At 34.7% G+C, this 47,960-nt stretch carries 36 protein-coding genes (1 of these 36 cut by a window edge); 28 read left to right on the top strand and 8 right to left on the bottom strand.

From position 1 onward, the window contains the following. Positions 1–501: 501 nt before the first annotated feature. Positions 502–1,506, bottom strand: a complete 1,005-nt coding sequence (locus ABD859_RS10470; RefSeq protein ID WP_345143851.1) for an LLM class flavin-dependent oxidoreductase — start codon at positions 1,504–1,506, stop codon at positions 502–504. Between the two features lie 176 nt (positions 1,507–1,682). On the opposite strand from ABD859_RS10470, the gene ABD859_RS10465 reads away from it, so the two are divergent. From ABD859_RS10465 to ABD859_RS10450, 4 genes are all read left to right on the top strand, one after another. Next, entirely contained in the window at positions 1,683–2,198 is a 516-nt protein-coding gene (locus tag ABD859_RS10465) for a DUF2975 domain-containing protein (protein WP_345143848.1), read from the top strand. Positions 2,199–2,200: 2 nt separating this feature from the next. Beyond that, positions 2,201–2,407 (top strand): helix-turn-helix domain-containing protein, encoded by a 207-nt coding sequence (locus tag ABD859_RS10460; RefSeq protein WP_306158690.1) that lies wholly within the window; start codon positions 2,201–2,203, stop codon positions 2,405–2,407. A 108-nt stretch (positions 2,408–2,515) separates the two neighbouring features. Further along, positions 2,516–3,397, top strand: coding sequence for an ABC transporter ATP-binding protein (locus ABD859_RS10455; RefSeq protein ID WP_345143843.1), 882 nt, complete (start codon positions 2,516–2,518; stop codon positions 3,395–3,397). Between the two features lie 4 nt (positions 3,398–3,401). Next, positions 3,402–6,941: an ABC transporter permease/M1 family aminopeptidase gene (locus ABD859_RS10450; protein WP_345143840.1), complete on the top strand. Its 3,540-nt coding sequence runs from the start codon at positions 3,402–3,404 to the stop codon at positions 6,939–6,941. 97 nt (positions 6,942–7,038) lie between these two features. Here the strand turns inward: ABD859_RS10450 and ABD859_RS10445 are convergent, their stop codons facing one another. Next, entirely contained in the window at positions 7,039–8,241 is a 1,203-nt protein-coding gene (locus ABD859_RS10445; protein ID WP_345143837.1) for a polysaccharide deacetylase family protein, read from the bottom strand. Between the two features lie 168 nt (positions 8,242–8,409). Here ABD859_RS10445 and ABD859_RS10440 point away from each other — a divergent pair, with 168 nt between their 5' ends. Continuing rightward, entirely contained in the window at positions 8,410–9,234 is an 825-nt protein-coding gene (locus tag ABD859_RS10440) for an alpha/beta hydrolase (RefSeq protein ID WP_345143835.1), read from the top strand. Here the strand turns inward: ABD859_RS10440 and ABD859_RS10435 are convergent. Further along, positions 9,231–11,213: a sigma 54-interacting transcriptional regulator gene (locus tag ABD859_RS10435; protein WP_345143832.1), complete on the bottom strand. Its 1,983-nt coding sequence runs from the start codon at positions 11,211–11,213 to the stop codon at positions 9,231–9,233. The two genes, ABD859_RS10440 and ABD859_RS10435, sit on opposite strands and share 4 nt — an antisense overlap. 205 nt (positions 11,214–11,418) lie before the next feature. Here ABD859_RS10435 and ABD859_RS10430 point away from each other — a divergent pair, with 205 nt between their 5' ends. The 11 genes from ABD859_RS10430 to ABD859_RS10380 all read left to right on the top strand — a co-directional run bounded on the left by ABD859_RS10430 (position 11,419) and on the right by ABD859_RS10380 (position 26,664). Next, positions 11,419–13,851, top strand: a complete 2,433-nt coding sequence (locus ABD859_RS10430) for a histidine kinase dimerization/phosphoacceptor domain -containing protein (RefSeq protein ID WP_345143829.1) — start codon at positions 11,419–11,421, stop codon at positions 13,849–13,851. Positions 13,852–14,076: 225 nt separating this feature from the next. Beyond that, positions 14,077–15,423: a sigma-54-dependent transcriptional regulator gene (locus ABD859_RS10425; RefSeq protein ID WP_345143827.1), complete on the top strand. Its 1,347-nt coding sequence runs from the start codon at positions 14,077–14,079 to the stop codon at positions 15,421–15,423. A gap of 276 nt (positions 15,424–15,699) precedes the next feature. After that, positions 15,700–15,981, top strand: a complete 282-nt coding sequence (locus ABD859_RS10420; protein ID WP_345143824.1) for a DUF7674 family protein — start codon at positions 15,700–15,702, stop codon at positions 15,979–15,981. A gap of 135 nt (positions 15,982–16,116) precedes the next feature. After that, positions 16,117–16,194, top strand: coding sequence for a K(+)-transporting ATPase subunit F (gene kdpF, locus ABD859_RS10415; protein WP_125722563.1), 78 nt, complete (start codon positions 16,117–16,119; stop codon positions 16,192–16,194). Between the two features lie 56 nt (positions 16,195–16,250). Further along, positions 16,251–17,969 carry a potassium-transporting ATPase subunit KdpA gene (gene kdpA, locus ABD859_RS10410; RefSeq protein ID WP_345143822.1) on the top strand — a complete coding sequence of 573 codons (1,719 nt, stop codon included), beginning with the start codon at positions 16,251–16,253 and terminating at the stop codon, positions 17,967–17,969. 197 nt (positions 17,970–18,166) lie between these two features. After that, positions 18,167–20,212 carry a potassium-transporting ATPase subunit KdpB gene (gene kdpB, locus ABD859_RS10405; protein ID WP_345143821.1) on the top strand — a complete coding sequence of 682 codons (2,046 nt, stop codon included), beginning with the start codon at positions 18,167–18,169 and terminating at the stop codon, positions 20,210–20,212. Between the two features lie 155 nt (positions 20,213–20,367). After that, on the top strand, positions 20,368–20,919 hold the full coding sequence (locus tag ABD859_RS10400) for a K(+)-transporting ATPase subunit C (protein WP_345143818.1): 552 nt from the start codon (positions 20,368–20,370) through the stop codon (positions 20,917–20,919). A 456-nt stretch (positions 20,920–21,375) separates the two neighbouring features. Then, positions 21,376–22,452: a porin gene (locus ABD859_RS10395; RefSeq protein ID WP_345143815.1), complete on the top strand. Its 1,077-nt coding sequence runs from the start codon at positions 21,376–21,378 to the stop codon at positions 22,450–22,452. A gap of 221 nt (positions 22,453–22,673) precedes the next feature. Next, positions 22,674–23,801: a sensor protein KdpD gene (locus ABD859_RS10390; protein WP_345143813.1), complete on the top strand. Its 1,128-nt coding sequence runs from the start codon at positions 22,674–22,676 to the stop codon at positions 23,799–23,801. Between the two features lie 160 nt (positions 23,802–23,961). Then, positions 23,962–25,677, top strand: a complete 1,716-nt coding sequence (locus ABD859_RS10385; RefSeq protein ID WP_345143810.1) for a sensor histidine kinase — start codon at positions 23,962–23,964, stop codon at positions 25,675–25,677. Positions 25,678–25,902: 225 nt separating this feature from the next. After that, positions 25,903–26,664 carry a phosphatase PAP2 family protein gene (locus ABD859_RS10380; protein ID WP_345143909.1) on the top strand — a complete coding sequence of 254 codons (762 nt, stop codon included), beginning with the start codon at positions 25,903–25,905 and terminating at the stop codon, positions 26,662–26,664. Positions 26,665–26,786: 122 nt separating this feature from the next. Here ABD859_RS10380 and ABD859_RS10375 read toward each other — a convergent pair whose 3' ends face one another. Both ABD859_RS10375 and ABD859_RS10370 read right to left on the bottom strand, forming a co-directional pair. Continuing rightward, complete coding sequence (locus ABD859_RS10375) at positions 26,787–27,236, bottom strand: GNAT family N-acetyltransferase (protein WP_345143807.1); 450 nt, start codon at positions 27,234–27,236, stop codon at positions 26,787–26,789. 311 nt (positions 27,237–27,547) lie between these two features. Continuing rightward, positions 27,548–28,321, bottom strand: coding sequence for an XRE family transcriptional regulator (locus ABD859_RS10370; RefSeq protein ID WP_071636747.1), 774 nt, complete (start codon positions 28,319–28,321; stop codon positions 27,548–27,550). 84 nt (positions 28,322–28,405) lie between these two features. On the opposite strand from ABD859_RS10370, the gene dinB reads away from it, so the two are divergent. From dinB to ABD859_RS10325, 9 genes are all read left to right on the top strand, one after another. Continuing rightward, positions 28,406–29,587, top strand: coding sequence for a DNA polymerase IV (dinB, locus tag ABD859_RS10365; RefSeq protein WP_345143801.1), 1,182 nt, complete (start codon positions 28,406–28,408; stop codon positions 29,585–29,587). After that, positions 29,587–32,640 carry a DNA polymerase III subunit alpha gene (locus ABD859_RS10360; RefSeq protein ID WP_345143798.1) on the top strand — a complete coding sequence of 1,018 codons (3,054 nt, stop codon included), beginning with the start codon at positions 29,587–29,589 and terminating at the stop codon, positions 32,638–32,640. The genes dinB and ABD859_RS10360 overlap by 1 nt, the downstream gene beginning before the upstream one ends. A 128-nt stretch (positions 32,641–32,768) precedes the next feature. Further along, on the top strand, positions 32,769–34,148 hold the full coding sequence (locus ABD859_RS10355) for an exonuclease domain-containing protein (protein WP_345143796.1): 1,380 nt from the start codon (positions 32,769–32,771) through the stop codon (positions 34,146–34,148). A 72-nt stretch (positions 34,149–34,220) separates the two neighbouring features. Then, positions 34,221–34,997 (top strand): exodeoxyribonuclease III, encoded by a 777-nt coding sequence (xth, locus tag ABD859_RS10350; protein ID WP_345143793.1) that lies wholly within the window; start codon positions 34,221–34,223, stop codon positions 34,995–34,997. A gap of 7 nt (positions 34,998–35,004) precedes the next feature. Continuing rightward, positions 35,005–35,631 (top strand): alpha-ketoglutarate-dependent dioxygenase AlkB family protein, encoded by a 627-nt coding sequence (locus tag ABD859_RS10345; RefSeq protein ID WP_345143790.1) that lies wholly within the window; start codon positions 35,005–35,007, stop codon positions 35,629–35,631. A 157-nt stretch (positions 35,632–35,788) separates the two neighbouring features. After that, positions 35,789–36,250 (top strand): DUF1810 domain-containing protein, encoded by a 462-nt coding sequence (locus tag ABD859_RS10340; protein ID WP_345143906.1) that lies wholly within the window; start codon positions 35,789–35,791, stop codon positions 36,248–36,250. Positions 36,251–36,512: 262 nt separating this feature from the next. Continuing rightward, positions 36,513–37,256: a hypothetical protein gene (locus ABD859_RS10335; RefSeq protein WP_345143787.1), complete on the top strand. Its 744-nt coding sequence runs from the start codon at positions 36,513–36,515 to the stop codon at positions 37,254–37,256. Positions 37,257–37,334: 78 nt separating this feature from the next. Next, entirely contained in the window at positions 37,335–38,315 is a 981-nt protein-coding gene (locus tag ABD859_RS10330) for an alpha/beta hydrolase (protein ID WP_345143784.1), read from the top strand. 22 nt (positions 38,316–38,337) lie between these two features. Beyond that, entirely contained in the window at positions 38,338–39,171 is an 834-nt protein-coding gene (locus ABD859_RS10325; RefSeq protein WP_345143782.1) for an alpha/beta hydrolase, read from the top strand. 93 nt (positions 39,172–39,264) lie between these two features. Here ABD859_RS10325 and ABD859_RS10320 read toward each other — a convergent pair whose 3' ends face one another. Further along, the gene (locus ABD859_RS10320; RefSeq protein WP_345143779.1) at positions 39,265–40,674 is read right to left on the bottom strand and encodes an APC family permease; all 1,410 of its coding nucleotides are present in this window, start codon (positions 40,672–40,674) and stop codon (positions 39,265–39,267) included. 530 nt (positions 40,675–41,204) lie between these two features. Here ABD859_RS10320 and ABD859_RS10315 point away from each other — a divergent pair. Both ABD859_RS10315 and ABD859_RS10310 read left to right on the top strand, forming a co-directional pair. Then, a complete protein-coding gene (locus ABD859_RS10315; RefSeq protein ID WP_345143777.1) occupies positions 41,205–42,638 on the top strand; it encodes a sensor histidine kinase in 1,434 nt (477 codons plus the stop codon). Continuing rightward, positions 42,628–43,029: a response regulator gene (locus tag ABD859_RS10310; protein ID WP_345143774.1), complete on the top strand. Its 402-nt coding sequence runs from the start codon at positions 42,628–42,630 to the stop codon at positions 43,027–43,029. Before ABD859_RS10315 ends, ABD859_RS10310 begins: the two co-directional genes overlap by 11 nt. Here ABD859_RS10310 and ABD859_RS10305 read toward each other — a convergent pair. Then, positions 43,021–44,187: a C40 family peptidase gene (locus ABD859_RS10305; protein ID WP_345143772.1), complete on the bottom strand. Its 1,167-nt coding sequence runs from the start codon at positions 44,185–44,187 to the stop codon at positions 43,021–43,023. The two genes, ABD859_RS10310 and ABD859_RS10305, sit on opposite strands and share 9 nt — an antisense overlap. A gap of 244 nt (positions 44,188–44,431) precedes the next feature. Between ABD859_RS10305 and ABD859_RS10300 the strand changes: the two genes are divergently transcribed. Continuing rightward, on the top strand, positions 44,432–45,817 hold the full coding sequence (locus tag ABD859_RS10300) for a Kelch repeat-containing protein (RefSeq protein WP_345143769.1): 1,386 nt from the start codon (positions 44,432–44,434) through the stop codon (positions 45,815–45,817). A 57-nt stretch (positions 45,818–45,874) separates the two neighbouring features. Here the strand turns inward: ABD859_RS10300 and ABD859_RS10295 are convergent, their stop codons facing one another. Then, positions 45,875–47,960: the 3' portion of an aconitate hydratase gene (locus ABD859_RS10295; RefSeq protein ID WP_345143766.1), read on the bottom strand. 179 nt of this gene lie beyond the right edge of the window; only the last 2,086 of its 2,265 coding nucleotides appear in the window; the start codon falls outside the window, past its right edge; it ends in the stop codon at positions 45,875–45,877.

The following is a 47,960-nucleotide window of genomic DNA, read 5'->3' as shown; positions in this document are numbered from 1 at the left end:
ACAGCTTATTTACAATTTCGCTTTTTTTGATTCTCTGTAAGCTTTTTCCTTGTACGGCTGTGATTTTGGTAATTTCTCCCTCTTTCCCTTTGTTGTTTTTGCGGAGTTTTCAGGTTTTACACCCTCTTTTCTTTTTATCAAAGTTTAAAAATCTCTCTTTTCCTTAAAAGTCTTTTCTGAAAATAGCCTGCCTAGCACCGATAGAAGTGGAAATCCTTTTTATGGCGGGGTTCGACATAAAAAGATTGAAGCGGATAGCGGGATTAAGCTCCTGAAAAATATTAAAACCCATTTTTTTAATCTAAAATTACAAACTAACCGGAATTACGCTGCGCAGACGCACTGCTGTGCGTCTCTACAATTAAATGGGCTATTGCGTCTCTACAGATAATCGACCTAAAATAATGTTATACATATTATATATGTATACAAAAACAAACCCGACTCGTTCTAAAACGGTCGGGTTAGGTACTTATATATAGATTAAACTATACTTATATATTATTCATTTATCGCATCGATTACTTCTTTGGTGATTTCGATACTTTTTAGTTTCGCCTGATGATCGAATATTGGGCTTGTAACCATTAGTTCATCGATTCTGGCATAGTTGATAAACTTTTTCAAATCTGTAACTAATTGCTCTTTGTTTCCGGTAAAAGTTCCAGCTGTCATTTGGTTTACATGAAAACGTTCTGCTTCGTTCATAATATCGTCTAATGACGGAACGGGAGGCTGTAATCCTTTGCGGTCGTTTCTTATTAAGTTTAAAAACATTTGATACAAACTCGTAGAAAGCAATTCTGCTTCTTCATTTGTGTCTGCAGCAATTATATTCAGACATGCCATTGTTTTGGGTTTATCTAGAAACTCAGACGGCTGGAAGTTTTCTCTGTAAAACTCAAATGCCTGAATCATCAGTTTTGGCGCAAAGTGTCCAGCGAAGGCATAAGGAAGTCCGTAAGCTGCAGCGAGAGCCGCGCTATCCATACTTGATCCTAAAATCCAAATTGGCACTTTTAATCCTTCGGCTGGGAATGCGCGGACTTTACCTGTGGCATTTTCGGATGAAAAGTATTCCTGAAGTTTGCTCACATTCTGCGGAAATCGCTGTGCCTGCTCAAAAAAGTCTTTACGAATTGCTTCTGCAGTTGGCTGATCAGTTCCCGGCGCTCTTCCTAAACCTAAATCAATTCGGTTTGGGTAAAGCGTTTCTAGAGTCCCGAATTGCTCTGCCACAACTAAAGGTGAATGATTCGGCAACATGATTCCGCCAGAACCTACGCGAATGTTTTGTGTCTGACTTGCTATATAACCTATTAACACAACTGTTGCTGTACTGGCAACGTGTGCCATATTGTGGTGTTCTGCAAGCCACATTCTTTTGTATCCGATTTTATCTGCTAGTTGGGCAATATCTTTTGTTTTTTGAAATGTTTCTGTTGCGTTACTGTCTTGGGTGATAATCGCAAGGTCTAATATTGAGACTGAAATTGGGTTTTTCATATATAAATAAGGCTAAAATGCAAAATTAAGTCATTTATGCCAATGCCTTTTTATTTCTGGTGTTAATTGAACTATAATATTATAAACTAAAACTATAATGTTTAAATTTTGATAATTAATTATTGTTTTACAATAATTAATTATACATTTGCAATATCAATTTAACTTTGTGACACATGAAAACAACCCATATCGTTTCCAGAATATTATTTTATCTGACCCGATTTTTAGCTGTGGTTTATTTTTTTCTGGCAGCATATTCGGTTTTTACTTTACTAACGGGATTATTTTTAACTTTTAAGGATAACGGGAAATATTTTCAGGTCTGTTATCCGTTTACAGAACGTCCTTTAATGATTGGCGATTATAATCTACCTTATATATTGTTTGATTTTCTGGCTCCGCTGAGTCTTTACGGACTTTTCTTTTTACTGAGCAGCAATGTTTTTAAAGTATTTTTTCAGCCGAAATTGTTTACTCCAAACGGAGTTTCACATTTAAGACGCTTTTACTTAGCAAATTTATTAGTTCCAAGTATCGTGATATTTATTGCTTTCTTTTTTGTTCCGCTGGATAATGAAGTCTGGATGTTTATCATATTACACGGAATGCTGGGCGCATTTGCTTATTTTCTCGCTGCCATTTTTAGACAAGGTTTAAACCTTCAAAACGAACAAGACTTATTTATATAACTATGCCAATAATTGTAAATGTTGATGTAATGCTTGCGAAACGCAAGATGCAGAGTAAAGAGTTGGCAGAAAAACTAGATATAACGCCTGCTAATTTATCGATTCTAAAAACTGGAAAAGCAAAAGGTATCCGTTTTGATACGCTCGAAGCGATTTGCAGAATTCTCGACTGCCAGCCCGGAGATATTTTAGAATACGTAAACGAGTAAACTCTATTTCTTTCTGACTTTAAAAAATCGGTTTTTATGACCGACAGGATTTCTATTGCCTAAAATTTTCAATCATCATTTATATAATCATCAAAAATCAATCAAAAAATGAACAGTTTATCCATCAAAAATCTCAGTAAAACCTATGAGAACGGCACGCAGGCGATTGACAATTTATCGCTTGAAATTACAAACGGAATGTTTGGTTTACTCGGCCCGAACGGCGCAGGAAAATCGAGTTTAATGCGTACAATAGCCGCTTTGCAGGAGCCAACTTCGGGAATTATCGAGTTTAACGGAATTAATATTCTGGAAAACCCAATGTTTATTAGAGAAAATCTCGGTTATCTGCCACAGGAATTTGGTGTTTATCCGAAAATATCGGCTTATCGATTATTAGATCATTTGGCAATTTTGAAGGGAATCGTCAATAAAAAAGAACGACACGATCAGATTTTGTATTTGTTACAGCAAACGAATCTCTTGCAGCATAAAGATAAAGCGGTTCATTCTTTTTCGGGCGGAATGCGTCAGCGGTTTGGAATTGCACAGGCTTTATTGGGAAATCCGAAGATTATTATTGTTGATGAACCAACTGCCGGATTAGATCCTGAAGAACGAAACCGATTCAATAATCTTTTGAGTGAAATCGGCGAAAGCATTATCGTAATTCTTTCTACACATATTGTAGAAGACGTTCGTGACTTATGCACGAAAATGGCTGTTATTGCCAATGGCAAACTGATTTTAGAAGGAAATCCGAATGAAGCCGTTAATTCGTTGAAAGATAAAATCTGGATGAAAGCGATTCAGAAAACGGAATTGGAATCGCATAAAGAGCAGTTCAATATTATTTCTTCTCATTTAAATTCGGGAAAACTTAATATTAATGTGTTTTCAGAACAACAGCCTGATTCTGGATTTGAATTAGTTTCGCCAGATTTAAACGATGTGTATTTCAATGTTTTATCTCAAAACCTAAAAAAATAGTCCTATGCTTTCTAAATTAATTCAATTTGAATGGCATAATAATTCTAGAAACTGGACTTTTTATGCTTCCTACCTTATATATATAGTGCTAGGTTTTATGGTGAGCGCTTTTGCGAATTTCTCTTTTTCGGGCGCTTACAAAAACGGACCTTTTGTTTTGACCTACGCCATTGGTTTGATTTCGCTGACGGTTATTTTTTCGATTACGATTCAGACTGCTCAGAATTTCTTAAAAGAATACGAGACCAAATTTGATGCGATTCTTTTTGCTGCTCCTATTTCTAAATTCGATTATTTGTTCAGTCGATTTATTACGGCGTTTATCATTGCGTCAACTTCTTTCGGAATGTTTATTATCGGAATGATGATTGGACATTTAATGCCGTGGATTCAGGGAAGTGATATCGGGCCTTTTAAAATCATGAATTATCTCTGGCCGTATTTTGTGATTGTGATTCCGAATATATTATTGTGTCTTTCTATCGTTACCGCGCTGGCGTGGATTACCCGAAGTAAACTTTTTATTTACGTTGGCGGATTGTTGGTTTACATTTTATATATCGCAGGTTCGGTTTTTTCTAATTCTCCCCTATTTGCAAATGCTTCTCCATCTTCCGCGAAAGCGATGTCTTGGGCTGCGAAAATTGATCCGTTTGGATTGGCAGCGTTTTTAGAACAAACGAGATATTGGACTTCGGTCGAGAAAAATACGCAGTTACTTTCGCTTTCAGGGAATTTTTTATTCAATAGAATTTTATGGATTTCTATTTCTCTGGTTTTACTTTTTGTTTCGTATAAATTGTTTTCTTTTCGAAAAACGAAAACTAAAAAGGTAAAATCAATCAAAACCATTCAAAAAGAAACTAGAATTTTTTCTGCTGAAATTCCGAAGCAAATTGAAATTAAAACTTTCAGACATAATTGGTCGGTTTTTAAAAGCAATTTGAAAATGGATATTTATTTAATTCTGAAAGGAATTCCGTTTCTACTCATTATACTTTTATTTTCAGGATTATTGCTGATTGAGATTTCGGACGAAATTGACGGCGGAATACGTCTGGCAGAAAATATAACGAACACTGCCTTGATGATTTCTACCATTATGGATCGTTTGCCTTTTATTCTGATTCTGATTGTTCTTTTTTATTCAAATGAATTATTGAATAGAAGCGAAAATTCGAAGTTTGAAATGCTCGAAAATACCGCGCCTTATACTCCATTTTCGGTTTTACTTTCAAAACTGACAGCTCTTTTTATAATTCCGATACTAATTATTGGCATTAGTATTTTGATTGGAATTGGATTTCAGTTAATGAATGCCAATGCGCCAATCGAAATCGGGCTTTATCTTTCTATGTTTTATTATATCGGATTTCCGTTATTTCTGATTTCGATTTTAATAATTGCGATTCAGACTTTCATTAAAAACAAATATTTAGGATTGGCGGTTTCGGCATTTATCGTTCTTTTATGCTGCACAGGAATTGGCGAACAATTAGGAATTGAACATCCTTTATTGCGATTTGGAGATTCTTTTAAAAGAGAATATTTTGATTTGAATGGCTTTGGGAACTATACTTTTCCGTTTCATATTTCGATGCTTTATAATTTTGGATTGGCTTTAATACTTCTGACATTCACCGGAATTTTGTGGAAACGAAATACTTCAATTCTAAAAACCATTCAAAGAAATTCATTTAACGAAATTCAAAAAATAACTTTTGCTTTCGGTTTTATTCTTTTCATCGGTTTTGGAAGTTTTCTTTTTTATAAAACCAATATCGAATATCCGTATTTGACCAAAGACGACCAGAACAATTGGAGCGAGCAATACGAAAAGCTATTTAAAAAATATACGAATCTTGCACAGCCGACAATTATTTCTGTAAAAAGTAATGTCGATTTGTTTCCAAATGAAAATCGTTACGAAGTAAAAGGAACTTATGAATTGATCAATAATTCGGAAAAACCAATTGATAGTTTACTCCTATATATAGATCGAAATTCTAAACTGACTTCTATTGAAATTCCGAACTCGAAAAATGGAGATGATGTTTCTAAATTTCAGCATTATTGGTACCGATTGGAAAAACCTTTGTTACCTCAGCAGAAAATGAAAATGAGTTTTACCTTTAAGTCAACTTGGTCGCCTTTTAAAGGACATACCGCTTTTAATTCGATTATTGAAAATGGTTCGTTTATGCGAATAAGCCGTTATTTTCCAGCTTTTGGTTATCAGGATTCTAATGAAATCAGCAGTGAAAAAGAACGAGCAAAAAGACATTTACCAAATCAGGCTCCGCTTAAAAAGCTCGAAGAAAAATCGAAAACTATAAATGATTTTATTGATTATGAAGCTGTGGTTTCAACTTCAAAAAATCAAACAGCAATTGGAATTGGCGATTTGATTGGAAACTGGCAAAAAGACGATCGCAATTATTTTCATTATAAATCAAATGGCAAAATTCCGTTTCGATTTGCTTTCGCTTCCGCGGAATATAAAATTCAGAAAACCAATTACAAAGGCATTTCTATTGAGGTTTATTTTGATAAAAGACATTCCAGAAACGTTGCAAAACTGATTCAGGATGTAAAAAATACGTTGGATTACTGTCAAAATAACTTTGGAAAGTATACGTACAAAACGATTCGTTATGCCGAAGTCAGCGCTTTCGCGGATGGATTTGCGGCGACTTCATATCCTTCGACGGTTTTCATGAAAGAGAATTTTGGTTTTTACAGCAATCTCGAAAAAAAGGACAAAGAAGATATTATCAACCAATTGACGGCGCACGAATTGTCGCATGAATGGTGGGGAAATGCGCAGATTAGTCCGGAACAAAAAGAAGGAAGCTGGATTTTGACTGAAACTTTGGCGCAATACACAGAATTAATGCTTTACGAAAAAGAACATGGTTTGGAAAAAGCTTTAGAAACTTTAAAAATTCATCTCGATTTCTATTTAAGTAGCAGAAGTTACGAACCTGAAACACCTTTATATAAAACGAATTATGAAACACCGCATTTGCCTTATGACAAAGGAATGTTGGTTATGCATCAATTACGAATTTTAATTGGGGAAGAAAAAGTAAACTTGGCTTTGAAAAACTTTCTGAATCATTATAAATATCCAAATCCAATTCCGGATTCTGAAGATTTATTGAAAGAGATTTATTTGGTTACAGATGTTAAACTTCATTCAAAACTTGATGAAATGTTTAAAAAGATTATTACCTATTCGTCTAAAATTTCAAAAGTTGAAAGCGTGAAAAAGAATGGATTTTATGAAGTTTCTTTTAAAGCTGAATCGTTTAAATACAGCGAAGATGCAAAAGGAAACCGAAAACAAATTGCAAATGATGCAAAAATCGACATTGGAGTTTATGATGAAAACGGAAAGTTATTTCGCTTTACATTTCCAATAAAAAATAATCATATTGAAGGAAAAATTAAAATCAAGACCAAACCTCAACTCGTTGTTGTTGATCCGTATTTAATGAATATTGATACGTTTATAAAAGACAACGAGAAGGAAATTGATTAATTATTTTTTGCCACAGATTAAACGGATTAAATGGATTTATTTTTGAGTTTCAAATTTTAAAATCATTAAAATCCTTTTAATCTGTGGCATTAAATTTTTACTTCAAATCAATCACAATTAATTTGTGGTTTTTATTGCCGTCATTTTTAATGGTAAAATCTAAAGCTTTTGATTCTGTATCAAATTTTGAGTCAGTATCAACGGAAAGCGAAATTGATTTGTTTCTGAAATTTTTCGGGATTTCAGGAAGCTGAATCGTTACCGTTACTTCTTTATCTTTCTGAACGAAATCAACTTTTATTCTGTCTCTCAGCCAAATATATTCGTAGACTTCCTGCCACGGTGCCATCCAAACAGAATCGTTTCCATTTGCTCCGTATTTATTGGCAAGTTTTTTCATGTAATATTTAAAATCTGGAAATCGTGTGCTTAAATTCCAAAGATTTGTATTTCCTGTTCCGTGTGTGAATTCGTTAAACCAAACTGCATCTTTTTGTTTTACAATAGAATCTATTTTTTTTAAATAGTTGTCCATGGTTTTAAAACTTGTTGTGTCTTTTGAACTTTGCACAAAAGTTCTTGCCGAAATTAGTTTATCTAAATCCACTTTATCATTCACTTTGTAAACTGGCCCTTTTCCATAATAAGACGCTACAGAAAATTGACCGTTTTGAAGCGCTTCTTTTTCATATTCCAAATAATATTTTTCATCGCCTTCTCCGCCCGGAACTACAAAATGCGACATTGTGAAATTCAGATTTTCTTTTATCGATTTTGTATTATCCGTTACTTCAGTTAAATAATTTGTGCCGTGTTTGGTCGCGTGATGAAAACTGTGATTGAGAATATCCCAACCTGCATTGTACATTTCGCGAACTTCTTCCCAAGAAAGATGTCCACGATTAGGCAAATTATTTAAAGATGCTCCGTTTATTGCCAAAGCCAATTTGAACGGAATTTTATTTCCAAATCCGTCTGTATAAAAAAGACCTTTTGAAGTTTTTCCGTCTCCACCCTGATCTATTTTCCATCCATTTTTATTTGAAGCACTAATTTTTCCTCCATTTAATAATGGAAATGCTGTCAAATAAGCCGATCGGTAACCGTCATCCAACGTAAAACTATAAGCAAAATGTTTATTGAATTTTAATACCGAAGGCGTGATTTTTACTTTTCCTGCCGATTTTAATTTGATTTTGAATGTAATTGTTTTCGGTGGATTTTCTAAAGATTGATTTTCCGCGAAAGCGAAAGAATGAATTCCAAAAAACAGAATTATAATAAACGTAAATGTTTTCATTTGAAAAGATTAATTAATCAAATATAGAAATAGATTTCTTGAAAAACATCAATATAAAAAATGATATTTCAAGAATTAGAATTTTGTTTTAACGATATATAATAATTCGTACAAAACAAAAATCAAATAATGCTTCTAATTCCTAACAATTAAAAAAAGGCATATCGTTTGTCTTTCAAAAAACATCAGCAAACCACAAATCAAAATCGTATGTATTTATCAAATGCTAAAACAATTGTATTTATTACGGGGGCTTTTACAAGTAATTCCTGCTGGGAAAACTGGATTGTTTTTTTTGAATCTCAAGGTTATAAAACTACTGCGCCGCCGTGGCCTTATAAAAACGAATCTGCAACAATTTTGAGAACAAAGAATAACGATAAAATTGCTTCGACTCGATTGGGTGATTTATTGGATTATTATACAGAAATAATTGAAACTCTTTCTGAAAAACCGATTTTAATCGGACACGGATACGGCGGACTTTTGACACAGCTTTTGGTTGAGAAAGATTTGGCGCTTTGTGCTGTCTGCATACATTCTTTTGCACCCAAAAATATCTGTACGGGAAAGTTTTCTTTTTATAATCGAATTTGGAGTTCTCTCGGTTTTTTTACCTCAACTCAAAAAAGTCATTTAATTACTTTTAAAGAATGGCAGGATTTTTTTGTGAATTGTCTGCTTCTCGACGAGCAAAAAAGTTCCTATACTAAATATGTTGTTCCCGAATCTAAATTGCTGATTCGTGATTTATATTCGGCGAAAGCCAAAATTAATTTTAGAAAAAAACATGTTCCGCTTCTTTTTCTAACGGGTTCTGACGATGAATTGATTCCGCAAAAACTGGCTTATTGTAATTACAAAATGTACAAAAACATGCATTCTCTAACCTGTTATAAAGAATGCAAAAACACCAATCATTTGGTTTTAATACAACCTGATTGGAAAGAAACTGCAGATTGTATTGCAGATTGGCTGAACAAAATTGTCTAGCTGATTTCTCTTTTGATTTCGAGTTTTTTGATTTTCGAATTTAATGTTGACGGATGAATGTCTAAAATCTCTGCAGCACCTCCGGCACCCGATATTTTTCCGTTGCATTTTTTGAGAATATACAAAATATAATCGCGTTCGTTTTCGAGAATTGTTTTGATTGAAAATGATTCACTGGTTTGCTCAGGATGCATTTTAGATGACATTGAAAGTTCAATATCTTTAATCGTATTTCCGTCTGTTAATAAAAGTGCGCGCTGAATTACATGTTCTAATTCTCTAATATTTCCTGGCCAATTGTAGTTTAGAATGGTTTGCAGCGCATTTTCAGAAAGTGTTGGTGCTTTCCTGTTCATTCTTTCGCTGTACAAATTGATAAAATGTTCAGCAAGAATCGGAATATCGTCTTTTCTTTTTCTTAAAGGCGGTACTATAATTGGGAAAACGTGAAGACGGTAATACAAATCCATTCTGAATCTTCCGGCTGCGACTTCTTCTTCCAAGTTTTTATTTGTGGCGGCGATGATTCTAACATCCACTTTTATAGGAGATTTTCCGCCAATTCTTTCTATTTCTCTTTCTTGCAGTACTCGAAGCAGTTTTACCTGAAGCTCTAAAGGCATCTCTCCTATTTCGTCTAAGAAAATAGTTCCGTAGTCTGCCAATTCAAATTTCCCTATTCTTTTGTCTAATGCACCTGTAAAAGCGCCTTTTTCATGACCAAATAATAAGGATTCGGCTAGATTTTCTGGAATTGCTCCACAGTTGATAATCACAAGTGGCTGATCTTTTCTAGGTGATAAAGCATGAATATTTTGTGCAATTTTTTCTTTTCCGGTTCCGCTTTCGCCTAAAACCAAAACTGAAGTATCAGATGGAGCGACTTTACGGATATAATTGAAAACCGTCATCATGTGTGTGCTGTTTCCGATAATTCCTTCGCAGTTTAAAATTGCTTTTTCTGATTTTGTGTTTTTCTGAATATGCGCTGGAGCACTATTTTCAACCAATTTTATGATTTCTCCTGAATACAATTTAGTAACAAACTGAACCAAACTATTTTCTAAACTTGTCAGCAATTTCAGGTTTTCATCAGAATACATATTGAAGTTGCGGCTGTAGAACGTAAAATAAAATCTTTGAATGGAAGCAATCATAACTGGAAAAACCAAATACGATTTGATTCCGAAATTATGTGCAATCAGACTTTTTATAGGAGCTTTTTGAAAATTGTTGATCAAATTTTCTTCACTATATATAATAGGTTCCAGATCAATTTTAGATTTTATATACGTTTCATTCAATTCTTTTATTGAAACGTCTGCAATTTTAGAAAGTTTATCTACACTAATAATTTGATAATCGTCTCTGTTTTTACGCATGATTCCGAGATTATCATAATGCGTTGTGTTGGCAAAACCAACTTCAAAGTAATCAAACGGAATAAATGTCTGGATTTTTTTACCAAGCAGCAAAAGCGCTTCTTCCCATTTTATTTTAGAATTTATGATTTCGTTAATCTCGTTCTGCAATAAAATCTGCTGTTTTAGCTGTGATTCCAGACTATATTGTTTTCTGTAAAAAGCAATTTCGAGCGTTGTTAAAACATCTTGTTCTCTAAAAGGTTTTACAATGAATCCGTACGGCTCGGTAGTTTTGGCTTGATCCAAGATTTTTTTACTCGAATTGGCCGACACAAAAATAAATGCGATATGTTCTTCTTTTAAAATATGTGCAAGATCAATTCCGTTTCCAGTTCCGCGGAGCATAATGTCGAGAAAGACCAAGTCTGGTTTTTCTGTTTCAATCTGTTCCAAAGCCTGTTCAACAGAACGAGCAATTCCAGTTACATCATAATTTGCTTTTTCTAAAATTAACTGCAAATCATGCGCTTCTATAAATTGATCTTCAACAATTAAAATCCGCTTTTTTGGGGCCGTTTCAAGTGAATTATCAGGATAGACGGAAGCCGTTTTCATCTTTGTGGTATTTTTAGCGTTATATCTTTATAAAATATTGACATAAAATTAGTTAATAAAATGAACCAAATTAACTTTTTCATCAAATATAAATCATAAAATAGATATTTAATGTGAATTTTCTTGATATTTTTTCAAGCAATCAGTTGCGTTTATTTTTATATTTGTTTACCAAAACCACTAACCAATTAATCCTTATACTTATATGAAATCAGTTTATAATTTCTGTTTTATAATTGTATTTGCCATTCAGACTTTTGCTCAAACACAGCCTGCACAAAATCAATATGATTTAAAGAAAAAACGCCTTTTAATTCAGAGCTGTTCGATGTATTTATACAATTCAAATCAAGGTGCTATCGATGTTGATAGTTCTGTAGTGTTAACCTGCAAGGCTTACAAACTTCCTCTTTCTCTGGCTTATAATGAAGGTTATTATAATGGCGGTACTTTAATAGGCAATGATTTGATCGAAAAAGGAAATATCAATTCGGCTAAACGTTTATTGGCTTCAGCTAAGAATGATGACCGCGTTAAACTATTATTACAACTGGGAAGTTTTTATCTCTTTAAACCTGGCTCAAAACCTGAAGATTTAACTAATGCCAAACTTTATATAGATGATGCGCTGAAAACCAGTAAAACTTTGAAGGCTAAAAAACTCGAATATGAAAGTATGTTTTTAGAAGCCAAATTTTATGCGCAGGCAGGAAATCCCGCAGAGAGTGCGAAATATTTTGATCAGGTTATTGCAGACTGTAGAGCTTCAAATGATAAACTTGGACTTGCAGATGCATTAAATAATAAAGCGTCTTATCTTTTTGAATTAGATCCTTCTAAAGAAAAAATCCTGCAGGAAGCCGAATCTTTGTATAAAGAATTGAATATGGAAGAAAAACGTCTTGAAGTAAAAATGAGACTTACGACGATTTATTTCTGGGGCGGAAAAATAAATGTGGCAAAAAAAATACTGTATCAGAATATGGCCGATATGCGAAAAATAGGTTTTAAGCATTTACAGTTTGGAGAAACTACTATTGCCTATATAGAATCGAATCAGTACAACTTTAAAAATGCTCTTTATTACGCCCAGCGAAGTGTAAAAACGATGGAAGATACCAATGATTATACTTTTGCTGATATTTTTTATATGCGTTTGGGAATGACTTATTTAACGCTTGGACATTATAAAGAAGCTTTGGAACAATCACAAAAAAGTATTCAATACGGAAAAAACAATATTAACAGTGGAAGCTGGTACAAAAATTTTATTGTAACTGTGGCTTCATTATCTATTAGAGGAAAAAATAAAGAAGCGATTGCTTATATGAATTCTATCATTAAAAATTATCCTCCTACTCACACTTTAGATAAAATGCTCATTGCTTACGCCTACGCTAATTGTAATTGGGAGTTAAATAATTATAAACAGGCAGAAAAACATTTTATAGAAATGGATTCTTATGCAAAACTTTTAGATTCTCCGCAGACCTTTCGAGATGTTGCCAACTGTTATTCTGGTATGGCTTCGTTTTATGCCAATAGAAATAACCTTGAAAAAGCTACTTTTTACACTAATAAAATTCTGGCTCTTTCTAAAAAATATGATAAAAATTATACTTCACAAGGACTTCTTACTTCGCTTTATAAAATTGATTCTATTAATGGAAATTATCGCGGCGCACTCGTTCATTATAAAACTTTCAAAAAATTAAGCGATTCGATTTATGACATTTCGAAAAATAAACAAATCGAAGAACTGAAAATTCTTTACGAAACTCAGAATAAAGAAGAAAAAATTACGCTTTTAAATAAACAATCTAAACTTCAGGAAAGCGAATTGCAGAAATCTAAACTTTTAAATAGTGTTTCTATCTGGAGTTTGGTTTTATTGCTTGTTACAATCGTTTTACTTTATAATCGTTATCGCTTGAAACAGCGAAACAACAAGCAGTTAGAACAAAAAGAAAAAGAAATCAGTAAAGCGAATGCCAATTTGAGGCATTTACTGGATGAAAAAGAATGGCTTTTGAAAGAAATTCATCATCGTGTAAAAAATAATCTGCAAACTGTGATTAGTCTTCTGAATTCTCAATCGGCTTATTTGGATAACGATATGGCGCTTTCTGCAATTAAAAACAGTCAGCATAGAATTCATTCGATGTCTTTGATTCATCAGAAATTGTATAATTCTGAGAATATTTCGACGATTAATATGCCGAATTACATTAAAGAATTAGTCGAATATCTAAGAGAATCTTTTTCGCTTGGTCAAAGAATTAGGTTTGAATTAAAGATAGATCAGCTGGAATTGGACGTGGCGCATGCAGTTCCGTTGGGATTAATTTTGAATGAAGCGATTACAAATTCGATAAAATATGCTTTTCCTGAAGACAGAACAGGTATGATCTATGTCACGCTGGAAACTATATCCGAAAACAACTATGTTTTAACAATTGCCGATAACGGAATCGGATTTGATGCTAATCTTACTCAAAAACCTAATTCTTTCGGAATGATGCTGATAAAAGGTCTAAGCGATGATTTAGCGGCTAAATTAAATATTGAAAATAATAACGGAACGGTTTTAAAAATTGAATTTTCGCAAGAATTTCCTTTGAACCAAAAAGTCAAATGATAATTTTATTCAACACATAGAAAGATAGAATTTTAGTTTTTAAAATCAGAAAAGACATTTCATTTATTTTTAATTCACATAGCTATGTATGCAAACTAGTTTCTTTTGTATTCTTTTAATTGAAAAAAATCTATGTTTCTATGTGTTTAAAAATAATTGTACCAAAGAGTTTTAAACCTAACTTTGTATTCCGAAATTGAATTTCGCTTTTAGCTTTATCATCAAATGACACACAAAATTTTAATTATAGACGACGAAGAAAAACTAAGAAGTCTTTTGGTACGCATTGTAAAATCGGAAGGATTTGAAGTTTTTGAAGCGAAAGATTTAAAATCGGGTTTTAAAAAACTAGAACAGACTGATATTGATGTCGTTTTATGTGACGTAAAACTCCCTGACGGAAACGGCGTTGATTTTGTTCAAACTATAAAAGGAAGTTTTCCGCTCACGGAAGTTATTCTTTTAACCGCTTTTGGAAATATTCCCGACGGTGTTCAAGCGATGAAAAACGGCGCTTTTGATTATATCGTAAAAGGCGACGATAATGATAAAATAATTCCGCTTCTCTATAAAGCCGTTGATAAAGTTCAATTGCAGAAAAAAGTACAACAGCTTGAAAAACGTATTAACGATAAATATTCTTTTAATACGATTATAGGGAAATCAAAAGGAATTGAACAAGTTATTGATCTTGCCCAAAAAGTTGCCAAAACCGATTCGACTGTTTTATTAACGGGAGAAACAGGAACTGGAAAAGAAGTTTTTGCACAGGCGATTCATGAAAACAGTAATCGTGTCGGTAAATCTTTCGTCGCTTTAAATTGCAGTACTTTCAGCAAAGAAATTTTGGAAAGCGAACTTTTCGGACACAAACAAGGTGCTTTTACCGGAGCTTTAAAAGATAAAAAAGGTTTTATTGAAGAAGCAAACGGCGGTACTTTATTCTTAGACGAAATTGGAGAAATGCCAATTGATCTTCAGGCAAAATTATTGCGTGTTCTGGAAACGAGCGAATATATTCCTGTAGGCGACACGACTTCAAAAAAATCAAATTTCAGATTGATTGCCGCTACAAACCGAGATTTAAAAGAAGAAAGCGATGCACATCGTTTCCGTTCTGATTTGTATTTCCGTTTGAATATTTTCGAAATTAAACTTCCTTCGCTTAGAGAAAGAGTGAAAGATATTCCTGTTTTGGTAAATTTCTTCGTGAAGCAATTTTCTGAAAAAACGAATAAAAAGATATTATCGGTTTCGGATGATTTTATTCAGAAATTAGAAAATTATTCCTGGCCGGGAAATATTCGTGAACTTAAAAATATTATTGAAAGATCTGTTATTTTGAGTAACGGCGAAACGCTGACTTCTGATGTTCTTCCATATGAAATGCAACATCAATCAGAAAAAAACAATAAATCGATGTCGGCTTTTTCTATGCAGAGTGTTGAGAAACTGCATATTCAGAAAGTTTTAAATTATACGAAAGGAAATAAAGCGGAAACGGCTAGATTGCTGGAAATTGGAATTGCGACTTTGTATAGGAAACTGGAGGAGTATAACATCTCACAATAGCTTTTCCTGCAAGGTTTCCAAAACCTTGTAGGTTTGATTTTTTATTAGGTGTATCACGTAAAATACCTACAAGGTTTTGGAAACCTTGCAGGAACGCAGAATAATCTAGAGAAACCTCTCATTTTAATAAAAGCTTATCATTTTGATAGGCTTTTTTTGTGCTCAATTTTTGGCACAAAACAATAACTCTTTATTTTACAAGGCCTTAACCACATTTCATCATTTTCGGAATATAATTTGGCATAAAGCGGGAAAGAACATTAAAAATTCCTTCTCATGAAAAATAAAGTAAATACCATCTACAAACAAGCCGAACGGTTTGCTGAGATTACTAAAAAATCAATTATCTGTGGCAATATCGTTCGGGCGAAAAAATGTTTAGCTCTTGCCGAACGGTTATTCATTAGCGGAAGCTTAGAAACCAAAAATGCAATTTCAAATGTGTATGTTTTCTCGGTTTCTTCTTTTATGGAAATGCGCCACTGCAATATTTCGCATCTCTTCCCACAGACACTAAAAGCAGAATACATCAAACAAGTTAATACTTCTGGAGTGTAAAAATCTATCCCGAAGCTTCGGGACTAAAATCTAAAATCTAAAATTATCATGGTCACATTTCTATTACTCGGTTTAGCAGTTTTACTGTTTGCCATTTGCTTTCTCTCTGTTGACTTTTTTGAAAAAATCTAAATCATGACTGCACTATTTATCATTTCAATCGCTGTTTTCTTGTATTTGGTTTACGTATTAATCAAACCTGAAAAATTCTGATTTGAGAAAATAAGATTCTCAAATCCATTCACATCTTAAAAAATAATCTCAAAATTATGAATACAGAGTTACTAGGCGTCATAGGCATTTTTATCCTGACAATTGTTTTAGCAATTCCTTTTGGAAAATACATTGCTAAAATTTTCAAAGGAGAAAAAACACTTCTTGACCCGATTTTCAATCCGCTTGAAAAATTTATTTTTAAAATCAGCGGTATCAATCCAGCCGAAGAAATGAACTGGAAACAACATCTGAAAGCACTTTTAAGCATCAATATGGTTTGGTTCTTTCTTTGCTTTTTTGTTTTGATGTTCCAAGGTTCGCTATTCTTAAATCCGGATAATAACCCGAATATGTCGCCCGATTTGGCTTTTAATACCGCCATTTCATTTTTAGTAAATTGCGATTTACAGCATTATTCTGGCGAAAGCGGTGTTTCGTACTTATCGCAAATGGTTTTAATGTTTCTGCAATTCGTTTCGGCTGGAGTCGGAATCGCGGCAGCAGCAATGGTTTTTACCGCTATGCGCGAAAGAACTACAGAAAAACTAGGAAATTTTTATAACTATTTTGTAAAAAGCTGTACACGTATATTATTACCGCTTTCTGCAATCGTAGCAACCGCTTTGGTTTTCAGCGGAACTCCAATGACTTTTGAAGGGAAAGATGCAATTACCACTTTACAAGGAGATCACGTAGAAGTTTCGCGCGGACCTGCAGCTGCTTTTGTTGCCATCAAACATATCGGAACAAACGGAGGTGGATTCTTCGGAGCCAATTCAGCGCATCCTTTAGAAAATCCAACGTATTTAACGAATGCGGTTGAACTTTGGGCGCAGATGATAGTTCCGTTTGCGATGATTTTTGCACTTGGTTTTTTCTTAAACAAAAAGAAATTCTCTTATATCATTTTTGGTGTAATGACAATTGGGTTTTTACTTCTCGTGATTCCAACCATTTCAAGCGAATTAAACGGAAATCCAGCCATAGAAAAAATGGGAATTTCTCAGACAACTGGAGCGATGGAAGGAAAAGAAGTTCGTTTTGGTCCAGCGATTTCAGGATTTTGGAGTATTGCTACAACGGTAATTTCGACAGGATCTGTAAACAGTATGCACGATAGTTCGATGCCAGTTTCTGGAGCAATGCAGTTATTAGCGATGATGATTAATGCATTCTACGGTGGATGCGGCGTGGGTTACCTCAACTTCTACATCTTTATTATTCTGGCGGTTTTTATTTCTGGTTTAATGGTTGGTCGAACTCCTGAATTCTTAGGAAAGAAAATCGAAGCTCGGGAGGTTAAAATTGCTGCTTTTATTGCTATTCTCCATCCTTTATTGATTTTAGCAGGAACGGCTTTGGCTTCTTATTTTGCTGCGAATGATACTGCAATGGGTTATTGGTTTAGCGGAAATGCAACAGGATGGCTCAACAATCCAGGAAACCACGGATTCTCTGAAATGTTATACGAATACACTTCGAGCGCTGCCAACAACGGTTCTGGTTTTGAAGGTTTAGGCGATAACAATCCGTTTTGGAATATTACTACAGGAATTGTTTTATTGTTAAGCCGTTTCATTCCGATCATTGGACCTTTGGCAATCGCAGGTTTATTAGCCAATAAAAAATACATTCCAGAAAGCGCAGGAACTTTAAAAACAGATACTTCAATTTTCGGAATTATGATTTTTGCTGTTATTGCGATTATTGCAGCACTTTCTTTCTTTCCTGCTTTAGCACTTGGCCCATTGGCTGAATATTTTACTCTTTAATAATGCTGAAAATTTTTAAACACATAGAAACATAGGAATTCAATATCTAAAAAAAGGAATTAGAAAAAACTAGTTTTCACACATAGCTATGTGAATTCATGCAAGTGAAACGCCTTAATCTCAAAGTGAAATCTATGTTTCTATGTGTTTAAAACCAACGCAAAACATTTTAAAAATAACATTTTACATACAAGAAAATGACAACTAATAAATCTACATCATTGTTTGAGAGTCAGCAGGTAAAAGAAGCTTTATTGCAGTCTTTTGTGAAGCTGAATCCAAAAATGATGATTAAAAATCCGGTAATGTTTACCGTAGAAATCGGAACCGCAATTATGTTTGTGGTTTGCATTTCGATCTTAATGGGCGCAAACGATCAGGGAAGTTTTATTTACAATTTAATCGTATTCTTAATATTACTGGCCACGCTTTTGTTCGCCAATTTCGCCGAAGCGATTGCCGAAGCACGCGGAAAAGCACAAGCCGACAGTTTAAGAAAAACCCGTGAAGAAACGCCTGCAAAATTAGAAAACGGACAAACCATTTCCTCTTCACAATTAAAAAAAGGAGACATTTTTGTCTGCGTTGCCGGAGAAGTTATTGCTACTGATGGTGAAATTATCGAAGGTTTAGCAACGATTGATGAAAGCGCGATTACAGGAGAAAGTGCGCCTGTTATTAGAGAAGCTGGCGGAGATAAATCGTCTGTTACAGGCGGAACAAAAGTTTTGTCTGATAAAATAAAAGTGCAGGTAACTTCTGAACCTGGCGAAAGTTTCTTAGACAAAATGATTGCTTTGGTGGAAGGTGCAAGTCGTCAGAAAACGCCAAACGAAATCGCTTTGACCATTTTATTAGCAGCATTTACTTTAATCTTCGTAATTGTTTGCGTCACTTTAAAACCTTTTGCCGATTATGCGAATGCTCCGATTACAATCGCTGCTTTTATTGCCTTGTTCGTTTGTTTAATTCCAACGACAATTGGAGGTTTGCTTTCTGCGATCGGAATTGCGGGAATGGACAGAGCGTTACGTGCCAACGTAATTACCAAATCTGGAAAAGCGGTTGAAACTGCCGGAGATATTGATGTCTTGCTTTTGGATAAAACTGGAACCATCACAATCGGAAACCGAAAAGCAACCAATTTTTATCCAACAAAAGGAATTGCTTTTGATGATTTTGTAAAATCTGCTGTTTTGAGTTCACTTGCCGATGATACTCCAGAAGGAAAAAGTATTTTGGAATTAAGTGAAATGTTAGAAGTGAAAAACGAAAGCAAACCAAGTGTTTTACAGAATACTTCTGAGATCTCACAAACCATAAAATTTACTGCCGAAACCAGAACTTCTGGAATCATTTTAAAAGACGGAACAAACATTCGAAAAGGCGCACAAGATGCTGCCAAAAAAATTGCAGAACAATCAGGAAACGCTTTTCCTGAAGATACAGCTCAGCAAGTAATTACGATTTCGTCAAATGGAGGAACGCCTTTAGTTGTCCTAAAAAACAATCAAGTTCAAGGAGTTATTGAATTGCAGGATATTATCAAAACGGGAATGAAAGAACGTTTTGAGCGCTTACGCCGAATGGGAATCAAAACCGTAATGGTTACGGGAGATAATCCATTAACGGCGAAATTTATTGCTGAAAAAGCTGGTGTTGATGATTTTATTGCCGAAGCAAAACCGGAGGATAAAATGAATTATATCCGCAAAGAACAGGAAGAAGGCCGTTTAGTCGCTATGATGGGTGACGGAACAAATGACGCTCCTGCCCTCGCCCAAGCCAACGTTGGTGTTGCGATGAATAGCGGAACTCAAGCTGCAAAAGAAGCCGGAAATATGGTGGATTTAGATAACGATCCAACAAAATTGATTGAGATCGTAGAAATCGGAAAACAGCTTCTAATGACCCGCGGAACGTTAACCACTTTTTCTATTGCGAATGACGTTGCGAAATATTTTGCAATTGTTCCGGCGCTTTTCATCACTGCGATTCCGGCTTTGCAAGGTTTAAATATCATGCATTTGCACAGTCCGGAAAGTGCCATTTTATCGGCTGTGATTTTTAATGCGATTATCATTCCGATTTTGATTCCGCTTGCGCTGAAAGGTGTTGAATATCGTCCGATTGGTGCCAGTGCGATTTTAAAACGTAATCTTTTGATTTATGGTTTAGGCGGATTAATTGTTCCTTTTATTGGTATCAAATTGATTGATTTGATTGTAGCGATTTTTATGTAAGCTACTAAGGTTCTAAGTCGCTAAGATTCTAAGTTTTTTTCCTATCGATTTAGTCTTTTATCCAAACTAAAAAATCAAATAATAAATTTCTAAGGTAGTTAAGAAAGCTCAGAAGCTTACAATCTTAGCACCTTAGAACCTTAAAAATAAAAAAAATGAAAAATATATTTTCTATACTAAAACTTACTGTTTGTACTCTAATTCTGTTTGCAATTATTTATCCTCTTGCTATTTATGGAATTGCACAGGTCGCTCCAAATCAAGGAAAAGGCGAAACTCTTTCCGTTAACGGAAAAGTAGTTGGTTATTCAAAAATCGGACAGAAGTTCGATAAATCAAATTATTTCTGGGGAAGGCCTTCGGCTGTAGATTACAATGCAGCGGGAAGTGCCGGAAGCAACAAAGCTCCGAGCAATGCTGAGTATTTGGCTTTGGTTCAAAAACGAATTGACACTTTATTATTAGTTCATCCATATTTGAAAAAATCTGAGATTCCGGCTGATATGGTTACGGCTTCTGGAAGCGGACTGGATCCGAATATTTCTGTGCAAGGCGCTTTGATTCAGGTGAAACGTGTGGCTAAAGAACGAAAATTAGATGATACGAAAGTAAAAGCTTTGGTGGAATCTAAAATTAATACGGCTGTTGTTGGGCCTGAAACGGTTAATGTTTTGGAATTGAATGTGGCTTTGGATGAGCTTCGCTAGAGAAAAGTTCTAAGTTACTGAGATGCTATCCCGATAGCTATCGGGACTGAGGTTTTCTCTCCTGCAAGGTTTCCAAAACCTTGTAGGTATGACTTTCACGCACCGTTTGTCATCCCGAGGAACTAGGGATCTCCGCAAGAAACTCCCATATCGTGAATTGCCAATCTTTGTCGAGTTACTTGCGGAGATTTCTCCTTCGTCGAAATGACAAATCGAGACGTTAAATCACCTAAACTAAAATTAATACCTAACAGGTTTTGGAAACCTTATAGGAAAGAAAAACGCCTTTTTACCCCGAATACCCTAGCCCCGATAGTAGTGGAAATCCTTTTGGGCGGGGGTTCCGCCCAAAAGATTGAAACGGATAGCGGGATTAGCTCCTAAAAAATCTACTAAATAAAATTAATTAAACGCCTACAAGGTTTTGAAAACCTTGCAGGAACTAATAAAGACAAAATGAAAAAAATAATACTTACTGCTTTAATCGCTTTTGGTTTTAGCAATTTACATGCACAAGAAGAATCTAAAAGTCCGTTTACGTTTTCGGGATATGTTGATGTTTATTATAGTTATGATTTCGGGAAACCTGAAAATCATACACGTCCTGGATTTTTTTATAGTTACAATAAAAGCAATGAAGTGAATCTTAATCTCGGAATGGCAAAAGTGAATTATTCAAAAGAAAATATCCGAGGAAATTTTGCTTTGATGGCGGGAACTTATGCACAATATAATATGTCTGCAGAACAAAATTTACTGCAAAATGTTTACGAAGCTAATGTTGGTGTGAAGATTTCGAAGAACCATAATTTATGGATTGATGCGGGAATTATGCCTTCGCATATTGGTTTTGAAAGTGCGATTGGAAAAGATTGCCAAACGCTGACAAGAAGTATTCTAGCGGAGAATTCTCCGTATTACGAAGCGGGTGTAAAAATTGGTTATACGTCTGAATCTGGAAAATGGTATTTGGCGGCGATGTATTTAAACGGCTGGCAGAGAATTGAAAAAGTGGAAGGCAATCAGACTCCGGCTTTTGGAACACAGATTACTTTTAAACCTTCAGATAATGTGACTTTGAATTGGAGTACGTATGTTGGAAATGAACAACCTGACGTCGATAAAAAATGGCGTTATTTTAATGATTTTTACGGACAGTTTAAGTTAACAGAAAAAACAAATATTACGGCTGGTTTTGATGTTGGTTCTCAACAATCGGCTAAAAACAGTAATAAATATGATACTTGGTTTTCACCTGTTTTGATTCTGCAGTACAAACCAACTGATAAAATTCAGCTTGCGGCGCGTGGCGAATATTACAGCGACGAAAAAGGTGTGATTATCGCAACAGAAACGCCAAACGGATTTAAAACTTACGGATTTTCGGCTAACTTTGATTACTTAGTTTCTGATAATGTTATGTTTAGAATTGAAGCGAGAAACCTGTCAAGCAAAGATGAAATTTTTACAAAAAACAATCAGCCAACAGACACGAATACTTTTGTAACAACTTCATTGGCGATTAGTTTCTAGAAATATTTAGTCACAGATTTCACAGATTAAATGGATTTTTATATGCTTTGTGTAGAGTTTTTTAGCCACGAATTACACAAATTTCACTAATTGTTTTTGCCCTTTTTTAAATAAAAAATTCGCGCAAATTGGTGTAATTCGTGGCAAAAAAAATCCTTTTTAATCTGTGAAATCTGTGGCAAAACAAACCTTAGTGTCTTAGCGCCTTCGTGGCAAAACCTATGAAAGAGGAAAAAGAAAATAACGCACAGCACTTTCTCGATTTGATTCAGAAATCACGAAAAGGAAAGTTTAAAATCTACATCGGGATGAGTGCCGGTGTGGGCAAGACTTTTCGTATGCTTCAGGAAGCGCATTCGTTATTGCGAAACGGAATCGATGTGAAAATCGGTTATATCGAAACGCACAATCGGAAAGAAACACATGAATTATTAACTGGTTTGCCTCTTATTCCGAGGCGAACCATTTTTTATAAAGGAAAAGAGCTTGAAGAACTCGATGTTCAGGCGATTATCAATCTGCGTCCAGAAGTCGTAATTGTTGACGAATTGGCACATACTAACGTCGAAGGAAGCAAAAACGAAAAACGCTGGCAGGATGTTTTGGAGATTCTTGAAGCAGGAATAAATGTGATTTCGGCAGTAAATATTCAGCATATTGAAAGTTTAAACGAAGATGTAAAACGCATTACAGGAATTGACGTTCAGGAAAGAATTCCGGATAATGTTCTGCGTCTGGCAGATGAAGTAGTGAATATCGATTTGACTTCGGAAGATTTGATTGCTCGTTTGAAAGAAGGAAAAATTTATACGCCGGATAAAATTCAAACGGCTTTGGCGAACTTCTTTAAATCAGAACAAATTCTGCAATTGCGCGAATTGGCTTTGAAAGAAGTGGCAAGTCAGGTTGTTCGAAAAGTAGAAAATGAAGTTCCGAATCTACATGCTTTACGTCACGAAAAATTATTGGCGTGCATTAGCAGTAATGACAAAACAGCTAAAATTGTGATCAGAAAAGCGGCGCGTCTGGCGAGTTATTACAACGGAATCTGGTATGTTTTGTATGTCGAAACTCCGAAGGAAAGCACTACAAGAATTGCGCTCGATAAACAACGGCATTTAATTAATAACTTTAAACTCGCCGTTCAATTGGGTGCCGAAGTAATTAAACTGGAAAATGAAAATATTGCAAATGCGATTTTAAAAATCGTTGAAGAAAAACAAATCACAACAGTCTGCATCGGAAAACCGCATTTGAATTTATTTAAAGTAATTTTGTCTACAACAATTTTCAGACGTCTGTTAAATAAACTGTCTTTATCAAACGTCGATCTTGTTATTTTATCTTAATTTTTTTTACCATTAAGAGATTAAGAAAATTAAGATTGAATGCTGAATAAAAACTAAACCTTAGAACATTAAGCTTAATGATCTTAAGCCAAAGAAAAGCTTAACTTACTTAATCTCTTAATGATTCAAATAAAAAAAACTTGTTTTTAAAACAACTCTTATGAGAATTAAAACCAAATTGAATCTGGGTGTCGGATTGTTATTTTTGATGATTATCATCCTTTCGCTGGTGAGCGCTTATTCTGTTTTTTTGATTAAACAGGATACTGAGAATATTCTGAAATCGAATTACAATACGCTTGAATATTCGCGAAATATGATTTTTGCTTTGGACGGAATGAAAACCAATTCAAAAGAAACCATTCAAAATTTTGAAAAAAATCTTAAAAAACAAACGCAGAATATTACCGAACCCGGCGAAAAACAGGCAACAGAAAAACTGATGGCAAGTTTTGCTCTTTTAGAAAAAAATAATGCCGATGAAAATCTGAAAGCGCAGATTCGTCAGGACATTTTTGCGATCATGAAACTGAATCTTGACGCCATAAAACAGAAAAGTGACATTGCCAAACAATCGGCAGAAACGGCCAATTTATATATTGCCATTGTCGGAAGTTTATGCTTTTTGATTGCTTTTAATTTATTGGTTAATCTTCCAAATAATATTGCGAATCCCATTAAGGAACTCACTTTTAGTATTAAAGAAATTGCCAATAAAAATTATTCAGAACGTGTACATTTTACAAGCCACAGCGAATTCGGAGATCTCGCCAAATCGTTTAATACGATGGCGCAAAAACTTGAAGAATATCACGACAGTAATGTTTACAAACTTCTTTTTGAGAAAAAACGATTGGAAACGCTTATCAATAATATGAATGATCCGATTATTGGTTTGGATCACGCCGGAATTGTTTTGTTTGCGAATGATGAAGCGCTGAAAATTATCGGTTTAAAATCGGAAGATGCAATTGGAAAATTGGCTTGGGAATTAGCGAATACAAATGATTTGATTCGTTCTTTGATTTTAAAAGAAAATGAAAATCAGAAAAAACAGCCTTTGAAAATTTTTGCTAACGCTAAAGAAAGTTATTTCGAAAAAGAAACTATCAATATTACGATAACACCAACGGGCGAAGAAAAAGAAATCAATATTGGTGATGTCATTATTCTTCGAAATATTACGCTTTTTAAAGAATTGGATTTTGCTAAAACCAATTTTATTGCCACCGTTTCACATGAATTAAAAACGCCGATTGCTTCTATAAAATTAAGTCTTCAATTACTTGAAAACACCAAAACGGGCGATATGAACGACGATCAGAAACAATTGGTTGAAAGCATAAAAGATGACAGTCAGCGTTTGCTGAAAATCACGGGCGAATTACTGAATTTATCGCAATTAGAAACCGGAAATATTCAGCTGAATATTGGAAAAAGTAATCCGCATGACATTATAAATTATGCGGTTGAAGCGGTAAAAGTTCAAGCCGATCAAAAACAGATTCAGCTGATTATTGATGCCGATGAAAATCTAAAAGACGTAAAAGCCGACAGCGAAAAAACAGGCTGGGTTTTGATTAATTATTTATCGAATGCGATCAGATATTCGTCTGAAAAAAGTACGATTCTCATTAAATTAAAAGAAGAAAATAATCAAATGGTTTTTCAGGTTATCGATACCGGAAAAGGAATTGAACCAAGATATAAAGACAAAGTTTTTGATAAGTATTTCCAAATTCCAGGAAGTCCAAAATCGGGAACAGGATTGGGTTTAGCGATTAGCAAAGAATTTATCGAAGCCCAAAATGGAACGGTTGGCGTGGAAAGCAATTTGGGATTGGGAAGCACGTTTTGGTTTGCGTTGAAGGTTTAAAAACAGCTCCGGAGGAGCTAAATATTTGTAGATTATTTTGATTCATCCCGATCATAAGCTCCAGCGGAGCGACATAATTTACCCAGCTGGGACTTTAATTCATTGAAACAGGAATTTGATATTGCCATTGATTTTGAATCAATTAATATTCGCTTAAGGTTCAATTAAGTACAAAATAGATGCATCAGACATTCGTTACTATTGCAAAACATAACGATGACAACAATGTTCCACAAAACGATTTCCCTCCTGTTTCTATTCGGATTATTTTCTGCGAATGCACAGCAAAATGATTCCATTACAAAAATTGACACTACTTCGCATTCTTTAAAATTCAATTACAAACAATTGATTATTCCGAGTGCATTGATTGGTTATGGCGTAATTGGTTTAGAAAGCGACCAGCTTTTAAGCTTTAATCATCAAATTAAAGCCGAAGTTACCGAAGATATTGACGAGAAAATCACAATCGACGATTTCTCGCAATACGCACCCGCAGCTTCTGTTTATGCACTGAATGCTTTTGGCGTAAAAGGAAAAAATAATCTGCGCGACCGCACAGTGATATTTGTGACTTCGTATGCTATTATGGCAACGACAGTTTTGGGTTTAAAATCGGTTTCGCATGTAGAAAGACCTGACGGAAGTTCGAACAACTCCTTCCCTTCTGGACACACAGCAACCGCTTTTGCCGGAGCTGAATTTCTTTGGCAGGAATACAAAGACAAATCGATTTGGTACAGAATTGCGGGTTATGCCGTTGCAACTGGAACTGGGCTTTTCAGAATTTACAACAATCGTCACTGGTTAACGGATGTTGCTGCCGGAGCGGGAATCGGAATTCTGAGTACCAAAATCGCTTATTGGGTACAACCGTATATTACCAAAAAGCTTTTCAAATCTTCTTCTGAAACAAAATCAACTTCTATGATTATGCCTTTTTATAACGGTCAGCAATATGGTTTGGGGTTTGTGAAAGTTTTTTAGTTTTTATTTTTTTGCCACGAATTACTCGAATTAGCACAATTTTTTTATTTAAATTACAGAAATATAATTCCCTAATTAGTGCAATTCGTGGCGATTTAAAAAAACTCAGAACCTTAGAACCTTTATAAGTCCATTTCCATAATCGGCATAAATCTATTTTTGATTGAAGTTTCAAATTCGCCAACTTTTTTAAATCCCAATTTTTGGTAGAATTGTTCTGCCTTTGGTTCAGAATCCAGAATGATTTTTTGGCATTTTTCGTCTCGCATTCTTTGCAGAAAATCATTCATTAATAAAGTTCCAAATCCTTTTCCGATATATTCAGGCAAAATAAATAAGTTGTCCAATTTTACCTGATTATTTTCTTGTTTGAAATAAGAATAATAACCGATGATTTTGTTTTCTTCAACTAAAGTAAAAACAGGATTATTTTGGATATAATCTGCGGTAATTGTGAGATGTTTATCCCAAGCTAAAATTTGTTCTTGTGAATATCCCCAAAATGCTTTTGATTTTTTGGTAATTTCGGTTAAATGGATATGATCTTCTGGTTTAGCTTTTTGGATGTTCATTTTAAACAAATTAAAATGTTTTTAGTAATTATTTTTTAAAAGAGCCATCGGCTCGAATCATTTTGTAGAACCGGATTTTAATCCGGTTGATGTCGAAAATCACACAATCCAAAGAGCCGTAGGTTCGTCACATATAAAACGTCAATATAGGTCGTTCCTACAGAACTTTTAAAACTACCATATCAAATTCAACGGATTAAAATCCGTTGCTACAATAAAAATATCATTCCTACGGAATTTTAAAATTTGAAATTTACCTTATAATTGATATCATATTGATTTTTGACATTGCAATTGATATTGATTTTTTTCTACGTATTCGAAGTATTATTCTTAATCTCCCTAACTTCTCTTTTTAATTCCAAAAGCAAATCCTTCATTGCTCCAGTTTCCGATATTTCCTGTTTTTTGTCTGATCGCCCAATGTTGCATTCGTACTCCCAAATCTCTAAAATATCCGAAGCTTTCACTTCATAATTCGGATAAAAGCTGTTATCTGATTCTAAAACCAAAGCGTTCTTTTTGTTTTTATTGAGACGTTTGTAGACCATTCCTTCATTTTTAGTAATCAGGATATAGGTTTTTCCGTCCATCACTTCGCCTAATTTTTCTACGTAACGTCCAATAATAATCGAACCGTCTTCATGAGGAGGCATCGAATCACCTTCAACGGGAAATCCGCGGTGTTTTCCGGGTCCTAAAAACGGAAGCGTAATCTGTTGCAGACTTTCTATATATTCGGGATCGGCATAACCGTTTAGATATCCCGCTTTTGCTTTTTGAGATACGATTTCGATAAAATTTTCTCCAAAACTATCTACTTGTATCGGCAGAATAAGTCGATTTCCTTCGAGTTTTATCAAATTTTGCACATCGATTTTGCGAATATCGACCGATAATATCAAGTCAATACTCATGTGAAAATACAATGCAATCTTCTTTAAGATATCGTACGGTGCTTCCGAAGTTCCGTCTTCGTATTTCACGTATCTTCCTCTGGTAATGCTAAGGTTTTCAGCTAATTTCTCCTGCGATATTTTATGCTTAACCCTTAATGCTCTGATGTTGTCTGAAAATAAGGACATAATGAATTTGTTATAATTTGGAACAGCAAATATACTAAAAATGTTATTATCTGTACTAATTTTGTTTCATACAAAAACAAGGAAATGACACGGGCAATTGTACATATGGATTTGGATACCTTTTTTGTATCCTGTGAGCGACTCACCAACTCTGAACTTAATGGAATTCCGCTTATTATAGGCGGTGGAGATCGTGGTGTTGTTGCTTCCTGTTCGTATGAAGCCCGCAAATATGGAGTGCGTTCTGCGATGCCAATCGCTATGGCTCTTAAACTTTGTCCAGATGCTAAAGTTATGAAAGGAGATATGGAACTGTATTCCCGATTATCGCACGATGTAACCGAAATTCTTCAGGAAAAAGCGCCTGTTTTGGAAAAAGCAAGTGTCGATGAATTTTATCTGGATATTACGGGAATGGACCGTTTTCACGGAAGTTATAAATGGACAGATGAATTGGCTCAAAAAGTAATTAAAGAAACCGGACTGCCTATTAGTTTTTCTCTTTCTGTCAATAAAACCGTTTCTAAAATTGCTACAGGCGAAGGAAAACCAGTTGGAAACCTTGAAATTCCGGAACACAAAGTACAAGGTTTTTTAAATCCGCTTTCGATTCAGAAAATACCGATGGTTGGAACGGTGACTTTTCAGCTTTTATCCCGAATTGGCGTTCGTAAAATTCAGACTTTGGCCGAAATGCCTGCCGAAGTTTTACAGCAGATGATTGGAAAAAACGGTCTGGATATCTGGAAAAAAGCCAACGGAATCGATCATACACCCGTAGAACCTTATAGCGAAAGAAAATCTATTTCGACCGAACATACTTTTTCGCAAGACACCATTGATATTGCAAAACTAAAAAGAGTCCTTTTGGGAATGGTAGAAAAACTGGCTTTTCAATTACGATCCGAACAATGGCTGACTTCAACAGTTACGGTAAAAATTCGCTACGCTAATTTTGATACCGAAACCAAACAATGCCGTGTTGCGTATACTTCTGCAGATCATATTCTGACTAAAAATGTAATGGAACTTTTTGAAAAAGTATATCAGCGTCGTATGCGTCTTCGATTGATTGGCGTTCGCTTCAGCGGATTGGTGCGCGGTATGTATCAAATTGATCTTTTTGAGGATACTCAGGAAATGCTTTCGCTCTATGAAGCGATGGATAAAATGAAAAACCGTTATGGTTTTGATGCCGTAATGCGATGCGCCGGAGCTTCATTCAAACCCAATAATAAAGACGAAATTTTAAAACGCACGAAATAATGTATCTCAATTGCCATTCATATCATTCTTTGCGTTACGGCACGATTCCGCTAAAAAATTTAGTTGGGAATGCCGTTTCTTATGGTATAAAAGCAATGGCTTTGACAGATATTAATACTGTAACGGGAATTTATGATTTTATAAAATTATGTAACGAAAACGACATCAAACCTCTTGTAGGAATGGAATTTCGCTGTAATCATCAATTCCGATATATTGGTCTGGCCAAAAATGCGGAAGGTTTAGGAGAGATGAATAAGTTTTTAACGGAACACAATTTCAGCGGAGAACCTTTGCCTTTGCAAGCGCCAGATTTTAAATCGGCTTTTGTGATTTATACCTTAGAAAATGCTCCCCAAATTCTTCAGGAAAATGAATTTATCGGCGTTCGTCCCGAAGAAGTTACAGGGCTTTTGACATCCAAACATAAAAATAAAATCTCCAAAATGGTGGTTTTACAGCCCGTAACTTTTTCATGCAAAAAAGAATACAACCTGCATAAAGTGCTGCGCGCCATTGATACGAATATTATTTTATCAAAACTTACAGAAGCTGATTTTTGCAAGACTTCAGATTTTATGGTTTCGGCAGAATCACTTATTCCTTTCTATGAAAATTATCCGGAGATTTTAACCAACACTCAAAAAATCATAGACGATTGTAATTTTCAATATGATTTTTCAATTAAAAGAAATAAAAAATTCTTTACAGGAAGTCGTGAAGGCGATATAGAAAGACTCACAGAATTAACGCTCGAAGGCTTTGAACGCAGATATGGAAAAGAAAATAAAACTGCTGAAGAACGAGTTAAAAAAGAACTGAAAGTTATTGATGAATTAAAATTCAGCGGTTATTTTTTAATTACCTGGGATATTATTCAATACAGTAACAGCCAGGGATTTATGCACATTGGACGCGGAAGCGGTGCCAACAGCATTATCGCGTATTGTCTCGGAATCACAGACATCTGCCCTATTGAACTCGATTTATACTTTGAACGTTTTTTAAACCTCAACCGCAAAAGTCCGCCCGATTTTGATATCGATTGGAGCTGGCAGGAACGCGATGTAATTTTGAAATATATTTTTGAAAAATATGGAAAAGATCACGTTGCATTCTGCGGAACGAATGTGGAATTTAAATACCGTTCTATTTTCAGGGAAGTTGGAAAAGTATTTGGTCTTCCAAAAGAAGAATTAGACGTTTTAGCTAAAAATCCAGAGAATCTTCACCCAACAAATAAAATTGTACGACTGGTTCAGGAATATGGAAAAATGATGGAAAAATACCCCAATCAGCGTAGTATGCACGCCTGTGGAATTATCATTTCTGAAGAACCTATTACCCATTATACACCTCTGGAAATGCCTCCAAAAGGATTTCCGATTGTGCTTTTTGATATGCATACCGCGGAAGATATTGGTTTCGACAAATTCGATATTTTAAGTCAGCGCGGCATTGGCCATATTGATGACAGCGTAAAACTGATTGAAAAAAACCGCGGTATTAAAGTTGACATTCGTGATATCAAAATTTCCAAAGACGAAGCTTTATGCAATGTTCATTTGGCAAAAGGTGATACAATTGGCTGTTTTTATATCGAAAGTCCGGCGATGCGCGGTTTGCTCCGTCGTTTGAATTGTGATAATTATAAAGTTCTCGTGGCAGCTTCGTCTATCATTCGTCCCGGCGTGGCACAATCAGGAATGATGAAAGAATATATTTTCAGACATAATTACCCAACGAAGTTTGAATATTTTCATGATGTCTTTAAAGAACAATTGGGAGAAACTTACGGCATCATGGTGTATCAGGAAGATGTGATTAAAATTGCCCAGCATTACGGCGGACTTCCCGCTGCAGACGGCGATATTCTGCGTCGTGCCATGTCTGGAAAAGGGCGTTCTCTGGAAGCACTTCAAAAAGTAAAAGACAATTTCTTTGCTAGTTGTGCTCAAAAAGGACATCCGCTGGCATTGAGTCAGGAAATTTACCGTCAGATCGAATCTTTTGCCGGATATTCTTTTTGCAAAGCGCACTCCGCTTCATATGCCGTAGAAAGTTATCAGAGTTTGTTTTTGAAGGTTTATTATCCGGTCGAATTTATGACAGCGGTAATCAATAATCAAGGCGGCTTTTACAGAACGGAGGTTTATGTACACGAAGCACGTATGTCGGGCGGAACGGTTCATAATCCGTGTGTGAATAAAAGTGAATACGAAACCACTTTGTACGGAACTGATATTTATCTCGGTTTTATGCATTTGCAAAGTCTGGAATCTAAAATCGCTTATTTAATTGAATCGGAGAGAAATGAAAACGGCGAATATCTTTCTTTAGAAGATTTCATCAATCGCATTCCGATTGGAATTGAAGGCATTAAAATCCTGATTTTTATTGGCGCTTTCCGTTTTACAGGAAAAACCAAAAATCAGCTTTTGGTGGTCGCCAGTTTGCTTTTAAACAATTATAAACCTGAAAACAGAAATTTAAAACTGCTTCAGGAACCTGCTAAAGAATTTAAACTTCCGGTTTTGGAACGTTCGGTTTTTGAAGACGCTTTTGATGAAATAGAATTATTGAGCTTTCCGGTTTCATGTACGGTTTTTGATATTCTGCAAACCAAACACCGCGGTGATATTATGGCGAAAGATTTAGTAAAATACCATAAAAAACAAGTGAGAATGCTGGCGTATCTGATTTCGAGAAAACACGTTCCAACCAAAAAAGGAGCGATGTATTTCGGAACCTGGATCGATCATGAAGGCACTTATTTTGACACGGCACATTTTCCGGATTCTTTAGAAAAAAATCCTTTTCAGGGCGGAGGATGTTATCTTTTGTTAGGAAATGTCGAAGTTGATTATCATTTTCCGACAATAACGATTATCAGAATGGCGAAAATGCCTTTTATTCCAGATCCGCGTTATATGGATGCTAAAGATCAATATCGAACACAAAATCAGATTAAAGAAGATGTGAGTATGACGCATCGAAAACCGTATCCGCAGGAACATGAAATTAATATGCCGAGACATCGCATGAAGTTCTAGCTTTCAGTCACTGTTTTCAGTATTTCTCTGATCACTTGCTAAATTAGGTTAATACTGCGATTGGGACTAAAAACTATATGTTTAAAAAAAATAAACAACAGAAATAGAACACTTTACGTTATATACAAATGAGAAATCAGGAATATGCCATAGTAGATATCGAGACCACAGGCGGAAATGCCAGTCACAGTCGTATTACCGAAATCGCGATTATTATTCACGACGGAACTACGGTGCTCGAACGTTATGAAACGCTTGTAAATCCAGAAAAAGATATTCCGCCTTCTATTTTTGGTTTAACAGGAATTAACAATGAAATGGTTGCTCACGCTCCTATCTTCGATGATATTTCTGAAAAAGTTCTGGAAATGCTTACCGATCGTGTTTTTGTAGCGCACAATGTCAATTTCGATTATTCTTTTGTTCATCATCAGCTGGCTCAGGCGGGATTTAAATGGACAGCTAGAAAACTTTGTACTGTTCGCGCTGCCAGAAAAATCAAACCGGGATTGGGTTCTTACAGTTTGGGAAATCTTTGCAACTCTTTAAATATTGGCCTAGAAAACCGACACCGCGCCGGCGGAGATGCTGATGCTACTGCAGAATTATTTTCGCTTTTACGCGAATGGGATGATGAAGGCGTTATTGATAAAATGATCAAAAAAACAGCACAGGATCAGCGATTACCGCCAAATCTTCCGCAAGAAGATTATAATGCTTTGCCCGAAAAACCAGGAGTTTATTATTTCTATAATCAGGCGAAAAAAGTGATTTATGTCGGAAAAGCGATTAACCTGAAAAAACGTGTTACATCACATTTTACAGGGAATAATATTAATCCGCAAAGACAGCATTTTTTACAAGATATTTACGGGATTTCTTTTGAAGTTTGCGCTACAGAACTGATGGCTTTGCTTTTAGAATGTACCGAAATCAAAAAACTCTGGCCGACTTATAACAGAGCTTTAAAACGTTTTGAAGCCAAATTTGGAATTTATCAATACGAAGCCAGAAACGGTTATAAATATCTGGCAATTGGCAAAGTAAGTAAGTTTCAAATCTGTATTCATGAATTTAATAGCCTGCATACCGGCATTAATTTATTGCGAAGTCTTGCTGAACAGTTTGAAATTGATCATCGTTTTTGCAAATATTCAAGACCTGAAGAAGGAGAGTTTTTCTATACACCAGAGATAAAAGAATTGCCCGATGTTCTTCTTCATAATGAACAAGTTGACAACGCCATTGATTTTCTATTAAACAACAGACCCACTTTTGCAATCATTGATAAAGGAAGAACTTCAGATGAAAGAAGCTGTATCTGGGTTGAAAACGGTCATTTTCACGGAATGGGTTATATCCCAAGAGATGTTGCTATTCAGGATCCGGAAGATGTAAAAAGTTATGTTACCCTTTATAAAAGCAATCAATATATTGAGCAGTTAATTTTTGCTTACGCTGAAAAATATCCGGGTAAAGTGTTCTTTAGCAAACACTTTACAAAATAACAATTATGATTTCATTAAAATATTTAATGCTTAAAAACTTGTAAATTTAATATTCAACTAATTAAATCTACTATGAAAATAGGTACTTATAACGTAAACGGAGTCAACGGAAGGCTAAATGTTTTATTACGATGGCTGGAAGAAGCTAAACCAGATATTGTCTGCCTGCAGGAATTAAAAGCACCTCAGGATAACTTTCCGTTGAAAGCGATAAATGACGCTGGTTATAATGCAATTTGGCATGGACAAAAACAATGGAATGGTGTAGCAATTCTTGCCCGAAATATGGAAATTGAAGAAGTAACGCGATCTCTTCCGGGTGACAAAGAAGATATACAAAGCCGCTACATAGAAGCTTTGATTAACGGAATCGTAATTGCCTGTTTGTATCTCCCAAATGGAAATCCCGCACCGGGACCAAAATTAGAATACAAACTAAAATGGTTTCAACGTCTGAATGATCGCGCTGCAACATTATTGAAATTAAAAGTTCCAGTAATTCTGGTTGGAGATTTTAATGTGATGCCAACAGAATTGGATGTTTATAAGCCTGAAAAATGGAAAAATGATGCGCTTTTTTTACCGCAAGTTAGAAAAGCTTTCGCGGCTATAGTTACGCAGGGATGGACAGATGCAATTCGGAAATTATATCCTGATGAGAAAATTTATACGTTTTGGGATTATTTTAGAAATGCTTATGAACGGGATGCCGGGCTTAGAATCGATCATTTTTTATTAAGTCCGCATATTGCAAAAAACTTACGTTCCGGAGGCGTTGACCGACATGTGCGCGGCTGGGAAAAAACAAGCGATCATGCTCCTGTATGGATTGAAATTGATAAAATTTAATTGGAAAATGACACTATTTAACGACACCGAATTATTTACCACAGGTTTGGGAGGAAAAAAAATATTTGACATTCCTGATTCTGAATTGATTTTGATTGACAATTTTTTCACTAAAGAAGAATCTGATCGTTTTTATGAGCGACTGCTTCGCAAAACTAAATGGAGGGAATATGAAATGGAAATTTATGACAAAACATATACTGTTCCCAGAATGATTGCCTGGTATGAAGACAAAGACAATCCCGGAGCCGATTTAAAAGGCCCCGACTGGAATTATGAATTATTAAAAATCAGAGGCCGTGTGGAGAAAGAAACACAACTGGATTTTAATACCGTCCTGCTTAATTTATACAGAGACGGAAATGACGGTGTGGGCTGGCACAGCGACAAAGAACATAACACTGGCCCAAACCCAATTATTGCTTCGGTGACTTTTGGAGAAACCAGAATGTTTAAGCTTCGTCATAAATACAGCAAGGAAATTCCGCAGGTTGAGATTCCACTACATCATGGTTCTTTTTTACTTATGGCAGGAACAACAAATAGTTTTTGGCAGCATCAGGTTCCCAAAACGGCACGGAATGTTTTACCAAGAATAAATTTAACATTTAGACAAACGCACCGAAATCTGTAATTAATTAATAACTAAAAACAACGCAGTTTTTTAGCTTTATGATGATGAGGAAAATTCTGTCGAAAAAAGTTAAAATACTGATTGTATGAACGTTTTATTAGGCAGAGCCTATCTTTTTTACTACTTTTGCAACCCTTTTTTAATATATAATACCGTAATGGCTTATTCAAACAATGATTTAGCGCGCTTCTTAGATGCGCAGAACAAACTTTATCTTACTGCTCTTTCTGAAATCAGCAAAGGAAAAAAAGAGACTCACTGGATGTGGTTTATTTTTCCTCAAATAAAAGGTTTAGGAAAAAGCGATACTGCAAATCTTTATGCCATTAATGACTTAAAAGAGGCTTCAGATTATTTAGAACATCCTATTTTAGGGAAACATTTAATTGAAATTTCTGAACTTTTATTAACCTTTAGAATGAAATCAGCTGACGGAATTTTTGGAGATTTAGATGCCCGAAAATTACGTTCTTGTATGACTTTGTTTTCTTTGGTTGAAAATGCAAATCCAATATTTCAGGAAATTCTGGATGCTTTTTTCTCAGGAGAAATTGATCCGCTTACTATATCTATTATTAATTCAACTATAGAATCATCTGTTGAACCTGCTGTTTTATAACAGTTTCAAGAGATGATTAATTTCAAAAGACACTGCAAAAACAGTGTCTTTTTTTTGTTTTAAACTTTTAGCTTTTGCATTAAAATCAGCTTTTGCGTTCTTAAAATATCTAGCGAAATTTCACTAAATAAAATTCGATTCGCGATATATAACACTTCATAAAAAAAGAAAAAACCTTTTTATCCCTTGTTTTTACAGACATTTTAAATGTGGCATGTCTATTGGTTTTTCCAAAGTCAATTAACATTAAACCACATGAATTATGAAAAAATCAATATTTATTTTATGCTTAATCTTTTGCAATTACAACATTTTAAAAGCCTGTGATAAATGCGGTACTTACAATAACAGCGATTTTAAAATAAAATCAGCAACGATTACTCACAAAGCAGATTTAGGTGTTACTGTTTGGGATATTAAAGTAGAAGGAACTGCTGGTAATACAATGCCTAAACCAGTTGGACAATTAAATGGCGCACCTGTTTTGGCTTACGTTTTTCCTACAACTTTAAAATCATCTGATATTGGTTTTGGTCAGACCGAAGGAATTGTCGCACTAGCATTAACCTCTCATCCTGATTTTGAAGACACACCTCTTTGGGACGAGAATCTCGATGGAAATTACTTAAATGACGGTTTAGTCTGGCATGCACACTGGGTTCTTCTTGTAGAAGACAAACGCGTAGGCGGCGGACTTTCTGTAAAAGAATTTAAAAAAGGTGATCCAAATGTTGTACTGCCTCCAACAAATCCTGGAATGGCAATGTACATGGACAGCCCCGGTTTTAACATTGTTACCAAAGGAAATTCTATAAAAGTTATTGTTCCAAATTTTAGAATAAACAATAAAACCAATTTCAAGTTTGATGCTGTAAGCTGTTATATGGAAGTAAGCACCGGCGAAGGCGGATCTCACGACAGTCCAGGTACAAAACCAATGCTGGGCGTTTACAAAGTTTATACCGTTGCAAGCGGTAATCTTTCACTGCCTTATTCAGTCAAATAAATTAACCTTAAGACTAATATTATGAAGAATTTAAGTATAGCTAAAATGATATTAATTCCCTATATAATTTTAATGAATATGACAACTAAAAGCTACGCACAAATAGATTATGCCACAGATCCGCATTTAACTCCGGCTGTAAAAGCTTTTTTAAAGCCTTTAAATGGCGGCGGTCCTCCTCTTGAATCACTTCCTGTTGCAGATGCACGCAACGTTTTGGTTAGCGCACAAAATGCTTTTAAAGTAGATTTATCCGGCATTGAAGAATCTGAAAAAGAAATTACTGCCGATGGATATAAAATCAAACTAAATATTGTGCGTCCTAAAGGAGCAAAAGGAAATCTGCCAGTTTTTATGTTCATTCATGGCGGCGGATGGGTTCTGGGTGATTATCCAACTCATAAACGCATGGTTCGCGATTTAAGTGTTTTAACCGGTTATGCAGGTGTATTTGTAAATTATTCCCTTTCGCCGGAACACAAATACCCACAGCCTGTTAACGAAGTATATGCAGCAGCAAAATGGATTGCTGCGCATGGAAATGAAATACAGGTTGACGGAAGTAAATTAGGAATAGTTGGAAACAGTGCCGGCGGAAATTTAGCTACAGCAAGCGCTCTAATGGCCAAAGAAAAAGGAACGCCTTTGTATAAAGTTCAAATTTTATTCTGGCCCGTTACAGATGCCAATTTTGAAACTGAATCGTACAAATTATATGGCAAACAACGTTTTTTAACTGATACATTAATGCAGTGGATGTGGGATCAATATGTCGACAAATCTAAACGAAAAGAAATCTATGCATCGCCGCTTCAGGCAAGTTTAGAACAATTAAAAGGTCTTCCACCAACTTTAATTCAGGTTGCTGAAAATGATATTTTAAGAGATGAAGGTGAAGCCTATGGACGTAAACTGAGTGATGCTGGTGTTGTAGTTACAACTGTCCGTTACAATGATGTCATACACGATTTTGGACTGTTAAATGGTTTAGCTGAGATTCCGCAGACAAAAGCTTTGTTTTTACAAGCAGCTGCCGAACTAAAAAAATATTTAAAATAATAATCTATTAAATCCAAATCGTATGAAATCAGACTCTAAATATGTCATGTTTGTGACTGGCGCTTTTGTAAGCCACACCTGTTGGGATGGCTGGGTGAAATATTTTGAAGAAAAAGGTTATACTGCTGTTGCGCCACCCTGGCCTTTTAAAGATGCTCCGGCAAAAGAACTACGCGATCGTCAGCCTAATGATATTGGTTTAGCCACGCTGACTTTAACACAACTCATTGATCATTATGCTGCAATTGCCAAATCATTTCCTGAAAAACCACTAATTATAGGTCATTCTTTAGGCGGGTTAATAACTCAGATCTTAGTTAATAGAGATTTAGCTTCAGCTGGAGCTGCGGTGCATTCAGTTCCGCCTATGGGAGTTATTCCGTATGAATTTACGTTTTTAAAATCGGGATGGAAAGTACTTGGATTATTTACTTCTTTGAAGAAAACGTATTTAATGTCATTTGAAAAATTTCAATATGCATTTGTAAACGGACTCCCTTTGAGCGTTCAAAAAGAAGCTTATGAAAAATACGTAGTTCCAGAATCTAAAACTGTTGCCCGAGGCGGTTTAACATCAGCTGCAGCAGTTGATTTTAAAAAGAATCATCCGCCATTATTGTTTATGGCCGGAAGTGAAGATCAATTTTTGTCACCGCATTTAAATACGCGTAATTTCAAAAAATACAAACGCAACAATTCAATTTTGGATTACAAAGAGTTTAAAGGCCGAAATCATAATGTACTGCTTTTAGATACCTGGAAAGAAAATGCAGATTTTATTCTTAATTGGGCCGACAATGTTCTGTCTGATAAAGATTATGGGAAAGGCAAAGTTTTGAAAAATTCTCTTTATTGATATTTTTTAGTTTTGGTTATAAATTTTGTCTGCACAAAAAAGCGCCTTTTTTAAGGCGCTTTTACTATTTACAAAGTTAACTTCAAACAAAACTTATTCTTTTGGTTTCGTTAAGTAATAAACGGGAATTCCTGTCAACATAATTAATACTCCCCATCCGCAGGTAGAGAATTTTGTAAGTAGTAACGAAATACAAATTGCCGCTGCTGTAATAATATACAACATTGGTAAAAATGGATATCCAAAAGCTTTATAAGGTCTTTCGGCATTGGGCATTTTTTTGCGTAAAATAAAGATTCCGAAAATTGTTAAAATATAAAAAATCAAAACAATGATAATTACAAAATCTAATAAATCACCATATTTTCCGGTAAGACATAAAGCCGAAGCCCAAATACATTGTGCCCAAAGCGCCCATGCAGGAACACTTGATTCGTTTAAAACAGCTGCTTTTTTAAAGAATAAACCATCTTTTGCCATTGTATAATATACTCTCGCTCCAGCCATAATTAAACCGTTGTTGCAGGCAAAAGTCGAAATCATAATCATAATTGCGATAATAAGCGCTCCAATATTTCCAAAAATATAATCTGAAGCGACAACTGCTACACGATCAAATTTAGCCGTTGCTATTTCGTCTAACGGAATTACTGCTAAATACATAATATTGGTTAAGACATAAATAATGGTCACGATGAAAGTTCCCAAAAACAGACTTAAACCAACATTTCGCTGCGGGTTTTTAATTTCTCCGGCAATAAATGTAACTCCATTCCAGGCATCGCTTGAAAACAAAGAACCTACCATTGCTGCCGAAATTCCGGTTATTAAAGCCGTTCCTCCTATCGGCATCCATGTGCCGCTGTCTTTATCAAAAGCACGGGTATTCCAGGCATCAGCCCAATTGGCATCCCAAACAGAAGCTTTTGCAGCAAGTGTTAGTCCAAAAACAATTAATCCCAGCAATGATAAAATCTTGATGATGGTTAAAACCGTTTGTAGAATTTTTCCATTTTTTACACCTCGGCTGTTAATATAAGTTAACAAAACGATTGTAAAAATCGATACTATTTGTGCTGCATTAAGTTTAAAAGAGCCTAATTCATAAAGAATATTTTCGTCGCTGAGAGGTTCATATAAATAAGCCGCAAATTTTGAAAATGCTACTCCAACTGCTGCAATGGTCCCAGTTTGGATTACTGCAAAAAAACTCCAGCCGTACAAAAATGCGATTAACTTATTATAAGCTTCTTTTAAGTACACATATTGTCCGCCGGCTTTTGGAAACATTGCACTTAATTCTCCGTAACTAACAGCGGCAATAATGGTTATTAATCCTGAGATCAACCATATTAATGTCAGCCATCCTGCAGATCCAACTTGTCTGGCAATATCGGCACTTACAATAAATATTCCGGATCCAATCATAGACCCAACTACAAGCATAGTTCCGTCTAATAATCCGAGTTCTCTTTTAAAATGTTCTTGGTTCTCTTCTTGCATTTTTTTGGTTTTAGGTTGGTTAAAGATATACTTTTTTCTGAAAATTTAGATTTTATGTTATAAAAATTGAATTTTTGAATTAAAATCTGAAAAGCAGAAAATTGGAAAAAAAAAATGCTAATCTCTTTACTCTGAATGCAAAATAAAACATCTACTTCCTTAAACAGAACCTTTTTTAAACAACTCTTTTCCTTAAACAAAAGAACTTAATTGAATTTTGCTTTTTTTATTCAAAAAGCAATAAAAACTGTAACTATTTTAAACCCAATCTTAAAAACAAAATCACAATTAATTAAAAATCAAATAATTAAATACCAAATCAAAAATAAGAAAGAAAAAAAATCTATCTTGTAAAAAGATTCGTATTTTTTATTAAATTTGGTAAAAGACTTTCATAGTCTTAAAATTTGAATATTTTTATTAACATTTGTTTACTTTATACTTCCACATAATCAGCCTCAAAGATTATTTGAAAGAAAAAGCAAAACAACTAAGCATTAAGGCAAAACATTAATATTAAACCTACTAATATGAAAATCATGCATAAGGTTCGCTCTTTGCGCAACCTCCGTTTGCCAAATGTTTTTATCCTGATATTAATTGTATTTATATCTTGTGCATTATTAATATGCATCAACTTTTTTACTATAAAAATATTATCTGCCAACAGGGCTTATGCCAATGGAGAATCTCATTATTCAAAAGGACAAAAAGATGCTTCCAGACATCTTATAACTTATCTTTATAACAAAGATCCAAATCAATGGAACTTGTATAATCAAGAACTGAAAGTTCCTCAAGGTGACGGAATCGCCAGAAAAACACTTTTAAAAGTTGGCGATAATGAAATAGCCAGACAAGGTTTTCTTGCCGGACGTAATCATAAAGATGATTTGGATGATGTTGTATGGCTGTTTGTAAATTTTAAAAATGTTTCTTTTTTAGAAAAAGCAATTCACGAATGGGAACAAGGCGATCATTTAATTGATCAGCTTTTTATCGTTGGAACTCAAATTAATGCAAAAATCCAGCATAACACATTGACTGTTGCTGATCAAAAAAAATTTCTTTCACAAATTAATTACATCAGCGGCAAACTCAATAATAATGAGCGTAATTTCTCGAATACTCTTGGCGAAGGAACCCGAAAAATCAAGAGTCTTCTAATCGTAGCGAATATCTTTTTTATATTGATAATTGTTCTAAGCGTATGCTCTTATTATTCGATAATGGTAAAGCGTTTAACAATTTCGAAAAAAGAAATCGAAGTCAAAAACGAAAACTTAACGTTAGTTAATCACGAACTGGATCGGTTTGTTTACAGCGCATCTCATGATTTGCGATCTCCTATAACATCGCTAAAAGGTTTAATTGAAATTACACAATTGGAAGATGATATTACGCAGATAAAAAGCTATTTATCCCTTATGCATCAAAGCTTAACGAAGCAAGATCAGTTTATCAGCGACATTATTGATTATTCTAAAAACAAACGAAAACAAATTATTATTGAACCTGTCAGTCTTAAGGAAATATTCAATGAAGCTATTTCACAGTTAATGCATATAGAAAATGCAAACAAAATTACTTTCAGGCAAGAATTAGAAATAGACCAAATTCAGAGTGACGGCCTACGCTTAAAAATTATCATTAGCAATTTGATTTCTAATGCTATAAAATATGCCGATAATAACAAGCAGGAAATGTTTATTTCTATTAAAACTTATATTTCCGAAGGTTTCAATAGAATTGAAATTGCAGATAACGGCATTGGTATTAAAGACGATTGTAAGGATTATATTTTTGAGATGTATTTTGGCACAAATAAAAACAAAGGTTCTGGATTAGGTCTTTATATTGTAAAAGAAGCCGTAGAAAATATCAAAGGAAATATTTCTGTTATTTCAGAAAACAGTATTGGAAGTAAATTTATTGTAGCAATCCCAACTTCTTATGGCATTTAATTCGACTATATTATTAATTGAAGACAACTTAATTGATCAGCTTGTTACCAAACAATTGCTAAAAAAGGTTCTTGATATCAATCAGGTTTTTATAGCTAATAATGGTCTGGAAGGCTTGCAGTGGATTATAAAAAATAAAAAGGCCAAACAGAAATTAGTTATTTTATTAGATATTCAAATGCCTATAATGAATGGTTTTGAATTTCTGGACATTTTTCAAACTCTTAATACAGAAATTCAGGATGAAACACAAATTTATGTAGTTTCTTCAACCTTAGATTCTGATGAAATTGAGCAAATTAGGAAAAACGAATTTGTTGAAGATTTTTTAAACAAACCTATTCCTGTTGAAGAATTAAAAAAGCAATTTTTAAACAGTTTTTTATTCTAAAATACGATTTACCTGAGAGAAAGATCTTTGATAATAAGCTTCTTTTGTAGAAGAAATTATAACACCTCCATGAGTAGAAGAGTGTACAAACTTAATTTCTCCATCGGCAGCTTCAACTACCATTCCTACGTGGTTAATATGGCGTCTTCCGTTTGTTTTAAAGAAGATCAGATCGCCTTTTTGTGCTTCACTCGAAGCTACTTTTGTTCCTATGCGCGATTGTTCTATTGAACTTCTTGGCAGTTTAATATCAAAATTTCCAAAAGTACAGAACATTAATCCAGAACAGTCAAAACCTGCTTTTGTAGTACCGCCGGAACGGTAACGTGTTCCTATATTTCCTGTTGCGCTTGTAATAATCTGATCGATTAAATCAGAATGATTTCCGTTATAAACCGATGTCGTGTCTTTTTTAACTATTGCACGATCCAGCTTAACATCTGTATTATCTGCAATTTGAGATTCAGTACCAAAAGTTTCATTCAATAAAGGCTGAGGAGCAATCGCTGCATTAACTGCATCTGCTTTTTCTTTGCTTGTCTTTATTTTCAAAACGTATCCAACAGGAAGTTTTGCTTTTATTGAAGGATTCTGCCTTTCTAATTCTTTTACCGTTATTCCGTATCTTTTTGCAATTGCATATTTTGTTTCTTTTGGCTGAACTTCAACAGCAATTTCAACATCGGAGGCAGGAATTATTTCAGGTTTTTGTGTTTCTAAATTTTGAGCTGTATTTTCAACTGCAGCAACAGTGTTATTTGATGGGATAATGATTTGCTGACCAATTTTTAAACCTTCTGTTTCTAGGGCCGGATTGACTTTTTTAAGATCATCAACAGAAACATTGTATTTTTTTGAAATTCCCCAAAGTGTTTCTTTTTGTAAAACTTCGTGTGTACCCGGAGAATTATCTGCCACAGATTGTACTGGGTTTGGAGCAGATTTTGCATTTTTATTCGGAATAAGAAGAACCGAATTTAATTTTAGAACTTTAGGAGCATTGGGATTGGCTTCTTGAATATCTTTTGCTTTTACTCCATATTTTTTAGCAATTACAGTAAGGTTTTCTCCTTTTGAAATTTTATGTTTGATAAATTTTTCCTGAGAAAAAACGCCAACACTAAAAAAAAACAATACTATAATTAATCTAAAAACCATACTTACCTATTAAAGTTATTACTCCTTTTTTAAGTTTAGGACCTTATTTGAAACTCAAAAAGCACAAATATATTGCCTAAAAGGCGAATTTAACTTTTTAAAGTAAGTTTTACACGTTTTTTAACAACTAATTTACTTCAAATTAACAAGTACGGCATGCAATTTGAGCCAACTTTTTGATATTATGCTTTTTACGAATAAGTATTTTTTTTTAAGCTAAACTTAACCTAAACCACGAAAATATATGAGAAAACTATTCTTATTATTAGCATTTTTTCCTTTACTATCTTTTGCTCAAAACATACAGGGTATCGTTGTTTCACAAAAAGACAGTCTTCCTATACAAGACACTAATATTTTTGCACTCTCTACCAAAGCCGGAACAATAACTAATAAAGATGGGGAATTTTCAATAAATCTTCTATCTAAATATAAAGACAACGAATTGTTAGAAATATCTCATATTGGCTACACTACGAGAAGAATTACTATAAGTTATTTAAAAAACCATAAGTATAAAATCTATCTTGATGAGGAAATTCAAAATTTATCCGAATTAACTATTACCTCAAATATTAAATTAAAATCAAAAATTCCTTTTCACAAACTTACTCCCTCAAAATACAGTGCTTTCTCATTTGGCTCTTTTTTAAAAGATGATAAAATTTATGTGATTGGCGGAGATGCTTCTTTGGAAGTAAATGAATTAGAAAGACTTCGTTCTCAAAGAGCTGATTTCACTTTAACCACATATCTTCAGGCCTCTGCTGTAAACTCAAAGCTTTCATACTACAGACGAGATTTCTCAATTTATGACATTAAAACAGATACTTGGGAGTACCCTAAATTAGACTTAAATTTAAAAAAAAGAGCCCATCATAACATTCATTTTTATGACAATTCAATTTTTGTTTTAGGAGGAAAAAGAATTTTAATTAACCAAAAAAGCAGTTGGGAATACTTGCAAGATCAAATTGAGGTTGTAGACTTAAATAAACAAACTATTAAAGTTGATAATACAAATCCTCATCAGGCTTGTGATTTTGCTTCATTTAGCTATAAAGATAATATTATTGTAATGGGAGGTTCAATCAAATCAACCGAAAGCGGCAAAAAAGATTACACTAACAAAGTACATTTATACAATATCACTTCCGGATATTGGTATGAACTGGATAATATGCCCACTGCCAAAGAAACTTCTGGAATTGTGATCGATGATAAAATTTATATTATTGGCGGAAACAATGGCAAACCTATATCAAAAGTTGAGACATTTGATTTAAACACACAAGTATGGCAGGTTGAAGGCGAATTATTTTCAGGACTGGAAAAACCTGCAATCGCTTACAGTGACAATATGATTTATATTTATGAAGATTCACTGCTTTATACTTATAACTTAAAAACCAAACAACTCAAAGAATATGAAACCGAAATAGCTCTGAAATATTCTGCGATGTATTTTGACGATGATAAATTATATATTGTTGGAGGACGGACTGAAGATAAATTCTCCAAATTACCTTCTGCAAATGTATTCAGTATTAATATTGCGGATTTTAAAACCACAAATCCCAGCAGAACTAAAGTTTTATCTAAAATAACCGGTTTAGCAAAAGCAAATTAGCATAAAAAAACGCCCTGTTTTCACAGAGCGTTTTTTGCTATAATTAAACCCTTAGAATTAAGCTTTTCCAGCAGCAATTAGGTTTAATGCAGAACCTGCAACAAACCATCCAATTTGCCCAGCATTATACGTATGGTTTGCCAAGATGATATCTTTTGTACCATTTGCGTGAACAAATTCTAATGTTAACGGTTTACCCGGAGCAAATTCTGTTAAATCTAAGAAATTGATTGTGTCATCTTCCTGAATTTTATCATAATCAGCTTCGTTTGCAAAAGTCAAACCTAAAAGACCTTGTTTTTTAAGGTTTGTTTCGTGAATACGAGCAAAAGATTTTACTAATACTGCTTTAACCCCTAGGAAACGAGGTTCCATAGCGGCATGTTCACGAGAAGAACCTTCACCATAGTTATGATCTCCCACAACAATTGAAGGAACTCCCGCTGCTTTATACGCACGCGCTACGGCAGGAACAGCATCGTATTGTCCTGTTAATTGATTTTTAACTGAATTTGTTTTTTGGTTATAAGCATTTACTGCTCCAATCAACATATTGTTTGAAATATTATCTAAGTGTCCGCGGAAACGTAACCAAGGCCCTGCCATTGAAATGTGATCCGTAGTACATTTTCCGAAAGCTTTGATTAATAATTTAGCCCCCATAATATTTTTTCCGTCCCAAGCATCAAACGGAGCAAGCAATTGCAAACGCTCTGATGCTGGATTTACAACAACCTGAACGCCTGAACCGTCTTCGGCTGGAGCCTGAAATCCAGGATCTTCAGCATAGAAGCCTTTAGCAGGAAGTTCATTTCCTGTAGGTTCATCAAGCATTACTTCTTCTCCATCTTCATTGATTAATTTATCAGTTAATGGATTAAAACCTAAATCACCTGCAATAGCCAGCGCTGTTACTAACTCTGGAGAACCAACAAACGCTAAAGTATTTGGATTACCATCGGCACGTTTTGAAAAGTTACGATTGAAAGAGTGAACGATTGTATTTCTTTCTTCTTTTTCAGCACCTTCTCTATCCCACATACCAATACATGGTCCGCAGGCATTAGCAAAAACAGTAGCTCCAATTTTATGGAAAGTATCAATAAATCCGTCTCTTTCGATTGTAGAACGCACAACTTCAGAACCTGGAGTAATAGTAAATTGTGCTTTAGTTGTTAGATTTTTCTCTGCAACTTGTTTTGCTAACGAAGCAGCACGAGAAATATCTTCGTAAGATGAGTTTGTACATGAACCTATTAAACCAACCTGAATTTGTAATGGCCAGTTATTTTTAACAGCTTCTTCTTTCATTTTTGAAATTGGAGTAGCTAAATCCGGAGTAAAAGGACCATTTAAGTGCGGTTCTAATTTTGACAGATCAATTTCAATAACCTGATCAAAGTATTTCTCAGGATCAGCATAAACTTCAGGGTCACCTGTTAAGTAAGAAGCCACTTTATCTGCTGCATCGGCAACATCAGCTCTATTTGTAGAACGCAGGTAACGGCTCATAGAATCATCATATCCAAAAGTTGAAGTTGTAGCTCCAATTTCGGCACCCATATTACAAATAGTTCCTTTTCCTGTACAAGACATTGCTGTAGCACCTTCTCCAAAATATTCTACAATTGCACCAGTACCTCCTTTTACGGTAAGAATACCTGCAACTTTTAAGATAACATCTTTTGGAGCTGTCCACCCTGATAATTTACCAGTTAATTTTACTCCAATTAGTTTTGGAAATTTTAATTCCCAAGCCATTCCAGACATTACGTCTACAGCATCGGCTCCACCAACACCAATAGCTACCATTCCTAAACCACCTGCATTTACAGTATGCGAATCGGTTCCAATCATCATTCCACCTGGAAAAGCATAATTTTCAAGTACTACCTGGTGAATAATTCCTGCCCCGGGTTTCCAGAAACCAATTCCGTATTTATTAGAAACTGACGAAAGGAAATCAAAAACCTCATTACTTTGTGTTTTTGCTCTGGCTAAGTCTGTAGCAGCATCTACTTTTGCCTGAATCAGGTGATCGCAGTGTACCGTTGTAGGAACTGCTACTTTAGATTTTCCGGCATGCATAAATTGCAATAATGCCATCTGTGCGGTTGCATCCTGACACGCTACACGGTCTGGT

This window comes from Flavobacterium ginsengiterrae, from assembly GCF_039539785.1.
Classification (GTDB): Bacteria; Bacteroidota; Bacteroidia; order Flavobacteriales; family Flavobacteriaceae; genus Flavobacterium; species Flavobacterium ginsengiterrae.
The sequence above is the reverse complement of the archived record's forward strand: the minus strand, read 5'-3'. Positions and strand labels throughout refer to the sequence as shown.

Coding starts and splice junctions, on each gene's coding strand:
- ABD859_RS10470 (WP_345143851.1), bottom strand. CDS start 1,506: ATGAAAAACCCAATTTCAGTCTCAATATTAGACCTTGCGATTATCACC.
- ABD859_RS10465 (WP_345143848.1), top strand. CDS start 1,683: ATGAAAACAACCCATATCGTTTCCAGAATATTATTTTATCTGACCCGA.
- ABD859_RS10460 (WP_306158690.1), top strand. CDS start 2,201: ATGCCAATAATTGTAAATGTTGATGTAATGCTTGCGAAACGCAAGATG.
- ABD859_RS10455 (WP_345143843.1), top strand. CDS start 2,516: ATGAACAGTTTATCCATCAAAAATCTCAGTAAAACCTATGAGAACGGC.
- ABD859_RS10450 (WP_345143840.1), top strand. CDS start 3,402: ATGCTTTCTAAATTAATTCAATTTGAATGGCATAATAATTCTAGAAAC.
- ABD859_RS10445 (WP_345143837.1), bottom strand. CDS start 8,241: ATGAAAACATTTACGTTTATTATAATTCTGTTTTTTGGAATTCATTCT.
- ABD859_RS10435 (WP_345143832.1), bottom strand. CDS start 11,213: ATGAAAACGGCTTCCGTCTATCCTGATAATTCACTTGAAACGGCCCCA.
- ABD859_RS10430 (WP_345143829.1), top strand. CDS start 11,419: ATGAAATCAGTTTATAATTTCTGTTTTATAATTGTATTTGCCATTCAG.
- ABD859_RS10425 (WP_345143827.1), top strand. CDS start 14,077: ATGACACACAAAATTTTAATTATAGACGACGAAGAAAAACTAAGAAGT.
- ABD859_RS10420 (WP_345143824.1), top strand. CDS start 15,700: ATGAAAAATAAAGTAAATACCATCTACAAACAAGCCGAACGGTTTGCT.
- kdpF (WP_125722563.1), top strand. CDS start 16,117: ATGACTGCACTATTTATCATTTCAATCGCTGTTTTCTTGTATTTGGTT.
- kdpA (WP_345143822.1), top strand. CDS start 16,251: ATGAATACAGAGTTACTAGGCGTCATAGGCATTTTTATCCTGACAATT.
- kdpB (WP_345143821.1), top strand. CDS start 18,167: ATGACAACTAATAAATCTACATCATTGTTTGAGAGTCAGCAGGTAAAA.
- ABD859_RS10400 (WP_345143818.1), top strand. CDS start 20,368: ATGAAAAATATATTTTCTATACTAAAACTTACTGTTTGTACTCTAATT.
- ABD859_RS10395 (WP_345143815.1), top strand. CDS start 21,376: ATGAAAAAAATAATACTTACTGCTTTAATCGCTTTTGGTTTTAGCAAT.
- ABD859_RS10390 (WP_345143813.1), top strand. CDS start 22,674: ATGAAAGAGGAAAAAGAAAATAACGCACAGCACTTTCTCGATTTGATT.
- ABD859_RS10385 (WP_345143810.1), top strand. CDS start 23,962: ATGAGAATTAAAACCAAATTGAATCTGGGTGTCGGATTGTTATTTTTG.
- ABD859_RS10380 (WP_345143909.1), top strand. CDS start 25,903: ATGTTCCACAAAACGATTTCCCTCCTGTTTCTATTCGGATTATTTTCT.
- ABD859_RS10375 (WP_345143807.1), bottom strand. CDS start 27,236: ATGAACATCCAAAAAGCTAAACCAGAAGATCATATCCATTTAACCGAA.
- ABD859_RS10370 (WP_071636747.1), bottom strand. CDS start 28,321: ATGTCCTTATTTTCAGACAACATCAGAGCATTAAGGGTTAAGCATAAA.
- dinB (WP_345143801.1), top strand. CDS start 28,406: ATGACACGGGCAATTGTACATATGGATTTGGATACCTTTTTTGTATCC.
- ABD859_RS10360 (WP_345143798.1), top strand. CDS start 29,587: ATGTATCTCAATTGCCATTCATATCATTCTTTGCGTTACGGCACGATT.
- ABD859_RS10355 (WP_345143796.1), top strand. CDS start 32,769: ATGAGAAATCAGGAATATGCCATAGTAGATATCGAGACCACAGGCGGA.
- xth (WP_345143793.1), top strand. CDS start 34,221: ATGAAAATAGGTACTTATAACGTAAACGGAGTCAACGGAAGGCTAAAT.
- ABD859_RS10345 (WP_345143790.1), top strand. CDS start 35,005: ATGACACTATTTAACGACACCGAATTATTTACCACAGGTTTGGGAGGA.
- ABD859_RS10340 (WP_345143906.1), top strand. CDS start 35,789: ATGGCTTATTCAAACAATGATTTAGCGCGCTTCTTAGATGCGCAGAAC.
- ABD859_RS10335 (WP_345143787.1), top strand. CDS start 36,513: ATGAAAAAATCAATATTTATTTTATGCTTAATCTTTTGCAATTACAAC.
- ABD859_RS10330 (WP_345143784.1), top strand. CDS start 37,335: ATGACAACTAAAAGCTACGCACAAATAGATTATGCCACAGATCCGCAT.
- ABD859_RS10325 (WP_345143782.1), top strand. CDS start 38,338: ATGAAATCAGACTCTAAATATGTCATGTTTGTGACTGGCGCTTTTGTA.
- ABD859_RS10320 (WP_345143779.1), bottom strand. CDS start 40,674: ATGCAAGAAGAGAACCAAGAACATTTTAAAAGAGAACTCGGATTATTA.
- ABD859_RS10315 (WP_345143777.1), top strand. CDS start 41,205: ATGAAAATCATGCATAAGGTTCGCTCTTTGCGCAACCTCCGTTTGCCA.
- ABD859_RS10310 (WP_345143774.1), top strand. CDS start 42,628: ATGGCATTTAATTCGACTATATTATTAATTGAAGACAACTTAATTGAT.
- ABD859_RS10305 (WP_345143772.1), bottom strand. CDS start 44,187: ATGGTTTTTAGATTAATTATAGTATTGTTTTTTTTTAGTGTTGGCGTT.
- ABD859_RS10300 (WP_345143769.1), top strand. CDS start 44,432: ATGAGAAAACTATTCTTATTATTAGCATTTTTTCCTTTACTATCTTTT.